Annotated in this window: 48 protein-coding genes (1 of these 48 only partly in view); 15 read left to right on the plus strand and 33 right to left on the minus strand. The window is 69.9% G+C overall.

All coding sequences use genetic code 11. From position 1 onward, the window contains the following. Positions 1-202: 202 nt before the first annotated feature. The 4 genes from ABGB10_RS23190 to ABGB10_RS23205 form a co-directional block, all read right to left on the minus strand. A complete protein-coding gene (locus tag ABGB10_RS23190) occupies positions 203-1,513 on the minus strand; it encodes a hypothetical protein (protein ID WP_347663035.1) in 1,311 nt (436 codons plus the stop codon). A gap of 12 nt (positions 1,514-1,525) precedes the next feature. Further along, the gene (locus tag ABGB10_RS23195; protein ID WP_347663036.1) at positions 1,526-3,052 is read right to left on the minus strand and encodes an alkaline phosphatase D family protein; all 1,527 of its coding nucleotides are present in this window, start codon (positions 3,050-3,052) and stop codon (positions 1,526-1,528) included. A 119-nt stretch (positions 3,053-3,171) separates the two neighbouring features. Beyond that, positions 3,172-4,155, minus strand: a complete 984-nt coding sequence (locus ABGB10_RS23200; RefSeq protein ID WP_347663037.1) for a hypothetical protein — start codon at positions 4,153-4,155, stop codon at positions 3,172-3,174. After that, a complete protein-coding gene (locus ABGB10_RS23205; protein ID WP_347663039.1) occupies positions 4,152-5,432 on the minus strand; it encodes an MFS transporter in 1,281 nt (426 codons plus the stop codon). Before ABGB10_RS23205 ends, ABGB10_RS23200 begins: the two co-directional genes overlap by 4 nt. A 220-nt stretch (positions 5,433-5,652) precedes the next feature. Between ABGB10_RS23205 and ABGB10_RS23210 the strand changes: the two genes are divergently transcribed. Next, on the plus strand, positions 5,653-7,029 hold the full coding sequence (locus tag ABGB10_RS23210) for a DNRLRE domain-containing protein (protein ID WP_347663041.1): 1,377 nt from the start codon (positions 5,653-5,655) through the stop codon (positions 7,027-7,029). Positions 7,030-7,298: 269 nt separating this feature from the next. On the opposite strand, the gene mmsB is transcribed toward ABGB10_RS23210, so the two are convergent. The 19 genes from mmsB to ABGB10_RS23305 all read right to left on the minus strand — a co-directional run bounded on the left by mmsB (position 7,299) and on the right by ABGB10_RS23305 (position 32,606). Next, positions 7,299-8,549, minus strand: coding sequence for a multiple monosaccharide ABC transporter permease (mmsB, locus tag ABGB10_RS23215; RefSeq protein ID WP_347663043.1), 1,251 nt, complete (start codon positions 8,547-8,549; stop codon positions 7,299-7,301). Continuing rightward, entirely contained in the window at positions 8,546-10,084 is a 1,539-nt protein-coding gene (gene mmsA / locus ABGB10_RS23220; protein WP_347663045.1) for a multiple monosaccharide ABC transporter ATP-binding protein, read from the minus strand. The genes mmsB and mmsA overlap by 4 nt, the downstream gene beginning before the upstream one ends. Positions 10,085-10,164: 80 nt before the next feature. Continuing rightward, entirely contained in the window at positions 10,165-11,307 is a 1,143-nt protein-coding gene (gene chvE / locus ABGB10_RS23225) for a multiple monosaccharide ABC transporter substrate-binding protein (RefSeq protein WP_347663047.1), read from the minus strand. A gap of 272 nt (positions 11,308-11,579) precedes the next feature. Next, entirely contained in the window at positions 11,580-13,235 is a 1,656-nt protein-coding gene (locus ABGB10_RS23230; RefSeq protein ID WP_347663049.1) for a ricin-type beta-trefoil lectin domain protein, read from the minus strand. Between the two features lie 404 nt (positions 13,236-13,639). Continuing rightward, on the minus strand, positions 13,640-14,626 hold the full coding sequence (locus tag ABGB10_RS23235) for a LacI family DNA-binding transcriptional regulator (RefSeq protein WP_347663051.1): 987 nt from the start codon (positions 14,624-14,626) through the stop codon (positions 13,640-13,642). Between the two features lie 411 nt (positions 14,627-15,037). After that, positions 15,038-17,158: an RICIN domain-containing protein gene (locus ABGB10_RS23240; RefSeq protein ID WP_347663053.1), complete on the minus strand. Its 2,121-nt coding sequence runs from the start codon at positions 17,156-17,158 to the stop codon at positions 15,038-15,040. Between the two features lie 338 nt (positions 17,159-17,496). After that, complete coding sequence (gene araA / locus ABGB10_RS23245; protein WP_347663055.1) at positions 17,497-18,999, minus strand: L-arabinose isomerase; 1,503 nt, start codon at positions 18,997-18,999, stop codon at positions 17,497-17,499. A gap of 26 nt (positions 19,000-19,025) precedes the next feature. Next, a complete protein-coding gene (gene yjfF, locus ABGB10_RS23250; protein ID WP_278138392.1) occupies positions 19,026-20,015 on the minus strand; it encodes a galactofuranose ABC transporter, permease protein YjfF in 990 nt (329 codons plus the stop codon). Continuing rightward, positions 20,012-21,082 (minus strand): ABC transporter permease, encoded by a 1,071-nt coding sequence (locus ABGB10_RS23255; protein ID WP_347663058.1) that lies wholly within the window; start codon positions 21,080-21,082, stop codon positions 20,012-20,014. Before ABGB10_RS23255 ends, yjfF begins: the two co-directional genes overlap by 4 nt. Beyond that, positions 21,079-22,620, minus strand: a complete 1,542-nt coding sequence (locus tag ABGB10_RS23260; protein ID WP_347663060.1) for a sugar ABC transporter ATP-binding protein — start codon at positions 22,618-22,620, stop codon at positions 21,079-21,081. Before ABGB10_RS23260 ends, ABGB10_RS23255 begins: the two co-directional genes overlap by 4 nt. Before the next feature lie 173 nt (positions 22,621-22,793). Then, a complete protein-coding gene (locus ABGB10_RS23265; RefSeq protein ID WP_347663184.1) occupies positions 22,794-23,789 on the minus strand; it encodes an ABC transporter substrate-binding protein in 996 nt (331 codons plus the stop codon). Positions 23,790-23,927: 138 nt separating this feature from the next. Further along, positions 23,928-24,620 (minus strand): L-ribulose-5-phosphate 4-epimerase, encoded by a 693-nt coding sequence (locus ABGB10_RS23270; protein ID WP_347663062.1) that lies wholly within the window; start codon positions 24,618-24,620, stop codon positions 23,928-23,930. Next, entirely contained in the window at positions 24,617-26,299 is a 1,683-nt protein-coding gene (araB, locus tag ABGB10_RS23275; RefSeq protein ID WP_347663064.1) for a ribulokinase, read from the minus strand. The genes ABGB10_RS23270 and araB overlap by 4 nt, the downstream gene beginning before the upstream one ends. Positions 26,300-26,972: 673 nt before the next feature. Further along, positions 26,973-27,761, minus strand: coding sequence for an ABC transporter permease (locus ABGB10_RS23280; RefSeq protein WP_347663065.1), 789 nt, complete (start codon positions 27,759-27,761; stop codon positions 26,973-26,975). After that, positions 27,758-28,735 carry an ATP-binding cassette domain-containing protein gene (locus ABGB10_RS23285; RefSeq protein WP_347663066.1) on the minus strand — a complete coding sequence of 326 codons (978 nt, stop codon included), beginning with the start codon at positions 28,733-28,735 and terminating at the stop codon, positions 27,758-27,760. The genes ABGB10_RS23280 and ABGB10_RS23285 overlap by 4 nt, the downstream gene beginning before the upstream one ends. Positions 28,736-28,767: 32 nt before the next feature. Then, positions 28,768-29,610, minus strand: coding sequence for a DUF4097 family beta strand repeat-containing protein (locus ABGB10_RS23290; RefSeq protein ID WP_347663068.1), 843 nt, complete (start codon positions 29,608-29,610; stop codon positions 28,768-28,770). A gap of 73 nt (positions 29,611-29,683) precedes the next feature. Next, entirely contained in the window at positions 29,684-30,208 is a 525-nt protein-coding gene (locus tag ABGB10_RS23295) for a hypothetical protein (RefSeq protein ID WP_347663069.1), read from the minus strand. Between the two features lie 91 nt (positions 30,209-30,299). Then, on the minus strand, positions 30,300-31,403 hold the full coding sequence (locus ABGB10_RS23300; protein ID WP_347663185.1) for an FUSC family protein: 1,104 nt from the start codon (positions 31,401-31,403) through the stop codon (positions 30,300-30,302). A gap of 234 nt (positions 31,404-31,637) precedes the next feature. Continuing rightward, positions 31,638-32,606 (minus strand): SDR family NAD(P)-dependent oxidoreductase, encoded by a 969-nt coding sequence (locus ABGB10_RS23305; RefSeq protein WP_347663070.1) that lies wholly within the window; start codon positions 32,604-32,606, stop codon positions 31,638-31,640. A gap of 82 nt (positions 32,607-32,688) precedes the next feature. Between ABGB10_RS23305 and ABGB10_RS23310 the strand changes: the two genes are divergently transcribed. Together ABGB10_RS23310 and ABGB10_RS23315 are read left to right on the plus strand one after the other, a co-directional pair. Next, on the plus strand, positions 32,689-33,648 hold the full coding sequence (locus ABGB10_RS23310) for an AraC family transcriptional regulator (protein ID WP_347663071.1): 960 nt from the start codon (positions 32,689-32,691) through the stop codon (positions 33,646-33,648). A gap of 170 nt (positions 33,649-33,818) precedes the next feature. Further along, positions 33,819-36,044, plus strand: coding sequence for a hypothetical protein (locus ABGB10_RS23315; RefSeq protein WP_347663072.1), 2,226 nt, complete (start codon positions 33,819-33,821; stop codon positions 36,042-36,044). A 2-nt stretch (positions 36,045-36,046) separates the two neighbouring features. On the opposite strand, the gene ABGB10_RS23320 is transcribed toward ABGB10_RS23315, so the two are convergent. Beyond that, positions 36,047-36,802 (minus strand): SDR family oxidoreductase, encoded by a 756-nt coding sequence (locus tag ABGB10_RS23320; RefSeq protein ID WP_347663073.1) that lies wholly within the window; start codon positions 36,800-36,802, stop codon positions 36,047-36,049. 119 nt (positions 36,803-36,921) lie between these two features. Between ABGB10_RS23320 and ABGB10_RS23325 the strand changes: the two genes are divergently transcribed. After that, complete coding sequence (locus ABGB10_RS23325) at positions 36,922-37,590, plus strand: methyltransferase domain-containing protein (RefSeq protein WP_347663074.1); 669 nt, start codon at positions 36,922-36,924, stop codon at positions 37,588-37,590. A gap of 4 nt (positions 37,591-37,594) precedes the next feature. Here the strand turns inward: ABGB10_RS23325 and ABGB10_RS23330 are convergent, their stop codons facing one another. Next, positions 37,595-38,125 carry an adenylate kinase gene (locus ABGB10_RS23330; RefSeq protein ID WP_347663075.1) on the minus strand — a complete coding sequence of 177 codons (531 nt, stop codon included), beginning with the start codon at positions 38,123-38,125 and terminating at the stop codon, positions 37,595-37,597. A gap of 169 nt (positions 38,126-38,294) precedes the next feature. Between ABGB10_RS23330 and ABGB10_RS23335 the strand changes: the two genes are divergently transcribed. Together ABGB10_RS23335 and prfH are read left to right on the plus strand one after the other, a co-directional pair. Then, complete coding sequence (locus ABGB10_RS23335) at positions 38,295-39,470, plus strand: RNA ligase RtcB family protein (RefSeq protein WP_347663076.1); 1,176 nt, start codon at positions 38,295-38,297, stop codon at positions 39,468-39,470. Continuing rightward, complete coding sequence (prfH, locus tag ABGB10_RS23340) at positions 39,467-40,102, plus strand: peptide chain release factor H (protein ID WP_347663078.1); 636 nt, start codon at positions 39,467-39,469, stop codon at positions 40,100-40,102. The genes ABGB10_RS23335 and prfH overlap by 4 nt, the downstream gene beginning before the upstream one ends. 9 nt (positions 40,103-40,111) lie before the next feature. Here the strand turns inward: prfH and ABGB10_RS23345 are convergent, their stop codons facing one another. Further along, the gene (locus ABGB10_RS23345; RefSeq protein WP_347663079.1) at positions 40,112-40,987 is read right to left on the minus strand and encodes an alpha/beta hydrolase; all 876 of its coding nucleotides are present in this window, start codon (positions 40,985-40,987) and stop codon (positions 40,112-40,114) included. A 227-nt stretch (positions 40,988-41,214) separates the two neighbouring features. On the opposite strand from ABGB10_RS23345, the gene ABGB10_RS23350 reads away from it, so the two are divergent. The 3 genes from ABGB10_RS23350 (at position 41,215) to ABGB10_RS23360 (ending at position 44,191) form a co-directional block, all read left to right on the plus strand. Next, positions 41,215-42,045 carry a PIG-L family deacetylase gene (locus ABGB10_RS23350; RefSeq protein WP_347663080.1) on the plus strand — a complete coding sequence of 277 codons (831 nt, stop codon included), beginning with the start codon at positions 41,215-41,217 and terminating at the stop codon, positions 42,043-42,045. Positions 42,046-42,430: 385 nt separating this feature from the next. Further along, positions 42,431-43,624 carry an endo-1,4-beta-xylanase gene (locus tag ABGB10_RS23355; protein ID WP_282307232.1) on the plus strand — a complete coding sequence of 398 codons (1,194 nt, stop codon included), beginning with the start codon at positions 42,431-42,433 and terminating at the stop codon, positions 43,622-43,624. 225 nt (positions 43,625-43,849) lie between these two features. After that, complete coding sequence (locus ABGB10_RS23360) at positions 43,850-44,191, plus strand: metalloregulator ArsR/SmtB family transcription factor (protein WP_347663187.1); 342 nt, start codon at positions 43,850-43,852, stop codon at positions 44,189-44,191. Positions 44,192-44,206: 15 nt separating this feature from the next. Here ABGB10_RS23360 and argS read toward each other — a convergent pair whose 3' ends face one another. Together argS and ABGB10_RS23370 are read right to left on the minus strand one after the other, a co-directional pair. Then, entirely contained in the window at positions 44,207-45,925 is a 1,719-nt protein-coding gene (gene argS, locus ABGB10_RS23365) for an arginine--tRNA ligase (protein ID WP_347663081.1), read from the minus strand. A gap of 31 nt (positions 45,926-45,956) precedes the next feature. Continuing rightward, the gene (locus ABGB10_RS23370) at positions 45,957-46,103 is read right to left on the minus strand and encodes a hypothetical protein (protein ID WP_347663083.1); all 147 of its coding nucleotides are present in this window, start codon (positions 46,101-46,103) and stop codon (positions 45,957-45,959) included. Positions 46,104-46,274: 171 nt separating this feature from the next. On the opposite strand from ABGB10_RS23370, the gene ABGB10_RS23375 reads away from it, so the two are divergent. Together ABGB10_RS23375 and ABGB10_RS23380 are read left to right on the plus strand one after the other, a co-directional pair. Beyond that, positions 46,275-47,039 carry a hypothetical protein gene (locus ABGB10_RS23375; RefSeq protein ID WP_347663084.1) on the plus strand — a complete coding sequence of 255 codons (765 nt, stop codon included), beginning with the start codon at positions 46,275-46,277 and terminating at the stop codon, positions 47,037-47,039. Between the two features lie 185 nt (positions 47,040-47,224). Beyond that, complete coding sequence (locus ABGB10_RS23380) at positions 47,225-47,710, plus strand: nitroreductase/quinone reductase family protein (protein ID WP_347663085.1); 486 nt, start codon at positions 47,225-47,227, stop codon at positions 47,708-47,710. 60 nt (positions 47,711-47,770) lie between these two features. Here the strand turns inward: ABGB10_RS23380 and ABGB10_RS23385 are convergent, their stop codons facing one another. After that, complete coding sequence (locus tag ABGB10_RS23385; RefSeq protein ID WP_347663086.1) at positions 47,771-48,154, minus strand: hypothetical protein; 384 nt, start codon at positions 48,152-48,154, stop codon at positions 47,771-47,773. Positions 48,155-48,492: 338 nt separating this feature from the next. Here ABGB10_RS23385 and ABGB10_RS23390 point away from each other — a divergent pair, with 338 nt between their 5' ends. Then, positions 48,493-48,927: a DUF6223 family protein gene (locus tag ABGB10_RS23390; RefSeq protein ID WP_347663088.1), complete on the plus strand. Its 435-nt coding sequence runs from the start codon at positions 48,493-48,495 to the stop codon at positions 48,925-48,927. Between the two features lie 62 nt (positions 48,928-48,989). Here ABGB10_RS23390 and ABGB10_RS23395 read toward each other — a convergent pair whose 3' ends face one another. The 3 genes from ABGB10_RS23395 to ABGB10_RS23405 form a co-directional block, all read right to left on the minus strand. After that, entirely contained in the window at positions 48,990-49,652 is a 663-nt protein-coding gene (locus tag ABGB10_RS23395) for a response regulator transcription factor (protein ID WP_347663090.1), read from the minus strand. Further along, on the minus strand, positions 49,649-50,794 hold the full coding sequence (locus ABGB10_RS23400; protein WP_347663091.1) for a sensor histidine kinase: 1,146 nt from the start codon (positions 50,792-50,794) through the stop codon (positions 49,649-49,651). Before ABGB10_RS23400 ends, ABGB10_RS23395 begins: the two co-directional genes overlap by 4 nt. A 91-nt stretch (positions 50,795-50,885) precedes the next feature. Beyond that, entirely contained in the window at positions 50,886-52,859 is a 1,974-nt protein-coding gene (locus ABGB10_RS23405) for an ABC transporter ATP-binding protein (protein ID WP_347663092.1), read from the minus strand. 214 nt (positions 52,860-53,073) lie between these two features. Between ABGB10_RS23405 and ABGB10_RS23410 the strand changes: the two genes are divergently transcribed. Both ABGB10_RS23410 and ABGB10_RS23415 read left to right on the plus strand, forming a co-directional pair. Further along, positions 53,074-53,466 (plus strand): hypothetical protein, encoded by a 393-nt coding sequence (locus ABGB10_RS23410; RefSeq protein ID WP_347663093.1) that lies wholly within the window; start codon positions 53,074-53,076, stop codon positions 53,464-53,466. Between the two features lies 1 nt (position 53,467). Further along, positions 53,468-55,900 carry a DUF4132 domain-containing protein gene (locus tag ABGB10_RS23415; protein ID WP_347663094.1) on the plus strand — a complete coding sequence of 811 codons (2,433 nt, stop codon included), beginning with the start codon at positions 53,468-53,470 and terminating at the stop codon, positions 55,898-55,900. A 9-nt stretch (positions 55,901-55,909) separates the two neighbouring features. Here the strand turns inward: ABGB10_RS23415 and ABGB10_RS23420 are convergent, their stop codons facing one another. After that, a complete protein-coding gene (locus tag ABGB10_RS23420; protein WP_347663095.1) occupies positions 55,910-56,401 on the minus strand; it encodes a MarR family transcriptional regulator in 492 nt (163 codons plus the stop codon). A 109-nt stretch (positions 56,402-56,510) separates the two neighbouring features. Here ABGB10_RS23420 and ABGB10_RS23425 point away from each other — a divergent pair, with 109 nt between their 5' ends. Further along, on the plus strand, positions 56,511-57,480 hold the 5' portion of the coding sequence (locus ABGB10_RS23425) for an LLM class flavin-dependent oxidoreductase (protein WP_347663096.1). The gene runs 80 nt beyond the window's last position; the window shows 970 of its 1,050 coding nt (coding positions 1-970); it begins with the start codon at positions 56,511-56,513; its stop codon lies beyond the right edge, outside the window.

Below are 57,480 nucleotides of genomic sequence, written 5' to 3' on the forward strand. Positions count from 1 at the left end.
GGAACGTCAATCCCTGACCGAACAACACCTCAATCTGCGCCCGCTCCGCGGACGACAACCTCTGCCCCGGCATGACCCCTCATCCTGACGAGAATCCACCCCGTTGCAACAACCACTTGAGCCCAAGCTGGCAGGACACCGCGACTTCACCAAACCCGAGTGGATCAACCCGCGCGGCCCCGTGCGCGGTGGACGGCCCGGCTCAGTGGGTCGGGGTGCCCCGCGCCTTCAGCCGGCGCAGTTCGTCGGCGGACATCAGCCAGGTGGAGTTCGTCGTACCCAGCCCGAGGAGCACCTGGTCGAAGGTGTTCCCGTCGTTGTCGTCGGTGTAGCAGACGCTCACCTCTCCCCAGGGCGACGCGGCGACGGCGAAGTGCTCCTGGCGACCGGTCGTGGTCTGGCTCAGCGCCTGGGCCGGCAGCCGACCGTCGAAGGTGCCGTCCGGGTTGAGGCCCCGGGCCCAGACGTCCGGGTTGGCGCCCGACACCGTCCAGCCCACCACGACGTTGTCCTGGTCGTCGATGCCGACACTGGGCGCGATGGCACCAGACCCGGTGGAGACCGCGACCTCGCCGTGCCGGGCCGTGCCGGCCGCGGTGAACGATCGCGCCCAGACACCCCGGGTGCCGGTGTGGTCGGACTGCCAGCCGACGGTGAAGTCACCGGCGAAGTTCGCCGCGACCGAGGCGCGCTGCTGCTGCCCGCCGCTCTGCGCGTTGGCCGTCCGCCGGGACAGCACCACCGCGCCGGTGGACCGGGCCAGCCGGGTCAGACCGATGTTGTACGAGCCGTTCGCGTCGGCATCCTCGTCCCAGACCACAAGCGCCTCGCCGGACGCCGACACCGCCACGTCGGGGCGGTGGTGCGTACCCGTCGTCTGCGAGGCCGTCACCTCGTACCCCTTGGTGGTGGGCGCGGTGAAGCCGGCGGCCTTCACGGTGGCGGGTGCGGTCCCCTGCACGTCCTCCCAGACCACGGTGAACCCGACCGCGGCGGTGGTCGGCGCACCGTCCGGGTCGACCCCGACCTTCGGCCAGATCTGCTGCCCGGCGTCGGAGGCGTTGGCCTGCCCCGAGCCGAGCACCGCCCCGGTCGGCGAGACCACCCGGTACTGGATGTTGTAGACGCCGTTGCCGTCGCCGTCGGCGGCCCAGACCACCACGGCGTTGCCCCGGTCGTCGAGCCCGACGTCCGGGCTGATGTGCCGCCAGGCGGCCCCGCTGGTGCCGCCGTTGGAGAGCTTCAGCTCGTAACCGGGGGTGCCGTCGCGGAACAGCCGCAGGTAGATCTCGCTGTGGGTGTCGTCCTCGGGTGCGCTGCTGTCCCGGTCGTCCTCCCACGCCACCGCGACCTGACCGTTGCGGTTCATGGCGATGGAGGGCAGGTCCTGGTCGCCGGTGGCGACGCTGTTCGCGGTGGTCCAGGTGACCGCCTCGGCGGTCATGGCGGTCGGGGCCGGTGCCAGGTTCGGGACGAGCAGGGACGCGGTGAGCAGTGCGGTGATTGCGGTCATGGTGGCTCTCCCTTACCCGGCCTGGAGGCCGGGCTGGCCGTCGAGGATCACGAACGAGCGCACGGTGGACGCCGCCGCGCCGTGTTCGGTCACCGTGTTGAGCGCGCGGAAGTCCGCGCGGACCTGGCTGCGACTGATCGTGGTACGCACGTAGCCCCGCCGGTCCGAGTGGAACTTCAGGTGCGGGTTGGTCGCCGCGTTCGGGACGGTGGTGCTTCCGGTGCCGTTGCCGGAGGAGGTGATCGAGGTGCAGACCAGCTCGGTGCCGATGGTGGCGGACGACGGGTTGGCGTAGTCGGCCTTGAGCTCGTTCGCCCACGACTTGTGTACGTCGCCGGTGAGCACCAGCGGGTTGCGCACCCCGCGTTGCTGCCAGCCGGTCTGGATCCGGCTGCGGGACGCCCGGTAGCCGTCCCAGGCGTCCATGCTGGCCGCCCCGGCGGCGTCGAACTGGCGGGCGAAGAAGACCTGCTGACCGAGGATGTCCCAGGTGCCGTAGCGCTGGGCCAACCCGTCGAGCAGCCACGCCTCCTGGGTAGCCCCGGTCAGGGACCGGGAGGCCAGGTCCGCGTCCGCGCACACCTTCCAGCCGTCACCGCACGCCTGGTCGTCGCGGAATTGTCGGGTGTCGAGCATGTGGAAGGTGGCGAGCTGTCCCCACCGGACGCGTCGGTACAGCGGGATGCTGTTGCCGTTCGCGGCGGAGGCCGGTCGCAGCGGCATGTTCTCGTAGTAGGCCCGGTACGCGGCGGTCCGCCGGGCGGTCCACTGCGCGGCGGTCAGCGTGGGGCTGCTGTCGTTGCGGACCATGTTGGCGTAGTTGTTCTCCACCTCGTGGTCGTCCGGCACCACCAGCCAGGGTGCCGCCGCGTGTGCCGCCTGCAGGTCCGGGTCGGACTTGTAGAGCGCGTACCGGCGGCGGTAGTCGGCCAGCGACACGATCTCGGCGCCGAAGTGCTGGCGCACCGCGGACGTGTTGACGCCTCCCTCGTAGATGTAGTCCCCGAGGTGCAGGATCAGCCCGGGGTTGTCCTCGGCCATCCGGCGGTACGCGGTGTAGTAGCCGGCCTCGTAGTGCGCGCAGGAGGCGAAGGCCATCACCAGGTCGCGGCCGAAGGAACTGGGTGCCGGGGCGGTCCGGGTCCGCCCGACCGGGGAGATCTGACCCTGGGCCCGGAACCGGTAGTAGTAGTCGGAGTCGGCGGCGAGCCCGCCCGCGATCGCGTGCACGGAGTGCGCGTCGGCGTAGCGGGCGACCACCGAGCCGGAGGCGACCAGCGAGGTGAACCGGTCGGTGGTGGACACCTGCCACTCGACGGTCACATCGGCGTTGGCCATGCCGCCCTGCCCATCGGCGTTGAGCGGTGACGGTGCCAGCCGGGTCCAGAGGACCACGCTGTCGGGCGCCGGGTCACCGGACGCCACACCGAGCTTGAAGGGGTACGGCACCGCGGCGCGGGCACCCTGGCGGGGTGTCACCGCGACGCCGGCGGTCACCAGTCCACTGAGGACGAAGATGCGACGGCTCAACCTTGTCATGGTCAGCAGCCTCGGGAACGTCGATGAACGGCGATGGCTGCGGCACGAAATCCCGCATGACGGAATGCTGTCCGCGCCAAGGCGGTCAGGTGTCCTGGCCGTCCGAGGGAGCCGGACCGTCAGGTGAGCGGGGACGGCGACTCGGCGCCCGGGATCACCAACTTCGGCGCGCCGGACCCGTCCGCCGGGACGCTCCACACGTCCGGCCGGCCGTCGTCCTGTCGCAGCGTGTAGGCCAGCGTGGCACCGTCCAGCCAGGCGGCCTGGTCGTCGACGCTTGCCGTCTCGGCCGTCGCGGTGACCCGCATGGTCGCCAGATCGAGGACCGAGAGCCGCCAGCCCTTCGCCGGATCGGCGTCGACGGCCTCCTTGAACGCGAGCCGGCTGCCGTCCGGTGACAGCGACGGGCACTCGACGTTCTCCTTCAGCGTCTCGACCGTACGGGCGGCGAAGTCACCCCGGACGAGGTACCTCCTACCCCCGGTCGACATGGTCGCGTAGAAGCGGTTGTCGTCGGCGGTGAAGGTGACACCCCAGTAGTTGACGTCCGGGTGGCGGTAGCGCCGACCGTCCTTCGTGATCGCGAACTCCTCCAGCGAGGCCACCGTGGCACCGCTGCTGGTGTCGAGGATTCCGGTGCGGGTGGAGAAACCGCTGGAGGTGTAGGAGTCGCCGCCGACGAACGTCGTCCAGGAGACCATCCGCCCGGAGGCCGAGACCCGGGCCCGGTTCGGCAGACCCGGCACGCTGATCGTCCGGGTCTGACGCAGCGCGGCGTCGAGCACGACCATCTGGTACGACCACGCGGTCTCCGGCTTCAGGCAGACACCGGTGCCGGCGGCGGCGTACACCCGGAGGCATTCCAGGCCGGAGACGGTGCGCGGCCCGGTGGGATCGGCCGTGGCGACGGTGGAGACGTGCCGGTCGGTGATCGCCAGCAGGCGCGGGCCGGGTGTCAGGGTGACCGCCTGGTCGCCGGCGGCGGGAGGCGGCGTCGGGGTGGTCTCCGCCGCCACGGCCACGTAGCCGGCCGCCACACTGCCCAGCAGCACAGCCGAGGCGATCACCACGCCGAGTTTCGCCCGGGTCGACATCGCGGTCATCGGAGCACCTTCCGGGTGTTCAGGCGGGACGGGGAGACCAGCAGGAGCAGCGTGAGGACCAGGACCCCGGCGACCGCGACGGCCGCCGCGCGGATCGCGGTCTCCGGGCCGAACGCCTGCCAGGCAAGACCGAACAGGACCGACGAGACGAGGTACGCCAGGGCCTGCCCGGTCTGCACGAGCGCGATCCCGGTGGTCCGCAGCCGTGCCGGCAGGACCGGGCCGGCGAGCGCGATGAGCACGCCGTCGGTTGCCGCGTAGAACGCGCCGTAGAGCGTCAGCGTCAGCACGATCAGCGGCCAACCGTCGACCGGACCGGCCAGCAGCAGGTACGTCGCACCGAGGGCGGTGTAGCCCCCGATCACCACGGGCAGCCGGCCGATCCGGTCGGCGAGTACGCCGAGCGGGGCGGCGAGCAGCAGGTACGCCAGGCTGGTGCCCACCGCGAGCAGCGGGAACCAGCGCAGGCCGAGATCCTCCCGACGCTGCAGCAACAGGTAGACGAACCCGTCGCCGATGGTGGCCAGCCCGAGCATCGCCGCGGCCAGCACGAGTCGACGGGCAGGCCCGCCACGGAACAGCCCGAGGGCCTCCCGGACGGAGACCTTCGGCTCGTTCGGCCCGTCCGCCACCTCGCCGGGTGACCGCTCCCGGACGAAGAGCACGAGGACGACCACGGCCAGGGCTGCGATGCAGAAGCTGGTCACGAACACCGCGTCGTACGACTGCCCCACGACCAGCAGAACCGCGAACGCCGCGAGGGGCCCGAGGAAGGCGCCCACGCTGTCCATCGCCCGGTGCACCCCGAACGCCCGACCCAGCGCCTCCGGTGGGGTGGAGAGCGTGATCAGGGCGTCGCGCGGTGCGCTGCGGACACCCTTGCCGAGCCGGTCGACGGCGATGACGGCGCCGATCGCCGGTACCGACCGACCGGCGAGCAGCAGGCCGAGCTTCGCGACCGCCGAGAGCGTGTAGCCGAGACCCGCGATCAGCTTGCGCCGCTGAAACCGGTCGGCGGCATAGCCGCCGACGACCCGCAGCAGCGCTGTCGCGCCGGTGTGGACGCCGTCGAGCACGCCGAACGCCACCGGGCTGAGTTGCAGACCCAGCACCAGGTAGAGGGGCAGGACGGCGGCCACCATCTCGGCCGAGACGTCGGTGATCAAACTGACCGTACCGAGGGCGACGACGTTGCCGCTGACCATCGCCAACCGTCGGCGCCGTGGCCCCGACTCCGGCGGGTCGGCGGCCGGCCGGGAGACGGTCGACAGGTACACGAGCAGCTCCTCGGATCGTCGGTCGACGGGCAGCCATCGTCCGTACTCAGTGGAGACGGCACAACGGATCGCGGGTGGCATCCGGACGAGGGACGGATGAACGGGCTCCCAACACCGAGGTGTTCGCCTGCCGGGACGCACTGTTCATCCGTCCGTCGTCCGCCGGCTCATCGACCTTCCTACATTCCTTGCGCTCTTCCCACGAGGTAAGGAGTCCTGGATGGACATTCGATTCCCCCGTCCGCCGGTGACGCTGGGGGTGGTCACGGTGGTCCTCGCCGCGACCGCCGCCGTCGTCGTGACCGGCGCTGGCGCGGCGTCGGCCGCGAGCGTGACGTTCACGCCGGTCGCCGACACCTACGTCCAGAGCGACACGGCCTCCACCAGCTACGGCACGTCCACGCAGATCGTGGTCGACAACTCGCCCGTGCGACGCTCGTTCCTGCGCTTCACGGTGAGCGGCGTGAGCGGCACGGTGACCACCGCCAAGCTGCGGCTGCGCACGATCAGCGGCAACAGCGGCAGCGACGCCGGTGGCACGTTCCGCCGGATGTCCAACACGACCTGGTCGGAGACCGGCACCACCTGGAACAACCAGCCGGCCATCGACGGTGCCACGCTCGGCACGATCGGCGCGGTCAGCGGCAACACCTGGTACGAGGTCGACGTCACGGCGGCGGTGACCGGCAACGGCACGTACAGCTTCGGTGCGACCTCCGCCAGCGGTGACGGCGCGTACTACGACACCCGCGAGAGTGGCGCGGACGCCCCGCAGCTGGTGGTCACCACCGGGACCACGACGCCTCCGTCCGGTGACCCGGTGTTCGTCGGCGCGGGCGACATCGCCGACTCCGGCTCCGGCGACAGCGCCACCGCCGCGCTGCTCGACAACATCTCCGGCACGGTCTTCACCACCGGCGACAACGTCTACAGCAGCGGCACCGCGTCGCAGTTCAACAGCTATTACGAGCCCACCTGGGGTCGGCACAAGTCGCGCACCCGGCCGTCACCGGGCAACCACGACTACAACACGTCGGGAGCGACCGGCTACTACAACTACTTCGGTACGTCCGCCGGCCCGAGCGGTCGCGGCTACTACTCGTTCGACCTCGGCAACTGGCACATCGTGTCGCTGAACTCGAACATCAGCATGTCGGCCGGATCGACGCAGGAGCAGTGGCTGCGCGCCGACCTGGCCGCCACCAGCAAGCCGTGCACGCTGGCGTACTGGCACCACCCGCTGTTCACGTCCAGCTCCAACCACGCGCCGTCGACGTCGACGCGCCCGCTGTACCAGGCGCTCTACGACTACAACGCCGACGTCGTGGTGTGGGGGCACAACCACGTGTACGAACGGTTCGCGCCGATGAACCCCTCCGGTGGCGCCGACAGCAGTCGGGGTCTGCGCAGCTTCGTCGCCGGCATGGGCGGGGCGAGCCACTACGGCTTCGGCACCATCCAGCCCAACAGCGAGGCGCGCAACAGCTCGGCGTGGGGCGTCCTGAAGTTCACCCTGCACTCCGGCAGCTACGACTGGCAGTTCGTGCCGGTGGCCGGGCAGACCTACAACGACACCGGCACCGGCAACTGCCACTGACGGTGTGATCCCGCTGCACCGTTCGCGGTGCAGCGGGACCCCTCCCACCACGACCCACATCCATGCCCGCAGGAGTGTTGGGCCTGTGCGGTTCACGCGCGGGGGGACGAAGCGGATCCGGACGGCGGCCCATGGCGCCGCTCAACGAACCGCACCACCGAACGAAGGGCACCACCGCACAAACGGCCAACGAGCGAACGGCGACCGCTGAACGACGTGTGCCCCCGCCCGGAGAACGGGCGGGGGCACACGTGCGTACCGTCGGGGGGTCAGCGGGCCGTGCCGGCCCGACGCTTGTTGTAGACGTCGAAGGCGACCGCGACGAGCAGGACGAGGCCCTTCACCACCGACTGGGTCGACTGGTCGATGCCCATCAGCTGCATGCCGTTGCTCATCACCGCCATGATCAGACCGCCGACCATCGCGCCGACCACGGTACCCACGCCACCGGTGACCGCGGCGCCGCCGATGAAGGCCGCGGCGATCGCGTCCAGCTCGAACATGTTGCCGGCGGCGGGTTGGGCGCCGTTGGACCGCGAGGAGTAGATGACGCCGGCCACCGCGGCCAGGAAGCCCATGTTGACGAACATCCAGAAGTTGACGGTCCGGACCTTCACGCCGGACAGTGCCGCCGCCGACAGGTTGCCGCCGATCGCGTAGACCTGGCGACCGAAGACGGTGCGCCGGGTGACCAGGCCGTAGACCAGCACGAGGACCGCGAGGATGATCAGCACGATCGGCAGACCGCGGGCGTGCGCCAACTGCCAGGCGAAGTACATGATGACTGCGCCGACCAGGACGACCCGGGCGACGAACAGCGGGAACGACTCGACGTGCTGCTGGTAGCGGATGCGCGCCACGCGGGTGCGGAAACCGCTCACCGCGTAGCCGGCCACGGCGACGGCGCCGATCAGCAACGTGAAGGCGTCGAAGCCGTTACCGCCGAGCAGGCCGTTGAGGAAGCCCGCAGCGACCTTCTGGTATTCGGCCGGGAACGGCGACAGCGAGATGTTGTCGAGCACCCGCAGGGTGAGGCCCCGGAACAGCAGCATGCCCGCCAGGGTCACGATGAAGGCCGGAATGCCGGCGTACGCCACCCAGAAGCCGTGCCAGGCACCGACCGCGACGCCGACGGCGAGTGCCGCCAGGACACCCACCCACCAGGGATGGCCCTGCTGGATCACCAGGACGGCGGAGACCGCTCCGGTCAACGCGACGACCGATCCGACCGACAGGTCGATGTGCCCGCCGATGATCAGGATGACCATGCCGATCGCGAGCACCAGGATGTACGAGTACTGGAGGACGATGTTGGTGATGTTGCCGGGGCTCAGCAGCACCCCGTCGGTCAGGATCGCGAAGAGCGCGACGATGACGACCAGGGCGACGTAGATCCCGCTCTGCCGCAGGTTGTTCAACACCAACGCCCGCAGGTCGCTCGTCCCGCTGTGCAGGGCGGCGGCGGGCGCGCTGTCCGGAGGCGTCGGGCGCTCCGTCGAAGGGGTCTTGATGTCGGTCATCCGACGAGCTCCTTGTCCTTGGTCATCAGCTCCATGAGGCTCTCCTGAGTCGCCTCGGCCACCGGCATCTCACCGGTGATCCGGCCGGCGGCGAGGGTGTAGATGCGGTCGCACATCCCGAGCAGCTCCGGCAGCTCGGAGGAGATGACGATCACTGCTTTGCCGGCGGCCACCAGCCGGTTGATGATCGTGTAGATCTCGTACTTGGCCCCGACGTCGATCCCGCGGGTGGGTTCGTCCAGGATCAGCACGTCCGGGTCGGTGAACAGCCACTTCGACAGCACGACCTTCTGCTGGTTGCCGCCGGAGAGCTTGCCGACCACCGCCATGACGCTGGGCGTCCGGATGTTCATCTCCTGGCGGCTCGCCTCGGCAACCTTGATCTCCTCGTTGCCGTTCACCCAGCCCAACCGGGACAGGCGGTCCAACGCGGCGGCGGAGACGTTGCGCCGCACGTCGTCGATGAGGTTGAGGCCGTAGTGCTTGCGGTCCTCGGTGACGTAGGCGATGCCGTTGTCGATCGCCTCGGCCACCGTACGCGCCTGCACCTCGCGACCGCGCACGAACAGTCGGCCGCTGATGTCGCGCCCGTACGACCGACCGAACACGCTCATCGCCAGCTCGGTACGTCCGGCGCCCATCAGACCCGCGATGCCGACGACCTCACCGGCGCGCACGGACAGGTTGACGCCCTCGACGACCATCCGGTCCTGGACCGGGTGCCGCGCCGTCCAGTCCTCGACGCGGAGGACCTCTTCGCCCGGGGACGACTCACGGTCGGGGTAGAAGCTGTCCAGGTCACGGCCGACCATGCCCCGGATGATCCGCTGCTGGGTCACGTCGTCGGACTTCATGTCGAGGGTCTCCACCGTGCGCCCGTCCCGGATGACGGTCGTCGCGTCGGCGATGGCCATGATCTCGTTGAGCTTGTGCGAGATCATGATGCAGGTGATGCCCTGGTCCCGGAGTGCCCGCAGCAGGTCGAGCAGGTGAGCCGAGTCGATGTCGTTGAGCGCGGCGGTCGGCTCGTCCAGGATGAGCAGCTTCACCTTCTTCGACAGCGCCTTGGCGATCTCCACCAGCTGTTGCTTGCCCACGCCGAGCTGGATGACCGGGGTGACCGGGTTCTCGTGCAGCCCGACGGACGCCAGCAGCTTCGCCGCCTCGGCGTTGGCCAGGTTCCAGTCGATGAGCCCGCTGCGGCCACGCCGCTCGTTGCCGAGGAAGATGTTCTCCGCGATCGACAGGTACGGCACCAGGGCGAGCTCCTGGTGGATGATGACGATGCCGTTGGCCTCGCTGTCGCGGATGCCCCGGAACTGCATCGGTTTGCCGTCGAAGAGGATCTCACCGTCGTACGAGCCGGACGGGTGGACGCCGGACAGCACCTTCATCAGGGTTGACTTACCGGCGCCGTTCTCCCCGCAGATGGCGTGGATCTCCCCGCGACGGACGGAGAGGGTGACGTCCTCCAGCGCGGTCACGCCGGGGAAGGTCTTCGTGATGCGGCGCATCTCAAGGATGGTGTCGTCCATGGTCACTGTCCTCTGTCAGGTCGGACGTGGTACGCCACGGCATCGGGCCCGGCGGAGACCGCCGGGCCCGACGAGTGGCTTTACTTCTTGGCCTGGCCGGCGGCGACCTCTTCCGCCGTCCAGTAACCCGAGTCGATCAGCGTCGCCTTGATGTCGTCCTTGTAGACCGTGGCGATCGGCAGCAGGTACGCCGGGACGACCTTGACGCCGTTGTTGTACGTCTGGGTGTCGTTGGCCTGCGGCTGCTTCTTCTGGAGGAACGCCTCAGACGCGTTGACGGCCTGCTCGGCCAGCAGTCGGGTGTCCTTGAAGACCGTGGAGTTCTGCACGCCGTCGTTGATCAGCTTGATCGAGGCGATCTCCGCGTCCTGGCCGGTCACCACCGGGAGCTTCTTCGCGCCGCTGCCGTAGCCGGCGTTCTGCAGGGCGGTGATGATGCCGCGGGAGATGCCGTCGTACGGGGACAGCACCCCGTCGACCTTCGAGCCGTCGTTGTAGCTGGAGGTGAGCAGGTTCTCCATCCGCTTCTGCGCGGTCTCCTGCTGCCACCGCAGGATGGCGACCTGCTCGGGGGTGGTCTGCTTGGACTTGACGACCAGCGTGCCGTCCTCGATGAACGGCTTCAGCGTGTCCATCGCACCGCCGTAGAAGTACTGGGTGTTGTTGTCGTCGAGCGACCCGGCGAAGAGCTCGACGTTCAGCGGACCCTTGGCCGTGCCCTTCGAGCCGTCCTTGTTCAGCAGCCCGAGACCGACGAGCAGCGCGGTGCCCTGGGCGACGCCGACCTTGTAGTTGTCGAAGCTGACGTAGAAGTCGACGTCCTTGCTGCCGCGGATCAGCCGGTCGTAGGAGATGACCGGGATCTTCGCGGCTGCGGCGGCCTGCAGCTGGCTGTTGAGCGCCGTACCGTCGATCGCCGCGATCACCAGGACATCCGCACCCTGGGTGATCATCTGGTCGACCTGCTGCGACTGCGTGGGGATGTCGTCGCCGGCGTACTGGAGGTCGACCTTGTAGCCCTTCGCCTCAAGCTTGGACTTCACCGCGTTGCCGTCGGCGATCCACCGCTCCGACGTCTGGGTCGGCATCGACACGCCAATGGTCAGGTCGCTGGGCTTCTCGCCGCTCTTGTCGCCGTCGCTGCCCGCCCCCTCGCCACTGCACGCCGCAAGGCTCAGTGCCAGCGCCGCGCTGCCGAGAGCAACCAGGAATTTCCTGCGCACGGGGTTCTCCTCTCTGGACTCCCCCGCTGACTGCCGGGGCCCAACTGTCATCTTTCGGGTAGTGTTAGCGCTCACATAGGTTGCGTCAACACCTCGCCCGAAATACCGGTGTCACGGTCTCGTAACGGAGCATCCAGGCGAGCGTAGCCATGCAGTCAATCGGCCCGGAGTGAGGACGCGGCGACTCTCCGGGGTCAGTCCGACGCCTGACACGCCGATGCCCGGGGACGACGGTAGTCGCCCACGGGCACCGACAGAAGAGACGGTCTCAGCTACCGCTGCGACCACCGCTGGTTGGCCGCCGCGGTGCAGTTCCAGAGGATCACCGTGGTGCCGTTGGCCGTGCCGTTGTTGTTGACGTCGAGGCAGAGCCCGGACTGGACTCCGCTGATCGTCCCGTTGGCGTTGACCGTCCACTGCTGGTTGGTCCCGCCGTTGCAGTCCCAGATCTGCACCTTGGCGCCGGCCGCGGCGTTCGGCGGAGCGTCCAGGCACTTGCCGAGGGACTGCAGGGTCTGACCGGTCCTGGTCCAGCTCTGGTTGGCGGCGCCGTTGCAGTCCCAGATGACCGGCTGCGTGCCGTTGGTCGTGTTGCTGTTCGGCACGTCGAGGCAGCGGCCGGAGGCGGCGCTGGCATACGCGCTCGACGTGGTCGGCGGCGGCGTCGTCGGAGGAGTCGTCCCGCCACCACTGACCCGGTACACGACCGTGCCGTGCGCCGGGACGCTGGCACTGATGGTGCCGCTGCTGGAGCTGGTGCCACCGGTCCACGCGTCCACCAGCGTGAACGACGAGCCGGACTTGCCGATGGCCGCGGCCGTGGTCGAGATCGTCGTCGTCGAGCCGCTCTGGTTGAAGAGGGCCACGGCGACGTCACCGTTGGCGAGCCGCTTGGCCAGCACCCGACGCGTACCGTCGAACGACACCTGCGTCCCCTGCAACCCGAGGGAGTCCTGGTTGATCGCGATCAGGTTGGCGTTCTTGAGGATGGTCTGCGTCGCGGCGTTCATGTTCCGGACGTCGTTGCCGGCGATCAACGGCGACGCCATGATCGCCCACATCGCGAAGTGGCTGCGCATCTCCGTGTCGTTCATGCCGCCGCGACCGACCTCCATCATGTCCGGGTCGTTGAACCCACCCGGGCGCGCGTAGGAGGCCAGCGGAACGGTCACGTTGATGATGTTCTGGATGCCCATCGGGTAACCGTTGGTCTGACCGGTGTCCCACGCGTTGGTGATGTCCTCGGTGGTCCGCCACATGTTGGCCACGTCGCCCCAGTTGCGCTGCGGGCCGGTCTTGGCGTGGATGCTGTTCGGGTTGATGCTGTAGACGATCGGTCGGCCGGTGGCGGCCAGCGCGTCCCGCATCTTGGCGAAGGTGGCCACCTGGTCGTTGATGCTGCCCTCCGGCGAGCACCAGTCGTACTTGAGGAAGTCGACACCCCAGGCGGCGAACTGGCGTGCGTCCTGCACCTCGTGGCCCCGGCTACCGGTGGCACCGGGGTAGGCGCCGAAGTACTGCGCGCAGGTCTTGTCGACCGGCACCTGGTAGAGACCGAACTTCAGGCCCCGGGCGTGCAGGTAGTCGCCGAGCGCCTTCATTCCGCTGGGGAACCGGGTCGGGTCGCCCTGGATGTTGCCGGAGGAGTCCCGGTTCGGGTTGAACCAGCAGTCGTCGACCACGACGTACTCGTAACCCAGGTCCCGCATCCCGCTGCTGACGATCGCATCCGCCGTGGTCCGGATCAGCGCCTCGTTGATGTTGCAGCCGAACGAGTTCCACGAATTCCAACCCATCGGGGGAGTACGCGCCACGCCATTGTCCAGCGCCTGCGCCGCCGGGGCGCGGAGGCCGACCAGGGTGCCGGCGAGGAGCAGGCCGGCCGCCAGTACGCTCCCCCAGCGTCGACCTCGAGTGATGCGGTTCATCGAACCTCCTTGTCGGTGACGTCCGCCCCTGACTACGATCTCCGGTCGGTGACCCGATAGCTGGACGCCAATTGTTGTTAGCGTTAACAGAGACGTCCATCATGTTACGGTCACATTTCACGAGGTTCAATACCTTCCCCGCATCGCATTGCTGCTCATCGATAGATGAGGCCGTGGAGCGATTGAGCCGGGTCTTATCGGCCGTACGCAGCGGGCAGCGGGCAGACCCGACCGCAGCGCGCTGGGACAGGGCGAGCCACCCAATCACGGACAGGCACGTCGGCCGTCGACCGCCTGACCGGAGGGACGCGGTACGGCCGGACGTCAACGACGCGGTGGGCCGGACGTCGTCAGCGACGCGGTACGGCCGGACGTCGTCAGCGACGCGGTACGGCCGGACGTCGTCAGCGACGCGGTGGGGCGACGCTCTCGCGGGCGACCAGGGTCGGGGCGACCGTCTGTCGCAACGCGCCACCGGTGCCCGACTCGATCTGGCTCAGCAGCATCTGCAGACTCGCCCGCGCGACCGCGTCGAAGTCCGGACGGACGGTGGTCAGCGGCGGGATGAAGTACGCCGCCTCCGGCACGTCGTCGAAGCCGACCACGCTGATGTCGTCGGGCACCCGCCGGCCGAACTCGTGCAACGCCCGCAGCACGCCCAGGGCGAGGTGGTCGTTGGCGGTGAAGACGGCGGTGACCTCCGGCATCCGCGCCAACATCTGCCCGCACCGGTAACCGGAGGACGCGGACCAGTCCCCCGGCATCAGCGGCGGTGGCACCAGGCCGGCGGCCAGCAGCGCCTCCCGCCAGCCGTCGATGCGACCGACGCTGTCGAACCAGTCGGACGGCCCCGAGACGTGCCAGACGGTGCGGTGCCCCGCGTCGAGCAGGTGTTGGGTCGCCGCACGGGCGCCCGCCACCTGGTCGACGGTCACCAACGGCACGGGTCGGCTCGGGTCACCGTCGACGGTGACCAACGGGACGTCCTTCGGTAGACGCTCCAGCGCCTCACCCGCCGACTCGACGGGCGCGATGACCACGATGCCGGCGACCCGGTGCGACAGATGCCGCTCGACGGCCGCCGAGATGGACCGATGGTCGAGGTTGCGGACGCTGCCGACACTGACCGCGAAACCCTCCTCGGCCGCGGTCTGCTCCAACGCGGCCAGCAGGGACGCCGGACCGTAGAGCGTGGTGTTCTGAGCGACCACGCCGATGACCTGCGATCGACCGGTCACCAACGCGCGTGCCGCGCCATTGGGGCGGTAGCCGAGCTCGGCGATCGCCGCCCGCACACGCAGCCGGGTCTGCTCACGTACGTTGGGGTGCCCGTTGAGCACCCGCGACACCGTCTGATGGGAGACACCGGCGAGACGAGCAACATCCGTCATCGCGGGACCGTGGACGGCCATTTCGCTCCCCCCGCTACATCTCCGGCCCGCAGCTCGTCGACGTCGACTGGAGCGGCCCGGCCCGATCCCCCTCGCTCAGTCACCACGCCGGTGCTGAATCCCAGGTGACCAGCGCTGGATCGCCGACAGTCTACGCCAGCCGCCGCCCCGAACACGGCATGCCTGTCGGTGGACTGCGCAACGCACCAGAGACGCACAACCCAACCCCTGCCTGGAGTACGCAGCCGACCGTCGTCCTGCGTCGATGCGCGATGGCACGCCGGCCTGCCCTACGCCCTCGGACAGAGCGTGGAGCAGGCCGGCGAGGACCAGCGGTGGCGCCGACTCGACGTGCCGGCGGGCACGTGTCCGCCAGCGCCGCTGGTCAGACCATTCGTTGTGTGAGTGGTGTCACGGTGTTGTCAGGTCGAATCGGCGCACGGTGACCGCGCCGCCGAGCGCCTGGGTCGCGTGGTTGAAGATGGCGAACCGGTAGCCCATGAAGAACTGCCAGTTGTTCGCCAGGGTCAGGGCGTTGCCGAACGAGGTGAAGTTGACCCCGTCCGTGCTGTACGAGAAGCGGGCCTGTCGGCCGGAGCCGGGTCTGATGTCGGCGTTGGCGCGCAACCAGATCCGACCACCCGAGACGGCGGTGCTCGCCACCTCGCTGCCGGTGCTGGTGGTGTTCCAGCTGCCGTCCATCGTCAGGCCGTTCTGCATGACCAGCCGGGTGGACCCGTTGTCCCGTCGGACTCCGATCCAGGCCGACGAGTTGCGCAGCACCGCCAGGCCGGTGCGATCACCGTCGCGCATGGTGGAGTAGTCCAGCTCGATGGTCGCGGTCGAGGTGGGCCCCTGGATGCGGTGGGTCAGCGTGTTGCGCGCCTTGTACAGGTCGTTGGTGACGGTGGCGGTCTGCAGGTTCAGCCCGTTGTTGACCGACCACTTGCTGTTGTCCGGGTTGTGGTTCCACTCCCACTGCGGGCCGAGCGTGGTGCCGGCGAACGTGTCGGTGCCGGTGAGCGGCTTGACCGCCCGGGGCGGCGCGGGCAGGTTCGGCTTCGGGTACGAGCTGCCCCACGTGCCGTTCACCGTCTGCAGCACCGGCCAACCGTCGCCGGTCCAGGTGATCGGTGCCAGGGCGGGCATCCGACCACCGGGGTACGCGTCGACGAAGGACATGTAGTACCAGTCGCCGTTCTGGGTCTGCACCAGCCCGCCCTGGTGCGGCACACCGCCACCGGAGATCGGGCCGGGCAGGTTGAGCAGCACCTGCCGCTGTTCGTACGGGCCGAACGGGCCGTTCGTCGACTTCAGCACGTACTGGCCGTTGGCCGGGCGGGTGAGCCAGATGTAGTAGGCGCCGTTGCGCTTGTAGAAGCGGGCGCCCTCCAGCGTCCCGATGCTCGACGGCGTCTGGTAGACCTGCTGGGCGCGGACCTGGGACTTCCCGTCGGCGGAGAGCTGGGCGACGCTGATGGTGCCGTTGCCGTACGCGATGTACGGGGTGTCGTTGTCGTCGAACAGCAGGCCGGCGTCGTAGTAGCAGTTCGGGATGGTGGTGTGCTTGCTCCAGGTGCTGTCGACGGCGGACGCGGTGTAGATGTGGGTCTGCGCGAAGTCGATGCACCCGGCCCAGTAGTACGTCCGGTTGCTCGGCCGGTAGTTCAGCGTCGACGCCCAGATCCCGTCGACGTACGCGTTACCGCCGCTCATGTCGTACTTCGAGCCGAAGTCGAGCCGGGGCACGGCGTGCCCGGCGAACTCCCAGTTCACCAGGTCGTAGGAGCGCAGCACCGGCGCGCCCGGCGAGTAGTGCATGGTGGACGACGTCAGGTAGTACACGTTGTCGACCCGGATGATGTCGACGTCGGCAAAGTCCTGCCAGATCGCCGGGTTCGAGAACGTGCCGTTCCCCGGGGGCGGCGTGGTCGGCGGCGGTGTGGTGGGGTCGGTGCCACCGTCGACGCGGACGAGCTGCCACTGCTGGTTGGCGCCGTTCCAGTCGTCGTACTGCACGATGTTGCCGCCGTCAGCGGTCGAGGCGCCCTGCACCTCCATGACCCTGTTGCTGTTCCGATTGATCAACCGGACGTAGCCGCTGTCCGAATCGGCCAACCGGAACTGCTGGTTGGTGCCGTTGTTGTCCGACCACTGCACGATCGACGCACCGTTGGCGGTCGAGCGCTGGTAGACGTCGAGCACCTTGCTCGACAGCCGCGACTTCAACCGGTAGTAGCCACCGCCGGAGTCGACGAACTGCCACTGCTGCTGGTTGCCGTTGTTGCGGGCCCACTGGGTGATCCGGGCGCCGTCGTTCGTCGCCAGGTTGTACACGTCCAGGGCCTTACCGCTGTTGCGGTTCACCAACACGTACCACGCGCTGGTGTCGACAGTCGCCGCTGACGCGGGCGCTGCGGCGACGGCTACGGCCGCGCCACCGACCACCAGTGTCATAGCGGCGACAGCGAGTCTCGACAACCACCCGCGCCGACGTGGCGCACCCCGGGGAACCCGACCGATGGAAAGCATGATCCTCCTCTGCTGACGCGAACCGAGCGGTCTGGGTCGGCGTCCGCGGCACCGGGCGGGGCACCGAGTTGACCGGCGTCCGACCTTGTGATCGCTAACACCGCCAGCCCGACCGTCGCGGCGACGAGGTGCCGCAACCGAGGGGGTGGAACGCGCGCATGGCCGGACAGTCAAGACATCGACCATCTTGGCTATAGACTGTGAGCGATAACATGCTGTTAGTCAAGGCGTAACACAGCCGACCCGCGTTCCTGCCAGGACCATGCGCGAACGGGTGGTCCACCCTGGCCCGAAGGCAAGGACGGACCACCCGTTTCCGGACTTCCCGTGCGAATGGGTCAGAAGCCGCGTGCCAACCGGTAGTAGGCCTGGTTCCAGCGCAGCTCGTCAGCGAAGCGGCGGGTCTGGGTGTCGGCGTCGATGACGACCAGCTCGGTGCGGCTCATCTCGGCCAGGTCGTGCAACTCCTCCACCCCCACCGCCTGGGACAGCACCGTGTGGTGCGGTGCGCCGGCGGTGATCCACGCCTCGGCCGAGCCGGGCAGGTCCGGGCGCGGGCGCCAGACGGCGCGGGCCACCGGCAACCGGCGCAGCGGCTGCGGCGGGGCGACCACGTCGATCTCGTTCGCCACCAGCCGGAAGCGCTCCCCCATGTCGGCCAGGCCGAGCACGACCGCCGGGCCGGGCGCCGCGTCGAAGACCATGCGGACCGGGTCCTCCCGCCCGCCGATGCTCAGCGGGTGGATCTCCACGTTCGGCACGTCGGAGGCGATCGTCGGGCAGACCTCCAGCATGTGCGCACCGAGCACCAACTCCTCGCCCGGGGTGAGGTCGTAGGTGTAGTCCTCCATGAAGGACGTACCGCCGTCCACACCCACCGACATCGCCTTGAGGGTCCGGACCAGCACCGAGGTCTTCCAGTCACCCTCGCCACCGAAGCCGTAGCCATCGGCCATCAGCCGCTGTACGGCGATGCCGGGCAGCTGGCGCAGGCCCCCGAGGTCCTCGAAGTTCGTCGTGAAGGCCCGGAACCCACCCTCGTCCAGGAAGGCACGCATGCCCAGCTCCAGCCGGGCCGCGTACCGCAGGGAGTCGTGCCGCTCACCCCCGGACAGCAGTTCCCCGACGACGCGGTACGTGCCCTCGTACTCCTTGACCAGCTCGTCCACCTGCGCGTCGGTGATCTGGTCGACCACCTCGACCAGGTCGTTGACGCCGTAGGTGTTGACCGACACCCCGAACCGCAGCTCCGCCTCGACCTTGTCACCCTCGGTCACCGCCACGTCGCGCATGTTGTCGCCGAAGCGGGCCAGGCGCAACGACCGCATCGCCGACCAGCCGAGCGCGGCGCGGGCCCACGCCCCGACCCGGGCACTCACCCGCGGGTCGCTGACGTGCCCGGCCACCGTCTTGCGGGCCACACCGAGACGGGTCTGGATGTACCCGAACTCGCGGTCGCCGTGGGCGGCCTGGTTCAGGTTCATGAAGTCCATGTCGATGTCGTTCCACGGCAACAGGACGTTGGCCTGCGTGTGCAGGTGCAGCAGCGGCGTCTGCAACGCGTCGAGACCGGAGATCCACATCTTCGCCGGCGAGAAGGTGTGCATCCACGCGATGACCCCGATGGCGCCCTGGGCGGCGGCGTCCCGGCAGACCTGCAGGATCTCACCGCTGTTGGTCAGGACGGGCTTCCAGACCACCCGGGCGGGAATCTGCGGCGAGTCGTCGAGCGCGGCCGCGATCTGGCGAGACTGCTCGGCCACCTGCCGGAGCGTCTCCTCCCCGTACATGCCCTGGCTGCCGGTGAGGAACCAGATCTCGGGTGCGTTGTGTGGTGCCATGGGGTTGCCTTCCGGGAGAGGAACGGTCACTTGTAACGAATGCCGATGAGGCGCTGGAGGAGGATGAACGCGAAGAGCAGACCACCAATCACGATCTTGGTCCACCAGGAGTTGAGGCTCCCGTCGAAGGTGATGAGAGTCTGGATCACGCCCAGGACGAGCACGCCGAGCACCGTGCCGAAGACGTAGCCCCCGCCCCCGGTCAGCACCGTGCCACCGATGACGACGGCGGCGATGACGTCCAACTCCATCCCCACGGCGATCAACGGCGCGCCGGAGAGGGTGTAGAAGGACAACAGGATCCCGCCGATCGCCGAGCACAGGCCACTGATCGTGTAGACGGCGATCCGGGTCCGCCCCACCGGCAGGCCCATCAGCAGGGCCGACTGCGGGTTGCCGCCGATCGCGTACACGTTGCGTCCCAACCGGGTGTAGGCCAGCGTGTACGCGGCGACGGCGACCACGACGAAGGCGATCAGCACACTGATCGACACGAAGTTGCCCCGGGGGTCGCCGATGCGCTCCTGCGACATCCTGGTCCAGAACCCGTCGGTGATCGGGATGGACGAGCCGGAGATGAACGTGCACATGCCCCGGGCGAAGAACATCCCGGCGAGTGTGACGATGAACGGCTGGATCTCGAAGAAGTGGATGACGCAGCCCATCAGCAGGCCGAGCGTCGGCCCGATGAGCAGGGCGATGACGAGCACCAGCGCCGCCGGCAGGCCCTCCTGGAGCAGCCAGGCCGACACCATCGCCGTCATCGCGACGACGGAGCCGACCGACAGGTCGATGCCACCGGTGAGGATCACGAAGGTCATCCCGATCGCGACCACGAGCAGGAAGCTGTTGTCGATGAAGACGTTGAAGATGACCTGGACGTTCGAGAACGCCGTGTACTGCGATACGCCGATGCCGTACATGACCAGCAGGAGGGCGAGCGTGGCCAGGACCGGTATCTGCCGCCGTGGCAGGCGGAACCGGGTACGCCCAGCGGTGAGCGATCCAGTGGTCATGCCGGCACCTGCTCCTTCGGCTTGTCGGCGATGGTGGTGGGCGGCGGGACGTTACGCCGACGGCGGGCGAACCGGGCCCGGAAGGCCGGCGCCTGGATGAGGCAGACGGCGATGACGACGACCGCCTTGAACAGCAGCGAGGTCTGCGGCGAGATGTCCATGGCGTACACCGTGGTGGTCAGGGTCTGGATGATCAGCGCGCCGAGGATCGTGCCGCTGAGGAAGAACCGGCCTCCCGCGAGGGACGTGCCGCCGATGACGACCGCGAGGATGGCGTCCAGTTCCACCCAGAGGCCGACCGCGTTGCCGTCGGCACTCGAGACGTTGGCCGTCATCATGAAACCGGCGACCGCCGCGCAGGCGGCGCTGATCACGTACGCGAGGAAGATGACCCGGCCGGAGCGGATGCCGGCGAGTCGACTCGCCTCCGCGTTGCCGCCCACCGATTCGACGATCATGCCGAGCGCGGTGCGGCGGGTGAACGCGGCGACGACGAGGGCCGCAGCGAGGGCGATGAAGATGGCCAGCGGCAGGGTCAACAGGTGGCCCAGCCCGATCGCCCGGAACGGCCCGGAGTTGATGGTGATGATCTGACCCTGGGTGATCAGCTGGGCGAGGCCGCGGCCCGCCACCATCAGGATCAGCGTGGCGATGATCGGTTGGATCCCGATCACGGCCACCAGCACCCCGTTCCAGGCACCGAGGACGAGCGAGATCGCCAACGCCAACGCGAGAGCGGTCAGCACCACGCCGAGGCTGTTCTGGTCGGGCTGCTTGCTGATGTACATGCAGGCGATCGCGCCGCTGATCGCGCAGAGCGAGCCGACCGACAGGTCGATGCCCCCGGTCGAGATGACAAGCGTCATGCCCAGCGCGACGAGGATCAACGGTGCGCTCAGCCGCAGGATGTCGATCGGGGTGCCGTACAGGTGCCCGTCCTTGAGCTCGATGGACAGGAACCCGGGCCGGTAGATCGTGTTCGCGGCGAGCATGACGAACAGCACGGCGGCGGGCCAGAACAGCCGGTGACCGGTCACCGCCCGGTAGCGGCCCATGGTCGCGTTCATCGGTCTGCCTCCTCCCGGTGGGACCCACTGGCGATGGTCTGCATGATGCGGTCGGCGTCCAGGCTGTCGTCGTTGGCGAACTGCGCGACCATCTGCCGATCCCGCATGACGGCCACCTTGTGGCTGAGGCGCAGCACCTCCTCCAGCTCGGCGGAGATGAACAGCACCGCCATGCCGCCGTCGGACAACTGGGTCACCAGCTTCTGGATCTCGGTCTTCGCGCCGATGTCGATGCCCCGCGTCGGTTCGTCGAGGATCAGCAGTCGTGGCTCGGTGATCAGCCACCGGGCCAGCAGCACCTTCTGCTGGTTGCCGCCGGAGAGGTTGCGTACCGGCACCTCCGGGTCGGCGGGCCTGATGCTGAGTGCCTTGATGTACTTGTCGACCAGCTCGTCCTGGCGACGACGCGGAATCGGTCGCAGCCAGCCACGGGCGGCCTGCATGGCGAGAATCATGTTCTCGCGGACCGACAGGTCGGCGACGATGCCCTCGGCGCGGCGGTTCTCCGAACAGAAGCCGACGCCGTGGTCGATGGCCTGGGCGGGGGTGCGCAGACTGCTCGCCGTACCGTCCACCGCGACCTGACCGCCGTCGGTCCGGTCGGCGCCGAACAACAACCTGGCCACCTCGGTACGCCCGGAGCCGAGCAGACCGGCCAGGCCCACCACCTCGCCGGCGTGGATGGTGAGGCTGAACGGCTCCACCGCGCCCGCACGGCCGAAGTCTGACACCGCCACCAGGGGGGTGCCCTCCTCCAGCGCGGCCAGGTCCCGCCGGGAGTGCTCCTCGATGCCCTCCAGGACGTCGAGTTCCTTGCCGATCATCTTCTCGACCAGGGAGAGCTGGGGCAGCTCGGTGGTCAGGTACTCACCGACGAGCCCACCGTTGCGCAACACCGTGATCCGGTCGGCGATCTCGTAGACCTGGTCGAGGAAGTGGGTCACGAACAGGATCGCGATGCCCTCGTCGCGCAGTTGCCGCATGATGCGGAACAGCTGTGCCACCTCACCGGCGTCGAGGCTGGACGTCGGCTCGTCCAGGATCAGCACCCGCGCCTTGATGTCGATCGCGCGGGCGATGGCGACCATCTGCTGGATCGCCAGGGAGTAGGAGCCCAGCGGCGCGCTGACGTCGAGGTCGAGGTCGAGGCGGGTCAGCAGGTCCCTGGCGCGGCGGCGAACCTCACCCCAGCGGACCGCGCCGAGGAGCCGCGGCTCACGGCCGATGAAGATGTTCTCCGCCACCGACAGGTTGGTGCAGAGGTTGACCTCCTGGAAGACCGTGCTCACCCCGGCGGCGGTCGCCTGCATCGGCCCGCTGAAGGACACCGGTTCGCCGTCGAGGGTGATCGTGCCGTCGTCGGTGTCGTAGACGCCGGTCAGCACCTTGATGAGGGTCGACTTGCCGGCGCCGTTCTCGCCCATCAGGGCGTGCACCTCGCCGGGAAAGAGCCGGAAGTTGACGTCGTGGAGTGCGCGCACCCCGGGGAAGGACTTGCTGATCCCGGTCATCGTCAGGACCGGACGGCTATCCGTCATCCCATCAGACCTCTTCTGGGTTGTCGACACGGAAGGGCCGCTGCGCTCCCATGCGCCCGCCCGGTCGTCCGGGCGGGCGTGGCACGGGGTGGTCGCGGGCCATGCCCGGTCCGTTGGGGGTAGGGGGACGACGCGGCGGGGCCGCCACGCGAGCGCGGCGACCCCGGCGTCGATCAGTACTTACGGTTGGGCAGCGCTTCCTTGGCCTGCTCCTGGGTGAAGGTGGTCTCCTCGGTCTCGATCCGAGCCGGGACCGTCTCGCCGGCGTGCACCTTCTTGGCGAGGTCCATCAGCTGTGGGCCGAGCAGCGGGCTGCACTCCGCGATGAAGTTGAACTTCCCGTCGGCGAGAGCCTGCATGCCGTCCTTGACGGCGTCGACCGTGATGATGGTGATGTCCTTGCCCGGCACCTTGCCGGCGGCGGTGATCGCCTCCAGCGCGCCCAGACCCATGTCGTCGTTGTGCGCGAACAGCACGTCGATCTTCGGGTTGGCCTTGAGGAACTGCTCCATGACCTGCTTGCCACCGGCCCGGGTGAAGTCACCCGGCTGGGAGGCGATGATCTTCAGGTTCGGGTTGGCGGCGATCGCCTCACCGAAGCCCTTCTTCCGGTCGTTCGCCGGCGCCGCACCCGTGTTGCCCTGCAGCTCCACGATGTTCACCGGGCCCGAGGCGGTCTTCTTCTGCTCGACCAGCCACTCACCGGCGAGTCGGCCCTCCTTGACGAAGTCCGAGCCGAGGAACGTCTTGTACAGCGACTTGTCGGCCGAGTCGACGGAGCGGTCGGTCAGGATGACCGGGATGCCGGCGTCCTTGGCCTCCTTGAGCACGGTGTCCCAGCCGGACTCCACCACCGGCGAGAAGGCGATCACGTCGACCTTCTGCTGGATGTAGTTGCGGATCGCCTTGATCTGGTTTTCCTGCTTCTGCTGCGCGTCGTCGAACTTCAGCTCGATGCCCGCAGCGGCGGCGGATTCCTTGATCGAGGTGGTGTTCGCGGTACGCCACCCGCTCTCCGCACCGACCTGGGAGAAGCCCATCGTGATCTTGCCGTCGTCCGTGGACCCGCCGCCGCCGGTGTCGCTGTTGCCGCAGGCCGCCACGCCGCCGACCAGCAACGCGCTGGCGAGGACCGCGACAGCGCGCCACCGAACGGACTGCGTTCGCATCTTTCCCATCGAATCTCCTTGGCTGGATGTGGTGGGTAACCGCGCCGGCCGCCGAGGAACCCGAAGAGCGGCGTACGCGGGTGGTGCGTGCTGGTGCGTGGTGGTGCAGACCGGCGGGTCCCGATGATCGGGGAAGAGTCAGGAACCCGCCGGTGCGACTGGTTGTTGACCGTAGACGTTCTGGTAGCGGTCGTAGAGGGCGTCGATGTCCGCCTGCGCCATCGGAACCGGCTGACCGAGGGTGTGGGCCAGGTGCGCGGTACGGGCCACGTCCTCGCACATGACCGCTGCCTTGACCGCCGCGCGGGCGTCCCGGCCGATGGTGAACACGCCGTGGTTACGCATCAGCACCGCGGGCGAGCGGTGCCCGGAGAGCGTCGCGACGATGCCCTTGCCGATGTCGTCGCCGCCGATCAACGCGAACGGACCGATCGGGATCTCCCCGCCGAACTCGTCCGCCTGCGCGGTGAGGTGGCAGGGGATGGACTCCCCGCACGCGGCCCAGGCCGTGGCGTACGAGCTGTGCGTGTGCACCACACCGCCGACCTCGGGCATGGCCCGGTAGACGTAGGCGTGGGCGGCGGTGTCGCTGGACGGGGCGAAGTCACCCTCGACGAGAACACCGTCGAGGTCGCACACCACCATCGTGTCCGCGGTGAGGTCGTCGTAGCTCACCCCACTCGGCTTGATCACCAGCAGGTCCTGGCCGGGAACCCGCGCGGAGACGTTGCCGGACGTCCAGGCGACCAGGTTGTAGCGGGTCAGCTCGGCGTGCAGGCGGGCGACGGTCTCGCGCAGCTCACGGATCTGTCGGGTCACGTCGGCGTTCACGCGACCACCTCCAACGCGGTCTCGGGTGTGGTCACGGCGCTGTCGACCGCCGCGTTGCGGATCGCCCGCAGGCGGAGCATGACGTCGTTGCCCCCGCGACCGAAGTGGTCGTGCAGCGCCCGGTACTCGGCATAGAGGGCGTCGTACGCACGGGCCCGCTCGGGGTCGGGGCGGTAGACGGCCTCGTGCACCCGCCCCATCGCCTGCGACGCCTCGTGGACCGAGGGGAACTCGCCGGCGGCGACGGCGGCGTGGATCGCCGATCCCAGTGCCGGACCCTGCGCCGAGGCGATGATGTTCAGCGGTCGCCTGGTCACGTCGGCGTAGATCTGCATCAGCAGCGCGTTGTTGGTGAGACCACCGGCGATCACCAGGTCGTTCACCGGAACTCCGGCCTCGACGAACGCCTCGATGATCATGCGAGTGCCGTACGCGGTGGACTCCAGCAGCGCCCGGTAGATGTCCTGGGGCCGGGTGGCCAGGGTCATCCCGACGATCATTCCGCTCAGGTCGTGGTTGACCAGCAGGGACCGGTTGCCGTTCCACCAGTCGAGCGCGATCAGGCCGTGCGCGCCGACGGGCTGGCTCGCGGCCAGCTCGGTGAGGGTTTCGTGCGAGGCGAGGCCGGCCGGGACGCCGTGCTCGACGAACCAGCCGAAGATGTCGCCGACACCGCTCTGCCCGGCCTCGTACCCCCATGCGCCGGGGCTGATGCCCCCGTCCACGACACCGCACATCCCGGCCACCTCGGCGACCTCCGCGCCGTTGACCACGTGGCAGGTCGAGGTGCCCATGATGGCGACGAGACGGCCGGGCTCCACGGCCTGCGCCGACGCCGCGGTGACGTGCGCGTCGACGTTGCCGACGGCCACCGCGATCCCCTCCGGCAGGCCGGTCCAGGCGGCGGCGCGGGCGGTGAGCGAGCCGGCCCGTGCGCCCAGTGGCAGCAGTGGGCCGTCCAGCTTGGCCACGAAGTCGCCGAACTCGGGGTTGAGCGCGGTCAGGAAGCCCTCGGAAGGGTACTGACCGTCCTGCAGGATGCCCTTGTAACCGGCCGTGCAGACGTTGCGGGTCTCGGTGCCGCAGAGCTGCCAGACGATCCAGTCGGCTGCCTCGATGAAGCGCTCGGCACGGTGGTAGACCTCGGGGTCCTCCTCCAGGATCTGGAGTCCCTTGGCGAACTGCCACTCGGCGGAGATCTTGCCGCCGTACCGGCCGATCCACGGCTCTGCCCGCTCGTGTGCCAACGCGTTGATCCGGTCGGCGTGCGGCTGCGCGGCGTGGTGCTTCCACAGCTTCACCCAGGCGTGCGGTCGATCGCGCAGCTCGGGGTCCTCGCAGAGCGGGGTGCCGTCGGCGCTGGTCGGCAGCACCGTGCAGGCGGTGAAGTCGATGCCGATGCCGACGACCGCGGCAGGATCCACCCCGGCAGCGGACAACGCCGCCGGGACGGCGTACCGCAGCACGTCGCGGTAGTCCTCCGGGTTCTGCAGGGCCCAGTCGGGAGGTAGCTGTCGACCTCCCGGAAGCGCCGTGCTGATAACTCCGTCGCCGTACTCGTGCACCGCGGTCCCCAACTCGGCACCATCACCGACACGGACCACCAGAGCTCGCCCGGACAGGGTGCCATAGTCGACACCGACGACATAGCGGTCGCCTGCTCCGTCCACACGGTTCATGTTCACCTCCACCGTTAACGGGGATAGTGTTAACGCTCACATCCACCTTCGTCAAGACATCCCCCCGCAACAGCTCCGTAACGGAACAGCGAAGGCGGGCCGACTCGGGCGCGTCGATAACGGACCGGGGTAAAACGCGCAAATGCGGTGTCGACCAGGCACGCAGGCCCCGGACGGAGTGCCGCACGGATCCGGCGTCGCACAGAGGAACCTCGGCAGGCCGGGCGACAGGCACAACGCATCGGACGCCGCGAGACGATCACCCGACCGCGACCGTGTCGCGTTCGATCACGATGTCAGCGATAACATCATCGAGGCACCTCGCTTCGACGGTCAGATCCGCGAAACGGCCGCAGCCGACCGCGACGGCTCATAACTGACCATTCCGGCGGATCTCGCGACTGGGCACAGCAGCCGTGTTATCGATAACATTCGACGTTTCGAAGCTGCCGGCCCGCCGCTCGCTCGTGCGGCCCGACGTCTGGTCGATCCACTCCTGTCCCCGTGACGTCGCCGGGTCCGAGGCACCTGGACAGGCCGACCTCCGGCAACCGAATCGATCACGCGCTCGCACCCGCCGACCGGCGGGCATCGCTCGAACACGCAGAACCGGCGGCCCGGCCCGGGTGGGCCGAACCGCCGGCAGCTGGCGGAATGTCGAGCGCCGGTCGGATCAGGCGGCCCGGTTGCGGTTGTAGAGGGTCTTGGCCCAGAGGAAGCACACGACGGTGATGACGGCGCACCAGACGACCGAGATGATTCCGTTGGCGCCGATCCCGGTGCCGAGGAGCAGACCGCGAAGGGTCTCCATGACGGGGGTGAAGGGCTGGTAGTCGGCGAACCATCGGACCACGGTGGGCATGGAGTCGGTCGGGACGAACCCGCTGCCGAGGAAGGGCAGGAGGATCAGCGGCATGGGCAGGTTGCTGGCCGTCTCGACGCTGTCGCTGACCAGGCCGAGGGCGACCGACAGCCAGGTCAGCGCAAAGGTGACCATGGCGAGGACACCGACGGCGGCCAGCCACTCGACCGGGTTGGCGGTGGGTCGGAACCCGACGAGCAGCGCCACGCCGATGACGGCCGCGAGGCTGAGCAGGGTCTGGACGAGGCTGCCCAGGACGTGTCCGGTGAGGACCGACGGCCGGAAGATCGCCATCGTTCGGAAGCGGGCGATGATGCCCTCGGTCATGTCCATCGCGACCGAGATGGCGGTGCCCTGCGCCGCGCTGACCACGGTGATGAGCAGGATGCCCGGGGTGACGTAGTTGGCGTACTCGGACCGGCCGCCGGACGGCCCGAGTCCGGCGCCGAGCGTGCCGCCGAAGACGTAGACGAAGAGCAGCAGGATGATGACCGGGATGCCCATGAGCAGGAAGGTCATCGACGGGTAACGCCGCATGTGCAGGAGGTTGCGCCGCAGCATGGTGCTCGAGTCACGGACGGCGAGGGAGAGGGTGCTCATCGCGCGGAGGCCCTTTCGTGGTCGGGTCGGCCGGCACGGGTGTCGGGCTGACCGGTGAGGGTGAGGAAGACGTCGTCGAGGTCGGGGGTGTGCACGGAGAGCCCGGCCACCGTGATCGAGGCGCGGTCGAGCTGGTCGAGCAGGGAGCGCAGCGCCCCGACTCCGCCGTCGCTCGGCACCTGGAGGGTGAGCGCGGCGTCGTCCCGGTTGGCGACCGGCAGCGCACGGGCGGCCGAGTCGAGGCCCTCCTGGTCGGCGAACTGAAGCAGGACGTGGCCTCCCGGGATGAGCCGCTTGAGCTCGCGCGGCGTGCCCTCGGCGATCAGCCGGCCATGGTCGAGGAAGGCGACGCGGTCGGCGAGCTGGTCGGCCTCCTCCAGGTACTGGGTGGTGAGCAGGATGGTGACGCCCTCGGCGACGAGGTTGCGGATGATCTCCCACATGGCCCGGCGGCTGCGCGGGTCGAGGCCTGTGGTCGGCTCGTCGAGGAAGATGACACGGGGCGCACCGACCAGGGTCATGGCGAGGTCCAACCGTCGGCGCATGCCGCCGGAGTACGTGGACACCGGCTTGCCCGCCGCGTCGGCGAGGTCGAACTGGTCGAGCAGCTCGTCGGACCGACGTCGGCCGGACGCCTTGTCCAGGTGGCACAGGTCGGCCATCAGGTTCAGGTTCTCCCGGCCGGTGAGCAGGTTGTCGACGGCGGAGAACTGGCCGGTGACACCGATCAGTTCGCGTACCGCGTCGGGCTCTCGGTTCAGGTCGTGGCCGAAGACACGGGCCTGCCCACCGTCGGCGTTGACCAGGGTGGAGAGGATCTGCACGGTGGTGGTCTTGCCGGCGCCGTTGGGGCCGAGCAACGCGAAGATGGTGCCCTCGGTGATCATCAGGTCGATGCCGTCCAGCACGACCTTGTCACCGTAGGACTTGCGCAGGTCGGTCGCGACGATCGCGGGCTTCGTGGAGCTGGTCATGGTCTCCTCTTTGCGGTCGGTGTGGTGGCGGGTCAGGCGCGGCGGATCATGATGTCGCCGTAGGCGGTGTTCGCCCGGACCTCGACCGTCTCGTCGGTCTGCGCCGGGCTGTCGGTGCTCTCCAGGGCGTTGTGCACCCGGCCGTGCTTGGAACTGACGTCGAGCCAGGCAGCGGTCCCGCGACGGATGCCGACCTCGATGGCCCCGTACGAGGTGTTCAGGTCGATCGCCCCCCGGACGACCTCGCCCAACCGGAGGTTGCCGTAGGCGGTGCGTGCCGTCACCGAGGCCGTCGTCGTGTCGAGGGTGATGTCGCCGTACGCGGTGTTGACCCGTACGTCCCCGCCGCTTCGGCCGATCCAGCAGTCGCCGGAGGAGTTCTTGATCTCGACGGGTCCGTCGACCGCGCCGATGCGCACCTTGCCGGACGACACCTTCACCCGCGCGGAGCCGGCGACCCGCTCCACGGCGACCTCGCCGTGGCTGCTGTCGATGTCCAGCGGACCGGTCTCGTCGAGCCGGATCCCGCTTCCGGTCTTGATCCGGCACTCGCCCAGTTGGCCCTCGCAGCGGAACGCCGCCCACGACGACTCGGCATGCACCCGCGACCCGGTCGGTAGCTCGATCAGGACGTCGACCGACGGCCCCGGCCCGAAGCCGTAGCGCCGCCACGTCTTCGGCACCCGGATCAGCAGCTTTCCAGCGGCGTACTGGACGGTGGTCTGTTCGGCGGTGCTCACGTCGGTCTTGCTCGACGGGTCCCGGGGCCGGATCGTCACCACCGTGTCGGTGCGGTCGGTCGCGCTGATCCAGACGTCACCGACGGGCAGCTCGATCTGGGCGGAGATGGGTTCTGGCGTCTCGAAAATAGGCATGGTGGTCTCCCGAAAGGTGGTCGGTGAATGTCGCCGCTGGTCGGCGGCGCGGAGGAAGAAGGGGTACGGGGAGTTAGCGCGCCCAGCCGGTGAAGTGCTGGCCGGAGCGCGGCTCCACCCGGCGGGGTGGACGACGTTCGGTGTCGCCCGCGCCGACGGCACCGGCGACGGCGCGCACCAGCCAGGCGTTGACCGAAAGCCCGGCGCGCCCGGCGGCCTCCTCGACGCTGGCCTTCAGGTGGTCGGGAAGCCGGAGGTTGATCCGCGAGGTGCCACCGTCCTCACCGTCCGGCGCGGGCGGCGGCGCCGAGAGCGTCGGCGGAGCGCTGACCTCGTGCACCTCGTCGACCGACGGGCTGGCCGGTGTCACCACGAAGTCGGGCTCGCGCCCGCGCAGTCGGACGTGCACCGAGCCCGGCGCGAGGTCACGGGTGATCTCGTCGGCCGCGTCGGACAGCGCCTCCAGCAGGGTGAGACGGGTAGCCGCCTCCAGTTGGGCGAAGAGCCGCTCGGCCAGAGCGCGGCCGTCCGCGTCGACGCCCTCCGCGGCCACGGCGAACTCGTTACGCAGGTTCTCGACGTATGACCTCAGCTCCATGGCACCATCATGGCACCACTTTGGCTCAGCATGCAACCCCGATGGCTCAACGGAGTGCCACGGCGTTCGGCGCGGGGGTCTTCGCCGACCGTCACAGATCACCGAAAGTGCGCCTGACCAGGCGATTCGCCTCCTCCTGGGTCAGCCCGGTGGCCACCAGGAGGTCGCTGACCGTGGTCCGGATCTGCGCCACCACGACCGCACCGGAGAAGCCGACGCCCTCCCGGTAGGCCCGACCGGCCATCTGCACCGCCCGCAGCGACTGATCCCGCGCCCGTTCCGGCTCAGCACCGGCAGCGAACTGCCGCCTCAGCACGCGGACGGCCTCGGCGAGATCGGCCACCGCCCTCGGCAGCGGCTCCGGAACCGGTTCGCCGTCCTCGATCAACGTCACCGCTCGACGGATCAGCGTTCCGCTGTTGCGCATCGCCCGGTCGATCGGCTCCGCCGCCTGCGCGTAGCGACCCACCGGCCCCCGCCGCTGGTGCCAGTGCACCGGCGACAGGGTGCTGGCCTCCCGGGCGCCCTGGGTCGCCTCCACGAACGCCTTCAACGGGTCCTTGTTCTGCCGCAGCTCATCCCGGGCGGCACGGGCACGAGTGGCATCGCGCTCGGCCAACGCGCCTGCGGTGGCGTCGAGCTGGGTGGCGAGCAGATCCAACGCCGGCCGCGCGGCGCGGTTGAGCACCCGTAGCGGGTTCAACGGCAGGAGGACGGCGGTGACCAGCAGCGCCACCCCTCCCCCGACGAGCGCATCCACGAACCGGGGAATCTCCAGGTCACGGATCGACGGACTGAGGGTGGCGATGAGCACGGCAGTCGCCCCGGCCTGGATCACCACCGCGGCACTGCCGGCGAGGAACAGCGCGACCACGATCGCCAGCACGACGATCAGGGAGAGTTGCCACCACCCGGTGCCGATCACCACGAGCAGCAGATCGCCGATCAGCACCCCGACGGTGACACCGAGGATCAGCTCGACGGTCCGACGTAGCCGTTGACCGACGGACGCGGCGAGGGTCGAGACGGCGGAGATCGGCGCGAACACCGGCTGCGAGATGTGCAGCAGCTCGTGCGCCACGAACCAGGACAGCGCCGCCGCCAGCCCGGCCTGCACGGCGAGGCCGCCGATGGCCCGTACCCGACGGGAACGGTCCCGCACCGCGGCCACCGTACGGTCGCGCAGCGGGGCCATCCTGCCCGCCAGACCACCCCCACGGGCGTCGCCGCCACGGGCCGGAGCGCCCTCGCCCGCCCCGCGCCGACCGGCAGCGACCATGGCGGCACCTACCCCGCCCTGGTCGGATCAATCCTCCCACCCGCGATGGAGCCGGCACATCGCGCGAACGCGCGCCCGCCGGACGGGGACCGACGGCCGCCCTGACGTTCGCTCGACTGATCGACGAGGACGCTTTCCCGCCGGCCGCGCTCAGCGCGAGGCGAGCGTCTTCTCGGCGTACGCCCAGAGCCGGTCGGCGGCGGCCGGGTCCAACGCGTGGGCAGCTACCCCACCGGTGGCGTCGGGGCCCCCGGCGATGACCTCCGCCTCCTGGTTGTCGTCGAAGTACCGGCCACCGACGCCGTCGAGCAGGGGCGAGCCGGCGAGCAGCACGGTGGTCGACGCGCCCTGGTCGGGCTTCTTGTAGTAGTCCGCCTCGATGAGGTTTCCCGCCTCGTCCATGGCACCCATCGCGCGCATCGTGTCGTCGTCGATGTGGCGCTGGAGGTTGGTGAAGATGTACCCGGGGTTGAGGGCGTTCGCGGTGATCCCGTCCTTCGCCCACTGCCGGCTGATGCCGACCGCAAGCAGGACCTCGGCGGTCTTCGACTGGCCGTACGCCGACCACGGGTCGTACGGACGCCGCTCGAACTGCGGGTCGTCGAAGTCGAACGGCGCGGCCAGGTGTGCGCCGGAGCTGACCACGACGACCCGGGCCGCCTCGGCGGCCCGCAGGTTGTCGTGCAGCCCCCGGGCGAGCGCGAAGTGACCGAGGTAGTTGGTCGCGAGCTGAAGCTCCCAGCCCTGGGCGGTGAGCTCACGGGTGGGGATCGCCATGATTCCCGCGTTGGCGACCAGCACGTCGAGCGGGCCCTGCCAGGCCCCGACGAAGGCGTCGACCGATGCCAGGTCGGCGAGGTCGAGCGCGGACGCGCTGACCACGCCCCGGGTGGCAGCTGTGGCGAACGCCTCGACGAGCGCGTCGGCACGTCGGGGATCGCGGGTCGCGATGGTGACCTCGGCCCCGGCCCTGGCCAGCGCGCGCACCGTCTCCACGCCGATGCCGGAGGCACCCCCGGTGACGATCATCCGGCGCCCGGTCAGGTCGACACCGTCGAGGATCTCGGCGGCGGTGCTGCGGGCGGTGAACGGGGTGGTGAGGCGTGGGTTCGCTGTCATGGAATCCAGGCTAGGAACATCCGACCCGGACTGCCTATAGCCTAGAGTCCTTCATACTTTAGTGAACGTCCAGGAGGCAGGGATGGATCCCCTCGAAGAGGTCCTGGCGTTACTGGGCGCGACGAGTCACATCTCCGCCGGCCTGACCGCGGGCGGCCGCTGGGCCGTCGCCTTCGACGCACCGGCCGGGGCCAAGTTCAACGCCGTCCGGCGTGGCCGGTGCTCGCTTCAGGTCGAGGGTGCCGTCGAGTCGATCAGCCTTGGCGAGGGGGACTGCTTCCTGCTGACCCGACCGGTGGCCTACACCCTCTTCAGCGATCCCGACGTGCCCGTCGAACCTGCGTACCCGCTCTTCGCCGCCGCCGACGGCGGCGTGGCGCACGTCGGTGACGGCGACGACGTCTTCCTCATCGGCGGCGCGTTCTCACTGGGTGAACGGGCGCGCAGCCTCCTGCTGGACAGCCTCCCGCCGGTCATCCACGTGCCCGCCGACACCCCGGAGGCCAGCACCGTCCAGTGGGCGCTCAGCGAGATCGACGCCGAACTACGGCAGACGCGACTCGGGTCCACGCTCGTCGCCGAGCACCTGGCGCTCGTCCTGCTGATCCGGGTCCTGCGGTTGCACCTGGCCCGCGACCCTCAGCTCACCTCCGGCTGGCTGGCCGGCCTCGCCGACCCGGTGATCGCCCCCGCGCTGCGGGCGATACACGCGCGGCCCGCGCAGGCGTGGACGGTGGACGCCATCGCCCGGGCCGCCGCCGTCTCCCGGTCGACGCTGGCCGCCCGCTTCAAGAGGGTCGTCGGCGTGGGACCGCTGGAATATCTGACCGGCTGGCGGATCGAACTGGCGGCGGACCGCATCCGGCACAGTTCCGACACTGTCGCCCGCATCGCCCAGGTCGTCGGCTACGGCTCCGAGAGCGCGCTCAGCGTGGCATTCAAGCGCGCCACCGGCCTGTCGCCGCGTGCCTACCGCACCGAGGTGGCGAGGGCGGCCCAGACCGACGGAGGCGAACCGGCGGCGACCGGTCGGGATGCCTGAGCGGTGACTCCTCTTCGCCCACTGCGGTTGAGTCCGTCCGGATCGGGTAGACCGGTCCGCCGTCATCGGGACGGCGGCACCGGCACCTGACAGCGGGACTCGCCCCGGTTGGGTCGCCTGACAAGGGGCGGCCGAGCGCCTCCGAGGGGACGTCGCATGGATCAGCACGGTTGAGCGGGCCGGACAATCCCCGCGACGTCGTGGAGCTGCGGGTGCACGGAGTCTCCGGCGCGAGCGCCGCACAGGTGCTGGGCCTGCAGCAGACAGCGCAGGTGGCGGGTGACCAGAGCGGTGGCTTCTACCGACCGCGACCCCGCTACTCGGACGGCACCGCCACCCCCGGGGTGACGTTGGAGGCGTACCGCTGGGGGGATCTACCCTCCGGGACCGTCGCCCGTACCCTTGCCGTGGTTTTCCTGCTGCCGTTCATGCTGGTCAACGTGGCGACCTGGATGCGCCCGGCGAGCCCAGGGTCCGAGGCGTTGGTCAAGTCCCTGTGCCGGCTGCTGGCGCTGACCCTCACCGTGCTGTACGTGCTCGCCGTCGCCGGCGTCGCCCTGGATCTGGTCGGCTGGAAGTGCCTGCCCTCGACGCGCTGCCTCGCGGGGCGCAGCTGGTTGTCGTGGCTGGGAGGACGGCCGGTCGGGGCGCAACTGGCGTTGCTCGCGTTGGTACCGGTCGCCGCGATCGGCCTGATCTGGCGGATCAGCAACCGCCCGGGGCGGACCTTCGAGGCGTTTCGCGCACCCCCTCAGGGAATCGGCGGGTCACGCCTCGGCACGGTCGGTCAGTGGGACGCCGAGCCGCTGGTGGGCCGGTTGCGCGCCATCCACGTCGCTGCCGCGTTCGCGACGCTGGACCTCACCCTGCTGCTGGCCCGGTCCGCGAGCGGTGCCACCGCGATCACGACCACGCTGACGGTGGCGACCGGAGTGATCCTCGCTGTCTGTGCGGGCCTGCTGTGCACGCCGCCGCTGATCGACCGGGCCGCCGACGACCGGCGACTCGACCGGGTCACCCGTACGCTCCGGACCGTTGCCATCGTCGTGACCATCGCCGTCGTGGCTCACCTGCTGACCGGGCCGCGACGGTGGCACGGGGGGCACGGGCTTCCCGGCTACGAGACGACTCTGGCCGGCCTGTTCGGCGTACAGACGGCGTTGTTGCTCGCACTGGGCGTGGTGCTGCTCTGCCACCGGGTGCGCGGTGGCACCCCGCTGTTCGGGCTGGGTGCCCTCGTGGTTGCGGCCACCGGGATCAGTGTGGCCGTGGCGTACTCAGCCGAGTTGGTCTACCGGGTGGCGGACTTCCTCGACCGCGACGTGCCGACCGGGGAGGGCATCGCCAACGGCCCGCCCCGGGCGTACACCTGGGTGATCTACGGCTTCCTCCGTGCGCTGCTGGCCACGCTGGTCGTCGCCGGCCTCGTCATCCTGCTCACGCGTCGCAGTCGGCGTCGCGCCGCGGCGGTGATCGTGGCACGCGACTTTCCGGAGGCCCCGGCCGAGGCCGGAACGCGACTGCGGCAGGTCCGAGACGCGATAGCCCGGGCCCGCTTCACCGAGGAGCTGGTGCCGCTGGCCGTGCTCTACGGGTGCCTCGCCGGACTCACCACGGCCACCACCACCGTCGGCCTGCTGGGGCAGTTCCCCAGTGACGTCCTCGAACGGAACCTCGGGCTACCGGCGGACGTGATCACCTTCGGCATCGCGTTCGGGAGCTGGGTGATCGCGGCGGTCATCCTCGGCCTGATCATCGGGGGGATCTTCGCCTACCGGACCGCCCCGTTCCGCCGGCACATCGGCGTCCTCTGGGACCTCGGCACCTTCTGGCCCCGGGCCGCCCACCCGTTCGCACCGCCCTGCTACTCCGAACGAGCCGTGCCGGAGTTGGCCCGTCGCATCACGTATCTCGTCGAGCGCGGCGACGCGGTGCTACTCACCGGGCACAGCCACGGTTCGGTCCTGCTCGCCGCGACGGTGCTCCAGTTGCCACCACACGTCGGCGACCGGGTCGCCCTCCTCACCCACGGGTCGCCGCTGCGCCGCCTCTACGCGCGGCTCTTCCCCGCGTACGTCGACGACGTGGCGCTACACGAGATCGGCCACCGGGTCGGTTGGCGGTGGGTGAACCTGTGGACCGACACCGACCCCATCGGCGGTTGGATCTTCTCCGCACACCGGCCACCGGTGCCGGACGACGTCGCCGGCCCGGCCGCCCGGGTCGATCGCCGATACCGAGATCCCGGAGACGTGGTGACGCCGCCCAGCGACAGCGTTCCCCCACCCATCCGCGGGCACCTGCCGGGCGAGTCCGACGAGCCGTTCACCGAGGCGGCCCGGGAGTTGGTGCGGCGCCTCGGTGGACGGGTCGACCGGCCCGTCACGCCGACGTAACGTCACCGGCGGCCGGCCGCCCGGGTACGCCAGTCGTCGAGGCGCGTACCGGCGAGGCGGGCGCCGTCGGCGGGGACGAGGGAACGTTCGCCCAGCTTCGCGCCGAAGTACCGGGCGTCCGGGTCGGTCACCACCGATCGAGGGTCCTGCTGGGCGGCGAGGAGGTCTCGGCCCAGCTCGTCGAGACGGAACTGCTCCGGGCCTGCGACCTCGACCACGGCGTTCGTCGGCGCGCCGACCACGACCTCGGCCACCGCGGCCGCGACGTCGTCGGCGGCCATCGGTTGGATGAGCACCGGCGCGAGGTGCACGGTGTCGCCGTCCGTGCCGGCGTCGATGATGCCCTGGAGGAACTCGAAGAACTGGGTGGCGTGCACGATCGAGTACGGGGTTCCGGACGCGACGACGAGCTTCTCCTGGCTGACCTTCGCCCGCATGTACCCGCTGTCCGGGATCCGGTCGCAACCCACGATGGAGAGCACCACGTAGTGGCCCACCCCGGCGTCGGACGCGGCGGCGAGGAGCGTCCGGGTGGACGTCTCGAAGAACTCCAGCACGGCCGTGTCCTCGAACGACGGCGAGTTCGACACGTCGACGACGACGTCGGCCCCGGTGAGCGCGTCGGCCACCCCCTCACCGGTCAGGGTGTTCACACCGGTCTTCGGTGATGCCGGCACCACCTCGTGGCCCTGGGCGCCGAGGCTGTCCACGAGCTTGGAACCGATGAGGCCGCTGCCCCCGATGACGACGACCTTCATGGTCGAACCACGTCCTTTCTGCCCTGGATTGAGTCGTGCTGTCACCCAGTAAGACGGAAACCGTGCGCCGGTGCAGGACAATCGCCGGAGAACAGTTCGACGGAGACCTGGAGGTAGCCATGACCGAGGTGTCCCACCCGGTGTTCGCCCGGGTCTACGAACGGCTCAGTGTCGCCATGGACCGGGCCGGCACGGCGGCCTACCGGCGGGACCTGGTCGCCGGCCTGTCCGGCCGGGTGATCGAGATCGGTGCGGGCAACGGGCGGATGTTCTCCCACTACCCGCCGGGGGTGACCCAGGTCGTCGCGGTCGAACCGGAACGGCGTCTGCGGGCCGCCGCCGAACGCGCCGCGCCGACCGCACCGGTTCCGGTCACGGTCGTGGACGGTCTGGCCGACCGGCTGCCCGCCGGGGACGGCGAGTTCGACGCCGCCGTGGTCGCGTTGGTGCTGTGCACCGTGCCGGACCAGGCGAGCGCGTTGGCCGAGGTGGGCCGGGTGCTGCGCCCGGGCGGCCAGTTGCGGTTCTTCGAGCACGTCGCCGCCGAGAAGCCCGGCGGACTGCACCGAGCCCAACGACTGGTCGACGCGACACTGTGGCCGAAGCTGTTCGCCGGCTGCCACACCAACCGCGACACCGTCGCCGCCATCACGTCCGCAGGGTTCGTCATCGAGGAACTGGACCGCTTCCGTTTCCCGGCCACCAGCAACAGCCCTTCCTCGCCCTGCGTCCACGGACGCGCGATCTGGCCAGCCACGGCGGAGCCGGAGCGCGGCCAGAAGGTTTGATTCGTCAGCGGCCGGGCAGGCCGGCCAGCCAGTCGTCCAGCTCCGCCGGGGAACGCAGCAACACCACCGGCGGCGCGGACGGGTCGGACCGCCAGGCGCGCATCCGCCGCCGCGCCCGGCCGAACGCGGTGACGTGCCACACCAGGATCGAGTCCGGGGACAGCACGCTGGCCAACGACTCGCGGTTGCCGTTGCAGATCTCCTCGCCCGTCAGCACCCGGCGGACGGTGCGCCGCAGCAACCGCCCGAAGGAACACCACCGCGGGAAGTCCAGGCCGACGACCAGGTCCGCGCGAGCCAACGGTACGTCCCGCCAACCGTGGTACGCCCCGTCGACGATCCAGCGGTCCCGCCGGCAGATCTCCTCGATCCGGCTGCGTTGCCGCGCGACGGGCACCTCGACCCAGCCCGGCTCCCAGAGCAGGTCGTCCACCGGGTACCAGGGCAGCCCGAGGTGTTCGGCCATCCGCATGGCAAGGGTGGACTTGCCGGAGCCGTACACCCCGTAGATCAGGACGCGACGCGGTGCGCTCATCGCGGCAGCGTACGACGCGAGGGAAAATCGTTTGTCGTACGCGGCGCGTCCCGCGAGAGTGACGTCCATGACGTACTGACGGACCCCTCTCCACTCCGCCCCCGGTGAATCCCTCCCGGCCGGCGTGACGTCGTCCGTTCCCACGTACTCAGTCAGAAGTGAGCACCCCTTGACCCAGTACCACCTCCCACGTCAGTCGCTGCCCTCCTCCGCGCCCGCCACCGTCACGGTGTTCGCCTCACCGGCGAGCTGGATCGAGTCCGCAGCGCTCGCCCAGTGCCAGCAGGTGGCCGCCCTCGACGGCATGGTCCACGTCGCCGCGATGCCGGACCTGCACCCGGGTAAGGGCGCTCCCATCGGTGCGGCCATGGCGTCGACCGTGCTGTACCCGTTCCTGGTGGGGTCCGACATCGGCTGCGGCATCGCCGTGTTCCCCATCAGGCTCAAGCGACCCGTGCCGGAGCGGCTGGCCGCACGGTTCCCCGACCTCGATCGCACGCTCGACGCCGACGCCCCGGCCTGGGCGCTCGTCGAGGGCGAGGTCCCGGCCGGTCACCTCGACGGTCTCGGTACGGTCGGCCGAGGCAACCACTTCGTGGAGCTGGCCCGGGTCGGCACCGTCCTCGAACCGGCTCACGCGGGTCGTCTCGGGCTCGATGCCGGCGACCTGGTGCTCGTCGTGCACAGCGGTTCCCGTGGTCTGGGCGAGCGGATCCTGCGCACCCACACCGAGACCCATGGCGCCGGCGCCGCTCCCGATCCCGCCGCCTACCTGGCGATGCACGATGACGCCGTGCGCTGGGGTTCGCTCAACCGCAGGGTCCTCGCCGCCCGGGTCGCGTACGCGCTGGGGGCCGTGCCCTCCGAGCCGATCGTCGACCAGTGCCACAACCTGGTCGAGATTCGCGACGGGATCTACCTGCATCGCAAGGGCGCGGCACCGGGTGACGGTCGCGACGTCCTCGTCGCCGGCACCCGGGGAACGGCGTCCTACCTGGTGGCCGCCCATGCCGGACCGGACGCCAACCACTCCGTCGCGCATGGCGCGGGCCGCAAGATGTCGCGCGCCGATGCGCTGCGGCGGGGCCGTGCCAAGCACACGGTCGAGGAGCTACGCCGCACTCCGGTGGGTTCGCTGGTGGTGTGTGGCGACCGCCAACTCCTCTTCGAGGAGGCGCCCACGGCGTACAAGCGCATCGAGCAGGTGGTCGCCGACCTCGTCGAACACCGACTGGCCACGCCGGTGGTCACCACGATTCCGCTGGTCACCTACAAGACGGCCGACCTCGGGCCCGCGACCCGAACCGACCGGCGGGGCCACCGTGGTGGGCGGGGTCGGTCGTGAGCGTGCTCCTGCTTCTGTCCGCCGGCCGTGGCCCACGGGAGTGCGCCTGGGCGCTCGCCCAGCTGTTGCGGCGTCTGACCACGGAGGGCACCCGTCGAGGTCTGGCGATCGAGCGGGTGGAGGTGGTGCCCGGCGACCGGCCCGGCACCCACCGGTCGGTGCTCATCCAGATCTCCGGTGTCGACGCGGAGGCGTTCGCGGCCTCGTGGACCGGCACGCTGTGCTGGCAGGCCCCCAGCCCCTACCGGACGACCACCGGTCGGAAGAACTGGTACGTCACCGCCCAGCAGCCCCGCCTCGACGCGGTGCCGACGACGTTCTCGGAGGCGGATGTCGACATCGTCGCCTGCCGCACCGGAGGACCCGGCGGTCAGCACCGGAACAAGGCCAGCACGGCGGTGCGGGCGACGCACCGCCCCTCGGGCATCGTCGTCGTGGTGGACGAGGAGCGGCAGTTCAGCCTCAACCGGCGGATCGCCCTGAGCCTGCTGCGGCGACGCATCGAGCACGGCGACGAGGTGGCACGACGTGCCGTCACCACCGCCCGCTGGCGCATCCACGACGACCTCGTCCGCGGCGATCCCGTCCGGGTGGAACGTCCGGAACCGCAGCGGCCGGGCCGACGGGGTTGACGGGTTCCCTCAGACGTCCAGCACCGCGTCCGCGAACGCCTGCGGCGCCTCCTGCGGCAGGTTGTGCCCGACACCGCCGCCGACGGTCCGGTGCTCGTAGCGCCCGGTGAACTGCTTGGCGTAGACGCTGGGCTCCACGTGCGGCGCGCCGTTGGCGTCCCCCTCCAGGGAGATGCTGGGTACGGTGATCTTCGGTTGCGCGGCCAGGCGCTGCTCCACCTCGTCGTACTGTGGCTCGCCGTCGGCGAGGGCCAACCGCCACCGGTAGTTGTGCACCACGATGTCGACGTGGTCGGGGTTGTCGAACGCCGAGGCGCTCCGGTCGAACGTCGCGTCGTCGAACATCCAGTGTGGTGAGGCGGTGTGCCAGATCAACCTGTTGAAGTCACGCCGGTTCTTGTCGTAGCCTTCCCGGCCACGCTCGGTGGCGAAGTAGTACTGGTACCACCACGCCAGTTCCGCCTTCGGCGGCAACGGCGCCCGGCCCGATTCCTGGCCGGCGATCAGGTAGCCGCTCACCGAGACCAACCCCTGGCAACGCTCGGGCCACAACGCGGCCACGACGTCGGCCGTCCGCGCACCCCAGTCGAACCCGGCCAGCTTCGCGCTGTCGATGTGCAGGGCGTCCATGAGTGCGATGAGGTCGAGCCCCATGGCACCCGGCTCGCCGTTGCGCACGGTGTCGTCGGAGCGGAACCGGGTGCTGCCGTAGCCCCGCAGGTACGGCACGACGACCCGGTACCCGGCGGCCGTGAGCAGCGGTACGACGTCGACGAAACTGTGGATGTCGTACGGCCAGCCGTGCAGCAGGATCGCGGCGGGGCCGTCGGGCGGCCCGGCGTCCACGTACCCCACGTTCAGGACCCCGGCATCGATCTGTCTCACGTCAGTGAACGACCCCGCACCGGCCACCGCCATCGACCTCTTCCCGCCGTTCCGACCCGTTCCGACCTGCTGGTCCTGTTGAATCTAGGAGCCTGCGCCGCACCGGACGGCGGTTTGCCCCAAGGGCCGCTGCGCGGATGTCGCGCTGGGTAGGATGCCGGTCACGCTGCCGGGCGAGGTCGAGAGGGTTCGGCGGAACCGTCGGCGGAGGACCGTAGGGTGATGACATGGCTGAGCGACCTCTGACCCTGATGGCGGTGCACGCCCACCCCGACGACGAGGCGACGAGCACCGGCGGCGTGCTGGCCCGCTATGCCGACGAGGGCATCACGACGGTGCTCGTGACCTGCACCGACGGGCGGTGTGGCGACGGCCCGGGCGGGGTCAAGCCGGGCGACCCGAAGCACGATCCGGCCGCTGTCGTGGCGATGCGTCGGGCCGAGCTGGAGGCCAGCTGCGCGGTGTTGAAGGTCAGCCACCTGGAGACCCTCGGTTACGCCGACTCGGGGATGATGGGCTGGCCGACCAACGACCAGCCCGGCGCGTTCTGGACGACGCCGGTGGCGGAGGCGGCGGGCCGACTCGCCGAGCTGATCCGGCAGTACCAGCCAGATGTCATCGTCACGTACGACGAGAACGGTTTCTACGGCCACCCGGACCACATCCAGGCCCACCGGATCACCATGGCCGCCGTCGAGCTGACCGACAGCCCGGCGAAGGTCTACTGGACCACCGTGCCGCGTACGGCGTTCGAGCAGTTCGGCCGGATCATGCGGGAGCTCGGCGTCGACTGGGCCGAGCCGGACGAGGCGGCGGAGCCGATGCCGCAGCTCGGCCTGCCGGACGACGAGATCACCACCTGGGTCGATACGAACAGCTACGGCGGGCAGAAGTTCGACGCGCTGGCCGCCCACGCCAGTCAGACCGAGAACATCTTCTTCCTGCAGCTGGGCCGCGATCGGTTCACCGAGCTGATGGGCGTGGAGACGTTCCTGCGGGTCCGGGACCGGACGGGCGCCCCGACGCCCGAGGACGACCTCTTCGCCGGTCTGCGCTGACTGCGCGGGTCAGCTCCGTAGCGACGCCAGGCGTCGCCGGCCATCAGGCCGGCACGCCTGCGTGCGCTGCTGGACCACGTGCGCTACCGGATCGGACCGACCGGTAGCGCGGCGTCAGCAGCAGGCCACCGGCCTCCGAAAGTTTCGCGGTGCTGTCGAGCGAGCCCCCGCAGGTCATATGACGAATTTCCGGAAGTTTTCAGCGTTGACGCCCGGACATAGACGGCCTTAACGTTTCGAGCAGGTTTCCGGTCACCGGCCGGAACTATCGGCCCTCCGGCCCGCATCTAGCGCTACACCCCGAACCCGCTCCCCCATCCGCCAATACCGGACCCACACCTTCTTGATCGACATCTGTCGATCAAGGGTCTGGAAAGGAAGGCACATGAAGCTGAGACAGTGGACCACCGTCGGAGTGGTCGCCGTCGCAACCGTCGCGGCGTTGAACACCGTGCCGGCCACCGCGAGTCGGCCGTACGACCCGACGGCGCAGAGCCTCGGCGCCCTCGGTCTCCGCCACGGCCTGCACGTCGGCACCGCGGTGAACATGGATGCCCTCAACGACGCAGGCGACCCGCAGTACCGCGCGCTGGCCTCCTCCGAGTTCGCCTCGGTCACCGCCGAGAACGTGATGAAGTGGGAGGTCCTGGAGCCCACCCGCGGCACCTACGACTGGGCGGCGGCCGACCAGTTCGTGGAGTTCGCCAAGCGCAACCGGCAGAGCGTGCGCGGCCACGTGCTGGTCTGGCACAACCAACTGCCAGCCTGGTTGACGAGCGGCGTCGCCGACGGCTCCATCAGCAAGCAGGAGCTGCGCGAGCTGCTGCGCAAGCACATCACCACGGTCGTCAACCGCTACAAGGGCAAGATCTGGCAGTGGGACGTGGTCAACGAGGCCGTCAGCGACCCGTGGGACACCCCGTCGACCCTGCACTACAAGGGCTTCTGGGCGCAGAACCTCGGGCCCGGCTACATCGCCGACTCGTTCCGCTGGGCGCGGGCAGCCGACCCCAAGGCGCTGCTGTTCTACAACGACTACAACATCGAGGCCTTCGGCTCCGGCAACCCGGCGGACGACAAGACGCAGTTCGTCTACGACATGACCAAGAGCCTGCGCGCCCAGGGTGTCCCGATCGACGGAGTCGGCGCCCAGGGCCACCTGGGCACCCAGTACGGCAACTTCGACACCCTCCAGGTGACGGCCGCGTTGAAGAAGTTCAGCGGGCTCGGCGTCGCCACCGCGTTCACCGAGGTCGACGTCCGCAGCCAGATGACGGAGGCCGTCCGGGCCGGCAACTCGGAGGAGATCAACCCCCGACTGCAGGCGTCGGCCGCCAACTTCAGCGTGCTGATGAAGGCGTGCCTCGCCGTGCGGAGCTGCCTGTCGTACACGGTCTGGGGTTTCAGCGACAAGTACTCCTGGGTGCCGGACTGGTTCAACGACCCACCGGAGGGCCTGGCCACCATCTACGACGAGAACTACCAGCCCAAGCGGGCGTACAACGAGTTGAAGTCCGATCTGATCTTTGCTGGGCCGCCGTACGTGCTGCCTCGGATCGCACCCAAGCCGCGCCGCTGACCCGACGGCCCGGCTGATCCGGCGACGCGTACGTCGGCGTAGGGACCGTGTGGGGCGCGGCGGAGCCCCACACGGTCCCTACGTCACCACGGACGTCGAGATTCGACTCACGTTCGGCTGTACCGTTCAGCCATCCGGACGCCATCGGAGTACTGGTGCCGGTTCTACCGGTTTATTGATGGTGTTGGTGTCACTATGGCAGGCGTGGGAACTGCGAAAACTGCCATGCCTGCCATCTCGCCGCTCACCGGCGACCCGATCAAGCGGGCCGATGCCGAGCGGCTCGCCGGGGTGCTGAAGGCATTCGCCGATCCGGCGCGACTCCGGCTGCTCAGCCTGATCCAGTCGGCGCCGGACGGTGAGGCCTCCGTCAGCGACCTCACCGCGGCGCTCAACCTCTCCCAGCCGACCGTGAGTCATCACCTTCGGATCCTCACCGAGGCCGGCCTACTGGAGCGCGACAAGCGCGGGGTCTGGGCGTACTACCGCCTGGTGCCCGCCGCCATCGCGCAGATCGCCGACCTGTTGACACCGCCCCGGAAGCGGGCGACGAAGAAGGCCCGCTGACCGGGCACCGCCTCGTCACATCCGTTCAAGGGTTCGGATGCCGAGAAGGTGCAGCCCCTGCCGCAGGGTCCGGGCGGTCAGCTCGGCCAGCAGCAGCCGACTCTCCCGTAGCTCGTCCGGCGCGCGGAGCACCGGGCAGTGCTCGTAGAACGCGTTGAACGCCGTAGCGAGTCGGTGCAGGTAACCGGCGAGGTGGTGGAATTCGAGGGTCCGCTCCACCTCGGTGACCACCGCGGCGAAACCGAGCAACTCGACCGTCAGTGCCCGCTCTGCCGGCAGGGCGAGCACGATGGGCGCGTCCGGCCGGGCGTCCGTTCCGGCCCGCCGGAACATCGACCGGACACGGGCGTACGCGTACTGGAGGTAGGGCGCGGTGTTGCCGTCCAGCGAGAGCATCCGCTCCCAGTCCAGGACGTAGTCCTTCGTCCGATCGGTGGACAGGTCGGCGTACTTGATCGCGCCGATGCCGACGGCGCGGCCGATCTCGGCAGCGGCCTCGGCGTCCAGCTCCGGGTTCCTGCTCCGGGCCAGGTCACTGGCGCGGGCCACCGCCTCCTCCAGCAGGCCGACCAGCTTCACCGACTCGCCGGCCCGGCTGCGCAGCATCCGCCCGTCGGCACCGAGGATCGAACCGAAGCCGAGGTGTTCGGCCCGAGCCGGCGGGCTCAGCCAACCGGCCGCCCGGGCTACGGCGAACACCATCGCGAAGTGCTGCCGCTGCGGCAGCCCGACGACGTACACCAACCGGGTCGCGCCCAGCTCGCCGGTGCGCTGCCGCAGCGCGACCAGGTCGGTGGCCGGGTAGCCGTACCCGCCGTCACTCTTGCGCACGATCAGCGGCAGCGGTTCCCCGCCGCGACCGACGAACCCGGGCGGGAACACGCAGTCGGCCCCTCCGCTGGGTGTCAACATCCCCAACCCGTTCAGGTCGTCGACGACGCCGGCGAGCAGATCGTTGTAGGCACTCTCACCCCGGAAGTCTTCCGCGGACAACGTCACGTCGAGCAGGTCGTACACGGTCAGGAAGTACCGCTCGGACTGCTCCACCAGCAGCCGCCACAGCTGTAGCGTCCGCTCGTCGCCGCCCTGCAGTGCGACCACCCGCAACCGCGACCGTTCCCGGAACGCCTCGTCGGCGTCGAACTTGACCCGGGCCGCCCGGTAGAAGGTGTCCAGGTCACCCATCGACAACTCGTGCGCCGCCTCCGCCTCGCCGAGATCGGCCAGGTGCTCGATCAACATGCCGAACGGCGTCCCCCAGTCACCCAGGTGGTTGACCCGCACCACCCGGTGCCCGAGCCACTCCAGCAGCCGTACCGCCGCGTCGCCGATGACGGTGGAGCGGAGATGCCCGACGTGCATCTCCTTCGCCACGTTCGGCGCCGAGTAGTCGACCACCACGGTCTGCGGCGTCGTCGCGGACGGCACCCCGAGCCGGGCGTCGCCGGCCAGCCTGGCGGCCAGGTCGGCGAGTGTCCGGTCGGCGATGGTCAGGTTGAGGAAACCCGGCCCGGACACCTCCACCGCCGCGCAGACGTCGTCGAGCACCGCGCACTCCAGCACCGCGGCGGCGATGTCGCGCGGCGGGCGACCGAGCCGCCGGGCCAGCGACAGCGCCGCGTCGGACTGGAAGTCCGCGCGCGGAGACCGCCGCACGAGCGGGTCGACCGGGCCGCCGGCCACCGCCGCGAACGCCGGCGTCAGCCGGTCGGACAACAACCTTTCAAGATCCATGAGTACGCCGATCTCACTCGGACCCGCGCTGTCACGCGAGCCGTTGAACGGGGAGATGCGGGCGGACCGGGAACGACCAGTTGATGACCGGCGGCTCGATCCGCCGGTCGCAGAAGAACAGGTCAGCGCGGGCGGGCGACGGATCGCCGGCGTCGCCGTGCACCAACCTGGACGTCACACGACGATCCGGTGCAGGGGACGATCACGCTGGTCATGGCGGCAGCTTAGCGGCCGGTCCGGTGTGGCGACATCCCGATTTCCGCCGGGCCGGTTAGCGTCCGATAGCGGTGTGTGGTCGTTTCGGGCGACTCGTCGCAGGGAACTGCCCGGTGACAGCCGAGGGAGGGTCATGAGCCGCTACCGACCGACACCGAATGCCCGTACGCGCAGCGTCCTTGCGCTGATCCCGCTGATTGGTGGTGTCGCACTCGCCGCTGCCTGCACCTCCACCGAGGACCCGCCGGGCTCGACCCCGTCGATGGCGGCACCGACGATCACCTCGGCGTCAGCGAACCCGACCGACGCACCAGCGCCGAGCGCCAGCACTCCGGCGACCATTCCGACGTCGGCGTTCGTCGAGTTGCCGGCCGAGTTGCAGAAGTCTCCCCGGCGGACGACGCCCGTCGAGGAGGCCCTGCCGAAGCTGTGCGGCAACGAGTTCGGCACCGGGGGCCGGCAGGTCACCGCGAGCGCTGCGATGACCGTCACCTACCAGAAGGCCGGCGCGCCGGAGACCAATGTGCCGCAGGGGATGATCCACCAGGTCATCTTCACTTTCGAGGGCGATGGCGCCTCGGCGTACCTGAGCCGTCTGCGCACCGCCGTGCAGGCGTGTCCCTCCTACGACCACTCCGGGAGCCCGGGCACCGTCAAGAACGAGACCCTGCCCGGCGTGGGCGACGAGGCGCTGCTGCTGACCCGGACGTGGGCCGAGACGAGCCTGAACGGAGAACGCACCGGCGGCACCGCGACCAGCCAGATCGCCGTGGCGCGGGTCGACAAGGCGGTGACGGTCTTCAACGACCAGGGGTGGGAGGGCACCAGCGGCAACCCCACCATCATGGACCGGGTCATCCGCGACGGCGTACGGACCATCGACGCCTGGCAGCGGTAGCACAGCCGGCTGCCGCCGACGCGGGGGCTTCCACCGATCGGTTCGATCCTCGGTCGGATCATGGACAACAGGGCGCAAGGTGCGCTCGCGCCGGGAGACTTGGGAATCTCGGTCCACAGTGGCGGTCACCGACCGCAGGCGGCAGCCTGCCGGGCCATCAGCGTTGGTCGGTGGAGGAGGTCGTCATGTCCGATGGTCAGCGAACGAAGGCGCCGTGGCTTCCGCCGCGGTGGTTCATCCGGCTGGCCTGGTCGGCGCACCGGGGCCTGTACCGGGTCACCGGCAGCCGGGTCGGGCTGTGGCGACCGCGCGAGCACCGCTGGGGCACGCTGCGGCTGACCACGACCGGTCGCCGCACCGGTCAGCAGCGCAGCGTCATCATCGCGTACTTCGAGGAGGGCCCGAACCTGGTCGGGGTGGCGATGAACGGGTGGGGTGAGGGTGCCCCCGCCTGGTGGCTCAACCTCCAGGCCCGCCCGGACGCGTCCGTCGAACTGGCCGACGGGCGGCGGCTGGTCCGTGGCCGGGCCGCCACCGCCGACGAGCGGTCACGACTGTGGCCACGCTGGCGCGGGGCCGACAAGAACTTCGAGGCCCACGCGGCGCGGCGATCGTCCGAAACCGCAGTGGTGGTGCTCGAGCCCAGATCGGATGGCGACTCCGTGGTTTGATGGCGCGGCTCGTGCCCTCCTCGCCCTCGAATCCGCTGGGCTACCAGGTTGCCAGGCGGGTCATCGGCTGAACGCGAGGTAGAGACCCAGGCCGAAGTTCACGACCAGGACGATCGCACCGACGACGGCGAACCAGCGCTGCCATGCCGTCCACCGGACCGTCCTCTGGGTCTCGGCGATGCCCGCCTCCTCCAGCCGCACCGCCGCGATCCTGTCCCGCTCACTGGTGTCGCGGCGGTTCGAGATCGCCGTGGCGCTGAACAGGGACGCGTTGGCGCGTATCTCCTCGGTGAGAGAACGAAGCGCCTGTGTCATCGAGTCGATCGAGCCGTTGATCCTTCGCAGGTGCTCATCATGCCCCTGTAGACGCTGCTCGATCCGGCCCGCGTCCTGACCACGGGCGTAGGCGGCCGCCATCTCCTCGGCGTTCTCCGGGCTGGTCACTGTGGAGGCCTGGTGCTCGTGAGACTCATCAACGCCACCCCCTACTGACCCCGCACCACCCGGCCGACGCATCAGTCCTACCACCTGCGGACGTCGAACACTACTGCCGGGATCCGACAAAGCCCCAGGTCAGAGGCGTTTTCGCGACCAGGTCGTGGGCGAGTCAGGGGTGCTGGACGGTGGCCCGCGCCAGCCCGGGAGACATCCGCGGCGGTACGACGCCCCGAGCGCGTACATCCCGGGTGGTAGGCCCATCGGCAACTGCGGCATGACGACTCACCAGCGGTCTGCTTCCTAGGCTGCCACCCGTACCCGTCACGCGACCGAGGGAATCCACGATGTCCATCCGTCACCTGCTCACCGCCGCCGTAGTCGCCCCGCTGGGGGGAATCGAACTGGCCGCACCCGCAGCCGCGTACGTCTCGGCCCAGCCGATCGCCGCCGCTGCTCTCTCCATGAGTTCCGGGCGTTTCGGCGCCAGTGCTGCCGTCCTGCTGGGGCTGGTCGGCACCGTCGTCGGCGGGCTGGCTCTGGCCCGCCCCGCCAGTCGCATCGGCGTAGGTTCGGGGCCTCTCGGAGCCGTCCTGGCCCTGGCGACGGGGCTGATCGGCATGGCGCTGGGTGGGCTGGTGGTGGTCACCTCCGACAGCGGCATCGGCACCGGGAACGGGCGAGGCGGGGCCTTTGTGGCTCTGGCGGTTGGACTGGCCGGAGTGGTTCTCGGCGGGCTGGCCCTGGTGCGCGCCCGCCGCACCGGCCGCCTGACCGGGTGACGGGCTGACCGTTCACGGCGCGGGCCCCGGTCGTCGCTCTGCCGGCCAACCGGAGAACGTGGTCAGGAGCGGGCGAGCCAACCGGGAACGGTCAGACCGGACTCGTAGGCGAGGATCACCAACTGGGCCCGGTCCCGCACCTGCGACTTGGTCATGATCCGGCTGACATGCGTCTTGGCGGTGGCCGGGCTCAGCACCAACCGCGCGGCGATCTCGTCGTTGGACAGGCCCGCGGCGACCAGTGCCAGCACCTCACGTTCCCGCTCGGTGAGCACGCTCAGTCGCGGTTTGGGGTCCGGATGCGTCGCCCGGGTGGCGAACTCGGCGATCAGTCGGCGGGTGATCGACGGCGCGATCAGCGCGTCGCCCCGGGCGACCACTCGGACCCCGTGGATCAGCTCCGCCGGCTCGGTGTCCTTCACGAGGAAGCCGCTCGCGCCGGCCCGCAACGCACCGTAGACGTATTCGTCCAGGTCGAACGTGGTCAGGATGATCACGCGGGCGTCGGAGCTCGCAACGATCTTCCCGGTGGCGGCGAGGCCGTCCAGCACCGGCATCCGAATGTCCATGAGGACGACGTCCGGCCGCAGTTGCGCGGCGAGCCGCACCGCCTCGGACCCGTCGGCCGCCTCGCCGACCACCTCGATGCCGTCCTCGCCGTCCAGGATGGAACAGAAGCCGGCGCGTACCAGGGTCTGGTCGTCGACGATCAGCAGCCGAATCATGCTGGCTCCGACGCTGGCGACGGGCTGGCCCGCAGCGGTAGGCGGGCGCGGACCCGAAATCCACCGTCCGGCCGCGTACCCGTGGTCAACGAACCGCCGAGCGCGCGGGCGCGCTCCTGCATACCGAGGATCCCGCTGCCCGGCGCGCCGGGCGGGCCGGTGCCGTCGTCCTCCACCTCGATCAGCACGTCGTCGCGGTCGGACCGGACCCGGACCACCACGGTGGCGGCCTCCGCGTGCCGGGTCACGTTGGTGAGCGCTTCCTGGACGATCCGGTACACCGCCAGGTCGACCTCCGGCGGCAGCGAGCCGACCTCCGCGAACTCGGTTCGAATGTCCACCTCGGAACGCCTCGCCGTCCCGATCAGATCGTCGAGGCGGTGCAGGCCCGGCGCGGGCACGACGGACGCCTCACCGTCCTGCCGTAGCGTGCTCAGCGCCGTTCGCAACTCACGCAGCGTCTCCTTGCTGGCCTCCTTGATCGCGGTGAGCGCCTGCTCGGACCGGGTGGCGTCCGGTCGGTGCAGCGCGGCACTGGCCTGAACGTTGATCAGCGAGAGGTGATGGCCGAGGACGTCGTGCAGTTCGCGGGCGATGCGCAGTCGCTCCTCGGTGGCGCGTCGCCGCGCTTCCTCCTCCGTCCGCTGCTGGGCTGCGACTGCCCGGGCCTGCGCTTCGGCGAGGTAGGCCCGGCGGTTGTGGGTCACGCCGACAATGACCGCGATGAGCCAACCGGCGTGCAGCAGCGTCGCCCCGTTCATGGTGTCCGGGGATCGGTTGTAGCTGTCCGCGACGGCGAAGGCGATCACCGACCCGAGACCCAGCCCGATGGCGACCCGAAGATGACCCTCGTCGACAACTGTGTAGAGCGCCACGACGAACACCAACATGATCGGGCCAGGCTTGTGCAGTAACGCCCCGTACGCGCCAACGGCGGCAAGCGCGGCGACGCCTACCGGCACCGGATGGCGGCGGCGGACGTACAGCGCAGCGGAGGAAGCCAGCACCACCGGCAGTGCCGCCCACTCGGCGGCGGTGTCGATGCCACGCGACTGCACCACCAAGCCGACGAGGGCGACCAGACCGACGGCGAGCACCAGGGCCGTGTCCGCCGATCGACCACGCCACCGCGACCCCGACATACACCGCAGCCTAACCTCCCGACAATCGGCGGAGAACGGCCGAACCGCTGGGTGCGGCCGGTGGAACGGCCGTCCGTCCTGGCGTTGGTGGTCAACGGGAGGCGGAGGGCGACCGGGGATTCTCGGCCGGGTCGGTGTCGTAGCCGGCGGCCTGGAGGGCGAACAACTCGGCGTACCGGCCGCCGGTGGCGACGAGTTCGTCGTGTGTGCCGGCCTCGACCAGTTGGCCGTGGTGGAGGACGAAGATCCGGTCGGCGTGCCGGACGTTCGCGAGCCGGTGCGTGATGAGGATCGTGGTGGCTCGCCCTCTCCGGTCACGGATGGCCTGGAACAGGGCGTCCTCCGCGCGGGGATCGAGCGCGGAGGACGGCTCGTCCATGATCAGCAGTTCGGCGTCGCGCAGAAATCCGCGTGCCGCGGTGATCCGCTGCCACTGCCCACCGGAGAGGTCCTGGCCACGCGCGAAGGTGCGGTCGAGCAGTGTCTCGTACCCGTGGGGTAACTCATTGATCATGTGGTGGGCCACCGCGCGGGCGGCGGCGGCCTCGATGCGGTCCTGCCGGGCCTCGGTGTCGACGTCGCCGATGGCGATGTTGGTCGCGGCGGTGAACGGCCACTTGTGGTATTCCTGCGTCACCACGGCGATCCGGGCGCGCAGCCCGCCGACGTCCCAGTCCGACAGCGGTCGGCCGTTCCACTCGATGGTGCCCTCGCTGGGGGCGCGGAGGCCGGCGATCATCGCGGCGAGAGTCGTCTTGCCCGAGCCGTTCTCCCCGACGAACGCGACCGTCTGCCCAGCGGTGATCATCAACGTGACGCCGTCCACGGCCGGGGTGTCCCGGTCGGGGTAACGCAGGCTCACCTCCCGAACGCTCAACTCCCGCAGCCGTTCGGCACCGGCACCGGCCCCGGGTCGGGTGGCGCTCGGCAGGTACGCGGCGGCCCGCGTCATGAAGCCCGTGTAGTCGCCGAAGTGCTGCCCCTGGGTGTAGACGTGGTCGACCTGGAAGGTGGCGATGGCCAGGGATCGCTGGGCGGACTGCACCGCGATGACGCAGGTCGCCGCGGCGGCGAGCGGGATCTGCCCGTCCAGGAGCAGCAGCCCGAGCAGGACGTACACGGTGCCCGTGGCGAGACCGCCGATGATCGCCCCGACGGTGGTGGTCGTGGTGACCCGGCGGGCGAGGGCGAGCTGGATGTCGGTCTCCACCCGCATCACCCGGTCGTACTGGTCGAGCAGGAACCCGCGCAGCCCGTACGAGCGCAGTTCCGGGGCCGAGGCGCGTTCGGCCATCAGCTTGTGCAGCAACCACAGTCGACGCCGGCGCACCGACCCGGCGGTGTACGTCTGGTACCGCAGGTGCCCGGACCGTAACGACGCCCAGCCGTTGGGCACCGTGGCGACCACCAGCGCCAGCAGCAGCAACGGGTGGATGATGACGACGGCGGCCGCCACGGCGAGCAGCCCGGCCAACCCGGCGAGCAGGTTCATCGACGCCTGCACCAGCCCGATCGTCGACTCGGTCCCCCGGGAGGCTCGCTCCATGTCGTCGGCGAACGCGTCGGCGTCGAACGCCTCCAACCGGACCGCAGTCGACACCTCGAACAGGCCGCGCTCAACCTCGCGGCTCACCCGGGGCGTCAGCCCGTTCTGCGCGTACCCGGTGGCGATGCCCATGCCGGCGCGCAGCGCGACCGTCGCCGCCAGCACGGCCAGGGCGGGCAGCGCCGCCCGTACCTTGTCGGAGGTCGGCCCGCCGGCGAACAACTCCACCAGCACCCGCTGCGTGGCCAACAACCCGAAGGCCGCCATCACCCCCGCGCCGACCGTCGCGGCGGCCACCACACCGGTACGAAGGCGGTCCGCGCGCCAACTGATGCCCAGGGCTGTCCTGACCAGCCTGGGCAGTTCCGCGAACACGGCGAAGACGCCGGCCTCCGCCCGCGCCCGCACCCCCGTCTCCCACCACATCTCGCGCAGCTCCGGCAACACCGACTCCGCCCTACCGGGGCCGGGTCGGTCTGGCGGAGTGGGTCGGGTCCCTGCGGTGGCGGTCTCGATCATGGACGTACCTCCCGGGCGGCGCAGCCGTCGCCAGTCCGCCAGTCGAGGGCGGTCGGAGTGGCGGGTTTCTGGAGGATTGGACCACCCCACTGTCGCTGTCGGCAATCGCTCGAACACCTCCCGTTATGGCGGTCTGTGATTTTCGGTGAGCCCGTTCGTACCGTCGGACCCTCGTGCCACGATGCCGCTCACCTCACGACAGGGAGTCGGCGACATGGCCACGGCGATTGTTCGGGACGAGACAGCCACCGGTAGGGCGATCGACCAGTGGTCGATGACCGGCCTTCCGGAACGCATCTCCGCACGGGAGCTGGTCCGGTTACGGGTCCGCGAGGAGGTCGCCCGATTCAACGCTCACCAGCCCGACCACTTCCGAGGGCTGATCCAGCCGACCGACACGGAGGCGACGCTGAACGGCTACCGGGTTGCCCACGGCAGGCGGCTCGACTGGGAGCAGCAGGCGGACGCCGCCTGCACCGCCTTCGAACGCAACGGCTTTGTGCTGTTGGCCGGCAACCGCCAGATCGAGGACCTCGACGAGGAGATCGACCTGGCCGCTGATCCGGACGTGGCCTTCGTCCGACTCGTCGCGCTGGTCGGCGGCTGACGTGGGCGACTGGACGGGATCCCTCCCCGCTCTGACCGACGCGGATCGACGGCAGGTGGAGGCCGGTCTCGCCGAGGCCGGCGCGCGGATCAGGGCGGTGCTGCACATCGCGAGCACCTACCACTGGGAATCCTCGCCGACCGAGGTTCCGGAATGGGCCGCCGTCGCGTCGTGGCCGGCCGAGCAGCGCCGCAGCGCCGCACTGGCCATGCACCTGGAATCCTCCACCAGTTCGACACCCACCGCGCTCAACGACGTGGTGCGGAGCCTGGGTGACGGCGACCTGCCCTGGACGCGGTCGGACCTCGTGTGGTGCCTCGACGTGGCCGGGCGGGGCGAGGAATACGACAACGGCGCCCACCTGGAGCTGCCGGCCATCATCGCCGCACGCCTGGCGCCCGCCGAGCTGGTCGACCTGGTACCGACCCTCGATGCCCTCATCAGCGAACTGGTCCACGACTACGTCATCGCGGTGGAGCCTCGGCGACGTGCGGTCCTGCTGATCGGCCAGGCCATCGACCGCGCCACCGGCCGCCGCCTGCCGTCCAGGCTGTTGCACAACGGAGACGCGTTCGGCCCGCTCGTCCGCGCGGAGATGGGCACCGCCCTCGACGAGCCGGGCGTGCCGGAGCTGCTGACGCACTGCGCCGCACTGGAGAGGCCGGCGGCTCCGGCGACATGGCAACGGCGCGTCGACGAGCTTCTCGCCAGCACACCGGGCGGTGTCGAGGTTGTCCGGTCGGTCCTGGAAGCATTCGTCGCTCACGGCCAGTCCCTGCACGACGACTCGGACCGCCTCGTTCGCGGGCTGGTCTGGGCGCTGTCCCGGCAGCCTGACGGGTGGGCGACCGACCTCCTGGCGCGGGTCACCGCCACCGCGGCGGCAGCCCCGCGACAGGCGTCCGGCTTTCCCCATGCCCAGCGGACGGCTGTCGCGGCGGTGCAGCTACTCGCCGCACGCGACGGCGACGCACCGGTCCGCACGCTGGCGCGGCTGGCGGTGACGGTTCGGAACAAGGCGGTCCAGAGCCGTGTCCAGGCCGCGCTGGCCCGCCTCGGCGCGCTACGCGGATGGTCGCTCAGCGAGGTGTTGGAACTCGCCGTCGACGACCACGGGCTCGACTCCGACGGGCGTCTGCGCACCCAGGTCGGGGCGTACGAGGCGACGATCGACGTCACGGGGGAAAAGGCGCGACTGAGCTTCGCGCGGGACGGCGATCCGCTCAAGGGCGTCCCGGCCCAGATCCGGGAGGCGTACGGCCACGAGCTTCGGCAGTTGCGCGACCTCGTCAAACGCGTGGGCGCGTCGTTGACTGCCGAACGCCAGCGGCTGGAGGGGCTGCTGTCCGAGGAGCGCACCTGGCCGTACGCGGACTGGTCGTCGCGATTCCTCCACCACCCGATCACCGGGGCGTACGCGCGGCGGCTGGTGTGGGAGTCCAGCGCCGACGGTGAGCGTTGGACTGCCGGTCTGCCGCAGCGCGACGGCGAGGGATGGACGATCGTCGGCCTGGACGGTCGGGGTGTTCCGGGCGACCGGGTCAGGCTGTGGCATCCCATCCGTGCGACGACCGACGTGGTCCTTGCCTGGCGTACGCACGTGCTCGCCGCCGGCCTGACCCAGCCGTTCAAACAGGCGTTCCGGGAGGTCTACCTCCTGACGCCGGCCGAGGAGCGGACACACAGCTATTCCAACCGGTTCGCCGCGCACATCCTGCGCTACCGGCAGGCGAACGCCCTCATGCGCGTGCGGGGCTGGCAGGCCGGATACCTCGGCACCTGGGACGGCGGCTACGACAGCGAAGCCACCAAGCCCTTCGGTGGCGGCGCGTGGCGGGCGTCGTTCCACCACCAGTTGGTCACCGACGAGGATCCGCACAGATACGACGCCCGATACTGCTCCACCGACCAGGTGCGTTTCTCCCGACGTGACGGCGCCGCCTGGCAGCCCGCGCCGGTCGTCGATGTGCCGGCGGTGGTCTTCAGCGAGGCCATGCGGGACGTGGACCTGTTCGTCGGTGTCACCTCGATCGCCACCGATCCGGAGTGGGCCGACCGCGGCGACGACCGTTTCCACGGCTATTGGCACAGCACCGCCAACGCGGCATTGAGCCAGTCGGCGGAGGTACGCCGGGACGCGCTGGCCCGACTGTTGCCTCGCCTGACCATCGCCGGTCGGCTGAACCTCACCGACCGCTATCTGCACGTCCGCGGGAACATCCGCGACTACCGGATCCACCTCGGGTCCGGCAACATCATGATGGCGCCCAACGACGCCTACCTGTGCATCGTCCCGGGGCGTGACCGCACCGGTCGGCTGCACCTGCCGTTCGACGACGACCCCATGTTGTCGACGATCCTGTCCAAGGCCATCATGCTCGCCGCGGACGACACGATCACCGACGCCACGGTGCTCCGGCAGCTCGCACGATGACCGACATGATCACTCCTTGTACAGGACGTCGAGGTTCTTCCTCAGCGCTGCCGCGATCTCGCCCGCCGCGGCGATCTGATCCGGCGTGAGGGCGTCCACGAACAACTCGCGGATGGCGCGCAGGTGCGGAAAGGTGGCCCCTCCGAACGCCTCGGCGCCGGCCTTGGTGAGCAGCACCTCCGCCCCGCGCGGGACGGTGGCGCACTCCTGCCGACGGATGAGGCCGCGTCGCTCCATCCGCCCCAGGTGGTGGGACAGACGGCTGCGCTCCCAGCCGATGTGTGCGGCGAGTTCGGAGGAGCGCATCGCCTGACCCTCCGCCTCACTGAGAGCGAGGAGCACGGCGTAGTCCCCGGTCGAGAGCGAGGAGTCGCCCTGGAGACGGGATTCGAGTCGGGAGCTCAGCGCTGCCGTCGTCTCGATGAAGTCCCGCCAGATCCGCAACTCCTGCGCGGTCGGGAGTTGGCGTCCGCCCCGCCGACCCGGTGTGGTCTCCGTCATCTCACCCTCCCGGGAATTGACGCGTCAATCGCCAAGTTAGCATCATTGACACGTCAACCGGTAGGTCCGCTTCCGTGGGTCACCGGCGGAGAGCACCGAGGAGGAGACGATGGCAGCTGCAGACTTCGAGCTGGGGCTCAACTCGTTCGGCGAGGTGGCCACCGACGGCGACCGCGTCCTGAGCGACGCCGAGACCGTACGGCTGCTCGTGGACGAGGCGAGGCTCGCCGAGTCGGTCGGCCTCGACGTGTTCAGCGTGGGTGAGCACTACCGGGAGGGTCACAACGACTCGGCGACACCGGTGTTGCTCGCGGCAGCCGCGACGGCGACCGAGCGGATTCGCCTCGGCACCTCGGTCACCGTGCTCAGCACGAACGATCCGGTACGCCTGTACCACGAGTTCGCGACCCTGGACGCCGTCTCGAACGGCCGCGCCCAGATGGTCCTCGGGCGCGCCTCGGTGACCGAGTCGTTCCCACTGTTCGGTTTCGACCTGGCCGATTACGAGCGGTTGTTCGAGGAGAAGCTGGATCTCTTCCTGCGACTTCAGCGGGACGAACCGGTCACCTGGTCCGGGACCGTACGGAGCCCCCTGGTCGAACAGCGCCTGCATCCCCGGATGCAGCCCGGCGGCATCCCGACGTGGATCGGCGTCGGGGGAAGCCCGAACTCGGTGATCCGCGCCGCCCGACACGGACTCCCCCTCATGCTCGCGATCATCGGCGGGCGACCCCAGCGGTTCGCCGGCCACGTGGACCTCTACACCAAGGCGCTCGAACAGTTCGGGCATACCCCGCAGCCAATCGGGCAGCACTCTCTCGGCCTTGTCGCCGACACCGACGAGGAGGCGGTGGAGACGTGGTGGCGGTACTGGCAGCCGGTCGCGGCGGCACTCGCCCGGGAACGCGGCTTCTACAAACCGGACCGCGCACGCTACGAGGCGGAAATCGACCACGGGGCGCTCTTCGTCGGGTCGCCCGAGACGGTGGCGCAGAAGATCGCCAGAGTCGCCCGCGACCTGCGGCTGAGCCGCTTCGACCTGAAGTACGACATCATGCACCTCCCCCGCGACGCACGCG

This window comes from Micromonospora sp. B9E7 (assembly GCF_039871815.1).
GTDB lineage: Bacteria > Actinomycetota > Actinomycetes > Mycobacteriales > Micromonosporaceae > Micromonospora.

Excerpts from the sequence above, each read along its gene's own strand:
- ABGB10_RS23190 (WP_347663035.1), bottom strand. The coding sequence starts at position 1,513 with ATGACCGCAATCACCGCACTGCTCACCGCGTCCCTGCTCGTCCCGAAC.
- ABGB10_RS23195 (WP_347663036.1), bottom strand. The coding sequence starts at position 3,052 with ATGACAAGGTTGAGCCGTCGCATCTTCGTCCTCAGTGGACTGGTGACC.
- ABGB10_RS23200 (WP_347663037.1), bottom strand. The coding sequence starts at position 4,155 with ATGACCGCGATGTCGACCCGGGCGAAACTCGGCGTGGTGATCGCCTCG.
- ABGB10_RS23210 (WP_347663041.1), top strand. The coding sequence starts at position 5,653 with ATGGACATTCGATTCCCCCGTCCGCCGGTGACGCTGGGGGTGGTCACG.
- mmsB (WP_347663043.1), bottom strand. The coding sequence starts at position 8,549 with ATGACCGACATCAAGACCCCTTCGACGGAGCGCCCGACGCCTCCGGAC.
- mmsA (WP_347663045.1), bottom strand. The coding sequence starts at position 10,084 with ATGGACGACACCATCCTTGAGATGCGCCGCATCACGAAGACCTTCCCC.
- ABGB10_RS23230 (WP_347663049.1), bottom strand. The coding sequence starts at position 13,235 with ATGAACCGCATCACTCGAGGTCGACGCTGGGGGAGCGTACTGGCGGCC.
- ABGB10_RS23235 (WP_347663051.1), bottom strand. The coding sequence starts at position 14,626 with ATGACGGATGTTGCTCGTCTCGCCGGTGTCTCCCATCAGACGGTGTCG.
- ABGB10_RS23240 (WP_347663053.1), bottom strand. The coding sequence starts at position 17,158 with ATGCTTTCCATCGGTCGGGTTCCCCGGGGTGCGCCACGTCGGCGCGGG.
- araA (WP_347663055.1), bottom strand. The coding sequence starts at position 18,999 with ATGGCACCACACAACGCACCCGAGATCTGGTTCCTCACCGGCAGCCAG.
- yjfF (WP_278138392.1), bottom strand. The coding sequence starts at position 20,015 with ATGACCACTGGATCGCTCACCGCTGGGCGTACCCGGTTCCGCCTGCCA.
- ABGB10_RS23255 (WP_347663058.1), bottom strand. The coding sequence starts at position 21,082 with ATGAACGCGACCATGGGCCGCTACCGGGCGGTGACCGGTCACCGGCTG.
- ABGB10_RS23260 (WP_347663060.1), bottom strand. The coding sequence starts at position 22,620 with ATGACGGATAGCCGTCCGGTCCTGACGATGACCGGGATCAGCAAGTCC.
- ABGB10_RS23265 (WP_347663184.1), bottom strand. The coding sequence starts at position 23,789 with ATGCGAACGCAGTCCGTTCGGTGGCGCGCTGTCGCGGTCCTCGCCAGC.
- araB (WP_347663064.1), bottom strand. The coding sequence starts at position 26,299 with ATGAACCGTGTGGACGGAGCAGGCGACCGCTATGTCGTCGGTGTCGAC.
- ABGB10_RS23280 (WP_347663065.1), bottom strand. The coding sequence starts at position 27,761 with ATGAGCACCCTCTCCCTCGCCGTCCGTGACTCGAGCACCATGCTGCGG.
- ABGB10_RS23285 (WP_347663066.1), bottom strand. The coding sequence starts at position 28,735 with ATGACCAGCTCCACGAAGCCCGCGATCGTCGCGACCGACCTGCGCAAG.
- ABGB10_RS23290 (WP_347663068.1), bottom strand. The coding sequence starts at position 29,610 with ATGCCTATTTTCGAGACGCCAGAACCCATCTCCGCCCAGATCGAGCTG.
- ABGB10_RS23295 (WP_347663069.1), bottom strand. The coding sequence starts at position 30,208 with ATGGAGCTGAGGTCATACGTCGAGAACCTGCGTAACGAGTTCGCCGTG.
- ABGB10_RS23300 (WP_347663185.1), bottom strand. The coding sequence starts at position 31,403 with ATGGCCCCGCTGCGCGACCGTACGGTGGCCGCGGTGCGGGACCGTTCC.
- ABGB10_RS23305 (WP_347663070.1), bottom strand. The coding sequence starts at position 32,606 with ATGACAGCGAACCCACGCCTCACCACCCCGTTCACCGCCCGCAGCACC.
- ABGB10_RS23310 (WP_347663071.1), top strand. The coding sequence starts at position 32,689 with ATGGATCCCCTCGAAGAGGTCCTGGCGTTACTGGGCGCGACGAGTCAC.
- ABGB10_RS23320 (WP_347663073.1), bottom strand. The coding sequence starts at position 36,802 with ATGAAGGTCGTCGTCATCGGGGGCAGCGGCCTCATCGGTTCCAAGCTC.
- ABGB10_RS23325 (WP_347663074.1), top strand. The coding sequence starts at position 36,922 with ATGACCGAGGTGTCCCACCCGGTGTTCGCCCGGGTCTACGAACGGCTC.
- ABGB10_RS23330 (WP_347663075.1), bottom strand. The coding sequence starts at position 38,125 with ATGAGCGCACCGCGTCGCGTCCTGATCTACGGGGTGTACGGCTCCGGC.
- ABGB10_RS23350 (WP_347663080.1), top strand. The coding sequence starts at position 41,215 with ATGGCTGAGCGACCTCTGACCCTGATGGCGGTGCACGCCCACCCCGAC.
- ABGB10_RS23355 (WP_282307232.1), top strand. The coding sequence starts at position 42,431 with ATGAAGCTGAGACAGTGGACCACCGTCGGAGTGGTCGCCGTCGCAACC.
- ABGB10_RS23360 (WP_347663187.1), top strand. The coding sequence starts at position 43,850 with ATGCCTGCCATCTCGCCGCTCACCGGCGACCCGATCAAGCGGGCCGAT.
- argS (WP_347663081.1), bottom strand. The coding sequence starts at position 45,925 with ATGGATCTTGAAAGGTTGTTGTCCGACCGGCTGACGCCGGCGTTCGCG.
- ABGB10_RS23375 (WP_347663084.1), top strand. The coding sequence starts at position 46,275 with ATGAGCCGCTACCGACCGACACCGAATGCCCGTACGCGCAGCGTCCTT.
- ABGB10_RS23380 (WP_347663085.1), top strand. The coding sequence starts at position 47,225 with ATGTCCGATGGTCAGCGAACGAAGGCGCCGTGGCTTCCGCCGCGGTGG.
- ABGB10_RS23390 (WP_347663088.1), top strand. The coding sequence starts at position 48,493 with ATGTCCATCCGTCACCTGCTCACCGCCGCCGTAGTCGCCCCGCTGGGG.
- ABGB10_RS23395 (WP_347663090.1), bottom strand. The coding sequence starts at position 49,652 with ATGATTCGGCTGCTGATCGTCGACGACCAGACCCTGGTACGCGCCGGC.
- ABGB10_RS23400 (WP_347663091.1), bottom strand. The coding sequence starts at position 50,794 with ATGTCGGGGTCGCGGTGGCGTGGTCGATCGGCGGACACGGCCCTGGTG.
- ABGB10_RS23405 (WP_347663092.1), bottom strand. The coding sequence starts at position 52,859 with ATGATCGAGACCGCCACCGCAGGGACCCGACCCACTCCGCCAGACCGA.
- ABGB10_RS23410 (WP_347663093.1), top strand. The coding sequence starts at position 53,074 with ATGGCCACGGCGATTGTTCGGGACGAGACAGCCACCGGTAGGGCGATC.
- ABGB10_RS23420 (WP_347663095.1), bottom strand. The coding sequence starts at position 56,401 with ATGACGGAGACCACACCGGGTCGGCGGGGCGGACGCCAACTCCCGACC.